Genomic DNA, 55,792 nt, shown 5'->3' with positions numbered 1-55,792 from the left:
TGGGTGAAGGCGAGCACGGTGGCATCACCCAGCACATCGGTGCCTACCAGATTGACTTCCAGCACGATGACCGTGAGCGCAAGATCACCTTCATCGACACCCCGGGCCACGAGGCGTTCACCGCCATGCGTGCCCGTGGCGCGAAGGTCACCGACATCGCCATCCTGGTGGTGGCCGCGGACGACGGCGTCATGCCGCAGACCGTGGAAGCCCTGAACCACGCGCAGGCGGCCGGCGTGCCGATCGTCGTCGCGGTGAACAAGATCGACAAGGACGGCGCCAACCCGGAGAAGATCCGTGGCCAGCTGACCGAGTACGGCCTGGTTCCGGAGGAATACGGTGGCGACACCATGTTCGTTGACGTGTCGGCCCGCGAGAGCCTGCACATCGACGACCTGCTCTCGGCCGTGCTGCTGACCGCGGATGCCGCCCTGGACCTGCGGGCCAACCCGAACAAGGACGCCCGCGGTATCGCGATCGAAGCGAACCTGGACAAGGGCCGCGGCGCGGTGGCAACCGTGCTGGTCCAGTCCGGAACACTGCGGGTGGGCGACGCGATCGTCGCCGGCAGCGCCCACGGCCGCGTGCGCGCCATGTTCGACGAGGACGGCGCATCGGTCATCGAGGCCGAACCGTCGCGTCCGGTCCAGGTACTGGGCCTGTCCACGGTGCCGCGCGCCGGCGACACCTTCTTGGTGACCGACGACGAGCGCACCGCCCGCCAGATCGCCGAGAAGCGTGAAGCCGCGGACCGCAACGCTGCGCTGGCCAAGCGCCGCAAGCGCATCAGCCTGGAAGACTTCGACAAGGCTGTGGCGGAGGGCAAGGTCGACACCCTCAACCTCATCCTCAAGGGCGACGTGTCCGGTGCCGTGGAGGCCCTGGAAGACTCGCTGCTCAAGATCGATGTGGGCGAGGACGTCCAGCTGCGGGTTATCCACCGCGGTGTCGGCGCGATCACGCAGAACGACGTCAACCTGGCCACGGTGGACAACGCCATCATCATCGGCTTCAACGTCAAGCCTGCCGAGCGGGTGGCGGAACTGGCCGAGCGTGAAGGCGTGGACATGCGCTTCTACTCGGTCATCTACGCGGCCATCGATGACATTGAGCTGGCGCTCAAGGGCATGCTCAAGCCGGAGTACGAAGAGGCGCAGCTCGGCACCGCCGAGATCCGCGAGATCTTCCGTTCCTCCAAGTACGGCAACATCGCCGGCTCCATTGTCCGCTCGGGCACGATCCGCCGTAACTCCAAGGCACGAGTCACCCGCGACGGCAAGCTCATCGGTGACAACCTCACCGTCGATTCGCTCAAGCGGTTCAAGGACGACGCGACCGAGGTCCGCGAAGGATTCGAATGTGGTATCGGACTTGGGTCGTTCAACGACCTCAAGGAAGGCGACATCATCGAGACCTTCGAAATGCGCGAAAAGCCGCGCGTCTAGCAGTCGGCTTGCAGCGGGCGTCTGGTGGCATCGCCGCCGGGCGCCCGTTGTTCCGCCATCATCACGAGAATTGAGGAGGGGTCATGGCAGACCCAGCACGCGCCGCCAAAATGGCCGACCGGATCAAGGTTGTGGTGGCCCAGGCGCTCGAGCGCCGGGTCAAAGATCCGCGCCTTGGGTTTGTGACCATCACAGACGCCCGGGTGACCAACGACCTGCAGCACGCCACCGTCTACTACACGGTCTTCGGTACCGACGAAGAGCAGGACGGCACCCGCAAGGCCCTTGAATCCGCCAAGGGCGTCCTGCGGGCTGAAGTGGGCCGGAACATCACCGCCCGGCTGACGCCCACGCTGGAATTCGTCCCGGACGAAATCCCGGTGAACGCCAGCCACCTGGAGGAGTTGTTGCGGACCGCGAAGGCCAGGGATGCCGAGGTGGCGGCAATAGCCGAAGGAGCCGCCTTCGCCGGCGGAGAGGATCCGTACCGTAAGCCCGGTGACGAAGACGAGGACGAATCCGGCAGCGAGTCGCGCCCGGAGTAACCATCCACAGTACGACGACGGTGGGCCACCTGCCCTGCGCGGGTGGCCCACCGTCGTTTGTTGTGCCGGCTTCCTCTGGCGTCAGCGCAGCCTGATCTTGATCAGCTTGCCTGAGGGCGGTGTTTGCCCGCTGAAGTCCGGCAGGGCATGCGTCGTGGCATAGAGCCGGTTGTCATGAATCTCCAGGGCGCCAGGGGTGGTCGTCTTGAGGAACGTCCTCGCCTTGTGGTACCCCTTCTTCACCACGGAGATCTTGTTGCCGAACATCTCGGCCACATAGATGTCACCGCGTGAACTGACAGCCAGGTTCGTGGCGCCGGAGAAGCCGCTGGCCAGCTGCACCACCTTGCCGGTTTCCGAATGGACCTTGAATACACGGCCCAGCGCGCCGAGGCTCCCGTCTTCCGGACCGCCCGGCAGTGACGTGACGTACAGCCAGCCGTCCTTGCCGAACTCCACATCAGTGGGCACCGGCTCCAAGTAGTACCTCTCGCCCACCACGCAGTCCGGCAGGCCCATGCCCGCGGCCAGCACGGCGGTGACCCGGAAGGAAGCCGCCGGCAGCACGGCCACGGTGCTGACCCGCTTGCTGTGCTTGTCGACCTTCAGGATCGCATTGGCGCCGGCGTCGGCCACATAGATGCTGCGCTTGTTGGCGGCGGTTGCGTAGGCATGGGAGTCGACCTGCCCCTTGTACTTGGCCGGGATCCCCGCGGGAACCCGGTCCAGGCACTGCTGGTCCCGCACGGCGCGGAAACCGTAGGTGACCCGGCCGTCCGGATTCCGTTTGGCCTCGTAGGCGGCCACGTCCGCGATCTTCCTCGGCGTGGCCTTGCGGTGGTTGTCCAAGGACTTGATCCACTGCACGTTCAGCAGCCCGTCCATCCCGCCGGCGCCGGTGCCTTCGGAAAAGTAGACGGTGTCCTGATACAGAGAGACGGCCCCCACTTCCGGTCCACCGGAACTGTTCAACACCTTGGGGTCGCCCTGCGACCGAACCTTGGTCAACAGTCCGGCGAAATTCTGGGTCACGAAGAGCCCCTGCCGCCCGGCAGCAAGGCCCAGAGGGGAAAGCAGGCCGTCGGCAAGCGTGGTGGTCGTCGGCGGCTTAGTACTGTTGCGGTCGGCGGATGATGCCGGTGCCAAGCCGGTGCCCAGCGACAAGCCAAGCACCAAGGGCAGGGCAAGATAGAGTTTGTGTCTTTTCACGGATGAGCTCCCGGAAGAAGCCGCGAAGCACCTCAGAGGTCTCGCAGATCGATGGAATGACTGGAGGTAAGCGCAAGTGATGCCGAAAAGGCGACTGTGCCCAGCCCGCTGACATTCTCCCTGCTGAACATTCCCCTCAGGCCGAGTGCGGCACGCAGTGAGCTCAAGCTAATAGGGCCCGCGAGGGCTGTCAACGCTTCATGCTTTAAGCCGGGGAACGGACCCACACCCGGGACGCCATATACTGAAAGGCGTGACTTCTGGCCTGCTCCGCTCCGGACTGATACTTGTCGACAAGCCGCAGGGGTGGACCAGCCATGATGTGGTTGGCCGCATGCGCAGGCTGGCCGGAACCCGAAAAGTCGGCCATGCCGGCACCCTGGACCCGATGGCCACCGGCGTCCTGGTGATCGGTGTCAACAAGGCAACCCGGCTGCTGACCTACATTGTGGGTGCCTCTAAAACCTATGACGCGACCATCCGCTTGGGCCAGTCGACGGTGACTGACGACGCCGAGGGCGATGTCACGGCGGAAACCATCGCCGCGGCCGTCACGGAACAACAAATCCGTGAAGGCGTCGCCGCGCTGACCGGCGACATCCAGCAGGTGCCGAGCAGCGTCTCGGCCATCAAGGTCAACGGCCAGCGGTCCTATGCGCGCGTACGTTCGGGCCAGGAGGTGTCGCTGCCGGCCCGGCCGGTCACCATTCATCGGTTCGAGGTCCACGGCATCCGCCGGGAGCGCGGCGGCAAGGTGCAGGACGTGGACGTGACCGTTGAATGTTCGTCCGGGACCTACATCCGTGCCCTGGCCCGTGATCTGGGGCAGGGGCTGGGCGTGGGCGGGCATTTGACCGGCTTGCGCCGGACCCGGGTGGGACCGTTCCGGATCGAAGACGCGGCTACGCTGGAACAACTGGCCGAAAACCTGCAACTGACCGCGCTGGATGAGGCCGCCAGAGTGTTGTTCCCGGCCCGGGAACTCAGTGCCGCGGAAGCCGACGATGTCTCTCACGGTCGGCGGATTCCGGCCGGGGGAGAAGCGGGCGCCACCGCGGCGTTCGCCCCGGACGGGTCACTGGTGGCGCTGCTGGAAGACACCGATTCACAGGCCAAACCGCTGCTGGTGTTCGCCCCGGGAAACGAGGCGGCAGACAAATGATCGTCGACGGATTCTTTATCGCCGGCGCGGTGGTCACGCTGTTGGCTGCCATCATTTGCGTGGTTGCGGCCATCCTGAAACACGGGCCGAATGACATTACGATTCTCTCGCTGGCCGCCGTGGAGCTGTTCCTGCTGGTCTACGCCGTGGCCGGTATCATCCGGCAGGTGTCCGGTGAGGCCGTTGCTGGGGAAACCTGGGAATTCTGGGGTTATCTGCTCACCGCGCTGCTAGTGCCGGTGGCGGCCTTCTGGTGGTCAATTACTGACCGCAGCCGGTGGAGCAACCTGGTACTGGGCGCCGCCGCCGTGACCGTCTTTGTGATGCTGGTAAGAATGGAACAGATTTGGGACGGAGCAATCGCCGCATGAAAACCGGCCGGGAACAACAGCCAGTGCAGCGGGCCCAGGACACGAACGAGGTAGCACGCCGGGCCACCGGTTTCGGCCGCCTGCTCGTGGCGGTCTACGGTGTCTTCGCGCTGTCCGCCACCGCACGGGCGGGCTACCAGATCGCCACCAAATTCGCCGAGGCGCCGGTGGCCTACGTGCTCTCCGCCTTCGCCGCCGTCGTCTACATCCTGGCGACCATTACGCTGGCCAAGTCCGGAATCCGCTCCTACTGGCTCTCCGTGGCCGCCGTGGGCATCGAACTCCTGGGCGTCGTCGCCGTCGGACTCATCAGCCTGCTGGACCCGGAACTGCTTCCGCAGGACACCGTGTGGTCCGGCTTCGGCCAAGGCTACGGTTACGTTCCGCTAGTGCTTCCGGTGGTCGGCCTCTGGTGGCTCTGGCGGCACCGGCCGGCCGCCGGGCAGAAGCCGTCGGAAGATCGTCCATAATGGAAGGGGCCCGGCGCGGGGCCGCAACCGCTCAAGGCCCAATCAATGAGGAGTTCACTGTGCACTACTGGAAAGACCTGGCCGACGTACCCCGTGGCTTTGGTCCATCAGTGGTGACACTGGGCAACTTCGACGGCGTGCACCGCGGCCACCAGCAGGTGCTGCGACGCCTGGTGGAGACGGCTGCCGCCCGCGAGGCGCAGGCCGTGGCCATCTCCTTCGATCCGCATCCCTCGCAAGTGCACCGGCCGGACGCAGCCCCGCAGCTGATCATGGGTCTGGAAGACAGGGTTGAGGCCCTGGCTGCAAGCGGCCTGGATGGCCTCCTGATGATGACCTACACGCTGGAGCTGGCCGGCGAAACACCCGAGCAGTTCGTCCGCAACGTCTTCGTGGAGGCCCTGGGCGCAACGGCCGTCGTGATCGGACACGACACGCGCTTCGGGAAAAACAACGCAGGCGATGTGACCACGATGCAGGAACTCGGGCGCCAGTTCGGCTTCGCCGTCGAGGTCGTGGACGAATACGAAGCCGAAGCCGAAGCAGACGGCGGCGCCGACGGCAGCCGGCGCTGCTCGTCGTCCTGGGTGCGTGAGGCGCTGGCGGCCGGTGATGTGGCGATGGCGGCGGAAGTGCTCGGGCGGACCCACCGGATGCGCGGCGAAGTGGTGCACGGCGACGCCCGCGGCCGCGAACTCGGCTTTCCCACCGCGAACCTGTCCAAGCACTCATCCGGGCTGATCCCGGCCGACGGCGTGTACGCCGGCTGGCTGGTGGACCAGCGCGGTACCAGGTGGCCGGCCGCCATCTCGGTGGGCTCGAACCCCACCTTCGAAGGGGCCAGCCGCCGGGTCGAGGCGCACGTCATCGACCGGCCGCAGGAGAGCACCGATGATTTCAATCTTTACGGCCAGCAGGTAGTGGTCGAATTCGTGCAGCGGCTGCGCGGCATGGTGGCCTACACCGGCCCCGAGGCGTTGATCGCCCAAATGCACGACGACGTAGCGCGCACCCGAAGCCTGCTTTCGACAGACTGAGCCCGCAACAGGTAAACTTGCCGGTGGATTCGGCTGCGGTCTGTGGCGGCTGTATCCCTCTGTGCTCGGCGTCCGGCAGCCTCTGGCTGCCGGCGGAAGGTACGGAGCTCCCGGCAGCGAAGTGCTGACTCGGGCCTCACGGCACAACTTCTAGGAGTTATTGTGGCATTAGACGCCGCGATCAAGCAGGAAATCATCAAGGAATACGCCACGCACGAGGGCGACACGGGTTCCCCCGAGGTACAGATCGCTGTTCTGTCCCGTCGCATCTCCGACCTGACCGAACACCTGAAGATGCACAAGCACGACCACCACACCCGCCGCGGCCTGATGGCCCTGGTCGGCCGTCGCCGTCGTATGCTCACCTACCTGCGTGAAACCGACATCACGCGCTACCGTACGCTCATCGAGCGCCTCGGCCTGCGCCGCTAGTCGGCGAAGGAGGCGGCTCTTCCGTTCATCGCAACAGGGAACAGAAGGGCCGCCTTTTTTCCTACCTCGCCCTTTCGGGCGCGGCAGGAGACGGCCGGCGGGAAACCGCTGGGCGATAACTACATCAACTGGAGACTTCCGGTATCGCGGCATTCGCGGTCCTCGGTAGTGGCTTCCGGGACGTCCCTTGGGCAGCCCGTAGGTCTCGATCGAAGACCGGGTGGCGTACAGGCAGGCTGGCCGAGAAGCGGCCTGCAGGTCTGGGCAGATACCGGCAGCCTCCGCACACTCGAAGAAACGGAGGTGACTCTCTTGGAGGGTCCCGAAATTCAGTTCTCAGAAGCGGTCATTGATAACGGCCGCTTCGGCCAGCGCGTGATCCGGTTTGAAACCGGCCGCGTTGCCCAGCAGGCAGCCGGCTCGGCGATGGTCTACATCGACGAAGACACCGCCCTGCTGTCAGCCACGACGGCGGGCAAATCGCCGCGCGAAGGCTTCGACTTCTTCCCGCTCACCGTCGATGTGGAAGAGCGCATGTACGCCGCCGGCCGCATCCCGGGCTCGTTCTTCCGCCGCGAAGGCCGTCCGTCCACGGAAGCAATCCTGGCCTGCCGCCTGATGGACCGTCCGCTGCGACCGGCCTTCGTCAAGGGCTTGCGCAACGAGGTCCAGATCGTGGTCACCGTGCTGGCGATCAACCCGGATGTGCTGTACGACGTGGTGGCTATCAACGCCTCGTCCATGTCCACCCAGCTGTCCGGCCTGCCCTTCTCCGGTCCGATCGGCGGTGTCCGCGTGGCGTTGGTCGCAGACCAGGGCGGAGCCCAATGGGTGGCCTTCCCGAAGCACTCCGAGCTGGAACGCGCCGTGTTCAGCATGGTTGTGGCCGGCCGCATTGCCGGGGACGACGTCGCGATCATGATGGTCGAGGCCGAGGCAACCGACAACGCCTGGAACCTGATCAAGGAAGAGGGCGCCACCGCCCCCACCGAAGAGGTTGTGGCCGAGGGCCTGGAAGCGGCCAAGCCGTTCATCCGCGCGCTCTGCGACGCACAGGCTGATCTGGCCGCACGGGCTGCCAAGCCCACCGTCGAGTTCCCGATCTTCCGGGACTACGAAGACGATGCCTTCGCCGCCGTCGAGTCCGCCGCCGCTGCCAAGCTGACCGAGATCTTCTCGATCGCCGACAAGCAGGAGCGCAACGACGCCGCCGACGCGTTCAAGGCCGAGGTTGTGGCCCAGCTCGCCGGCACCGAAACCGCCGAGTTCGCCGGCCGGGAGAAGGAAATCTCCGCAGCCTTCAACTCGGTGACCAAGAAGGTAGTGCGCCAGCGCATCCTCACGGACCAGGTCCGCATCGACGGCCGCGGCCTCAGCGACATCCGCAAGCTCACCGCTGAAGTGGAAGTTCTGCCCCGCGTCCATGGTTCGGCCATCTTCGAGCGCGGCGAAACCCAGATCCTGGGCGTCACCACGCTGAACATGCTGAAGATGGAACAGCAGATCGATTCGCTCTCGCCGGTCACCCGCAAGCGCTACATGCACAACTACAACTTCCCGCCGTACTCGACCGGTGAAACCGGCCGGGTGGGTTCGCCCAAGCGCCGCGAAATCGGCCACGGCGCGCTGGCCGAGCGGGCACTGGTACCGGTGCTGCCGTCGCGTGAAGAGTTCCCGTACGCCATCCGCCAGGTCTCGGAGGCGCTCAGCTCCAACGGCTCCACCTCGATGGGCTCGGTCTGCGCCTCGACGCTGTCCATGCTCAACGCCGGTGTGCCGCTGAAGGCCCCGGTGGCCGGTATCGCCATGGGCCTGGTCTCCGACCAGGTAGACGGCGAGACCCGCTACGCGGCGCTGACTGACATCCTGGGCGCAGAGGACGCATTCGGCGACATGGACTTCAAGGTCGCAGGTACCTCGGAGTTCGTCACGGCCATCCAGTTGGACACCAAGCTCGACGGAATCCCGGCCTCGGTGCTGGCCGCCGCGCTGAAGCAGGCCCGCGAGGCCCGGCTGCACATCCTCGGCGTGATCAATGCCGCGATCGACCAGCCGGATGAGATGAGCGAGTTCGCCCCGCGGATCATCTCGGTCAAGATCCCGGTTGACAAGATCGGCGAGGTCATCGGCCCCAAGGGCAAGATGATCAACCAGATCCAGGAGGACACCGGCGCGGACATCTCCATCGAAGATGACGGCACGGTGCTGATCGGCGCCACCGACGGTACGGCCGCCGAGGCCGCCCGCGCCGCCGTGAACGCGATCGCCAACCCGCAGATCCCCGAGGTGGGCGAGCGGTACCTGGGCACGGTCGTGAAGACCACCACCTTCGGTGCCTTCGTGTCGCTGACCCCGGGCAAGGACGGGCTGCTGCACATCTCCGAGCTGCGCAAGCTGGCCGGTGGCAAGCGCGTGGACAACGTCGACGATGTGGTGTCGGTGGGCCAAAAGGTCCAGGTCGAGATCACCAAGATCGACGACCGCGGCAAGCTGTCGCTGGCTCCGGTGGTCGCTGACGAGGCTGCAGCTGAAGAAGCTGTGGCCGAAGAGGCCTCGGCCGAGTAAACATGACTGTCGTCGCCCTGCCGCTGGTTGGCAGCTTGCAGCATACCGATGCCACCGAGCTCGGCGGGTCGGACCCCACGCTGATCCATGGCGAACCGGGCGGTGCCATCGTGCGCCGCTCGGTGCTGCCCGGGGGAGTGCGGGTCCTGACCGAAGCAATGCCCGGCCAGCGGTCGGCGACGATCGGTTTCTGGGTCGGTGTTGGCTCGCGGGATGAAGCCGCGGGCCAACACGGCTCGACCCACTTCCTGGAGCACCTGCTCTTTAAGGGCACCAAACGCCGGACAGCACTGGATATCGCTTCCGCCTTCGACGAAGTCGGGGGTGAGTCGAACGCGGCCACGGCCAAGGAAAGTACCTGCTACTACGCCCGGGTCCTCGATTCCGACCTGCCCATGGCCATTGACGTCATCGCCGACATGATCACGTCAGCGGTCCTGGATCCGCAGGAACTCGAGCAGGAACGCGGAGTCATCCTCGAAGAGATCGCCATGGACAATGACGATCCCGCGGATGTCAGCCACGAAAAATTCGTTGAGGCGGTGCTCGGCGGGCATCCGCTGGGCCGGCCCATCGGCGGCACCCCCGAGGCGATCAAGGCCGTGGCCCGCGACTCGGTCTGGTCCCATTACCAGCGCTACTACCGGCCCGACGAGCTGGTGGTGACCGCTGCCGGCGGGCTGGACCACGACACGGTGTGCACCCTGGTGCTCGCCGCGTTGGAATCTGCTGGCTGGCATCTCCAGGACGGCGCAGCGCCGGTGCCTCGCCGCCAGACGGCCGCAGCGGACGTGACCCCGGTCGCCGGTACCTATGTGCACCGCCGTCCGGTGGAACAGGCAAACATCGTGATGGGCTGCCCGTCCATCAACGCCACCGATGAACGCCGCTTTGTCATGAGCGTGCTGAACGCCGTGCTGGGCGGCGGCATGTCCTCCCGGCTGTTCCAGGAAATCCGGGAGAAGCGCGGGCTTGCCTACGCCACCTATTCCTTCTCCGGCGCGTATGCCGACGCCGGCTACTTCGGCATGTATGCCGGGTGTTCACCGGCCAAGACCGGCCAGGTCATCGACCTGCTCGGTTCCGAACTGGACCGGCTTGCGGCAGACGGCATTAGCGCGGACGAGCTGCGCCGTGCCGTCGGCCAGCTATCCGGTGGCATCGTGATGGCGCTCGAAGACAGCGGCTCCAGGATGTCCAGGCTGGGTCGCGCCGAGCTGGTGTCCGGGGAGTTCCTCGATATTGACGAGTCGCTGGCCCGGATCAAGGCGGTCACCGTCGAGCAGGTCCGGGAACTGGCCGCCGAATTAGCGGCGGCACCCCGCGTCGTCACCGTGGTTGGCCCGTTCGACTCGCCGGCAGACTTCGGCCGCTAGCGGTTAGCGGCCGGGAGGGGCCGGCCGCGGCCCCTGACGCTGCTGGTTAGCCGCCGGCAAACGGCGGCAGGATGTCAATCACGTCCGTTGCCTTCAGCGGCGCCTGCCGGTCCTTCCACGCCACCTCGTTGCGCAGGAAGCTGCTCCGGGCGATCACCGACTCCATGGACGGGGCCGACGAGCGGCCAGGCGCCACCGACGCCGCTCTGGGCGGCGCACCCTGCGCAACCGCTCCGCCTCCGGACGCGGCAGCTGCGAGCACCCTGTCCTGGCTCTCCACCGGACTGTGGCGTGCCACGACTTCGCGCAGGAGCGCTTCCAAGGTGGTGCCGTCGGGCAACTCCAGCGTTTCCTCATCGAGGCCGGCCGCGGCCTGGGCCGCGCCGAAATACCGGATGATCATCTATCCGCCTATCGCACTCATGGTCCGGTCCGGCTGGACGAAGTCCGCGCCGCCCAGACCAGCATGGTCCATACCGTGGGCCTTGGGCTTGGCCCACATTGCGCTCCGCCAGTGTTCCGCCACGGCCTCGTCGCCCGCCTGGCTGCGCAGCAGGGCCAGCAGGTCCGTTTCCTCGTGCGAGAACAAGCAGGAGCGCACCTTGCCCTCGGCGGTGACCCTGGTACGCCGGCAATCGCCGCAGAACGGCTCCGTCACCGAGGCAATGATCCCCACGGTGCCGGCGACGACGTCGGGGGAGCGCCGCCGTCGTACTTCCCACCGCTGGGCCGGCGCCCCGTCGCGTTCGCGCGGATCTGGGGCGAGCAGGAAGTCCGGTTCCAGCAGGGCGCGGATCTCGGCCGCCGCCAGCATGTTTTGCCTGGTCCAGCCGTGATCGGCGTCGAGCGGCATCTGCTCGATGAACCGCAGTTCGTAGCCGCGGTCCACGGCCCAGTCCAGCAGTGCGGGTGCCTCGGCATCGTTGATCCCGCGCATCAGCACCGCGTTGATCTTCACCAGGCCCAAGCCGGCGGCGTCCGCGGCCTCGATTCCGGCGAGCACCCGGTCCAGGAACGGGCGCCGGGTGAGCTGGGCGAACGTCTCCGGGTGCAGCGAGTCCAGCGAAACATTGATCCGGGTCAGGCCGGCCGCCTTCAGTGCGGCGGCCTTCTTCTCCAGCCCCAGGGCATTGGTGGTCAGCGATATTGGCAAATCCGGGTGGTTGTTCCTGATCGCGGCGATGATGTCCACCAGCCCGGCACGGACCAACGGTTCGCCGCCGGTCAGGCGCAGTTCGCGCACGCCCAGCCGCTCGGCGGCGATCCGCACCAGACGGACCACCTCTTCGTCGCGGAGGACCTGGTCCTTGGACAGCCAGTCGAGGCCTTCGGCCGGCATGCAGTAGGTGCAGCGGAGGTTGCACTTGTCCGTCAGCGAGATCCGCAGGTCCGTGGCCACCCGGCCGAAGCGGTCTACGAGTGACGGACCCGCGCCCGCGGGCCGCGCGGGTGCCGCAGCCGCCGCGGCGCCGGGAACCTGCGGCATACCCAAGTCAACGCTCATACCACGAGGGTACGCGAGGAAGCCCATTGGTGCAGGGCCGGTCCGCCTGTCGGGAAGGCCGGCCGTTCGGCAACCTATCGCATTCCGCATTTGAGGAACTAGACTCGCTTTTATGACGCAAATACGCATCGCCGACGCTGCGCGTTTCATGGGTGTCAGCGACGATACCGTCCGGCGCTGGCTCGACGCCGGCACCTTGACCAAGCACAAGGACGCCTCCGGCCGGGCTACCGTGGACGGCGCGCAGCTGGCCGCCCTGGCCCGGGAGCAATCGGCCCTGCCGCAGGACCCCACCGGAATCGGAAGTTCGGCCCGTAACCGCTTCGTGGGCATCGTGACGGAGGTTCTGCAAGACACGGTCATGGCGCAGGTGGAGATGCAGTGCGGCCCGCACCGGGTGGTCTCCCTCATGAGCGCCGAGGCCGTCCGCGAGCTGGGCATCGAGCCCGGCTCCGTTGCCGTCGCCGTCGTGAAGGCCACGATGGTGACCGTCGAGACCCCGTTGGCAAAGGACTGACATGGGTCACGCTCCAGGCCGGAACAGCGCAGTGAAACGGACTGCGCGAAGTAGCCTGTTGGCCGTGTTGCTGGGCGGGGCACTGCTGGCAACCACGGCGTGCACAGCGGCGGGACAGGGGCCGCAGGAGGCACCCGCGTCGGGATCGGCAAGCTCCGGCGAGTTGAATGTCTTCGCCGCTGCCTCGCTCAACGGCGTGCTGACGGATCTGACCGCCGACTTTGAGGACGACCACCCGGACGTGACCGTCCGGCTCAACTTCGCCGGCTCCTCCGATCTGGCCACCCAGATTCTGTCCGGAGCACCCGCGGACGTGTTCGCCTCGGCCAACCCGGAGAACATGGACAAGGTCACGGCACCCGGCATGGCGGCCGGAGAGCCGGTCACGTTCGCCACGAATGTGCTGCAGATCGTCGTACCGGAGGGGAATCCGTACGGGATCGCATCGCTGGCAGACCTCGCAGACCAGCAGGTCAAGACCGTGATCTGCGCCCCGCAGGTGCCGTGCGGCGCGGCCACACAAAAGGTATCCCAGGAAGCCGGCATCAAGATCCCCGCGGTGAGCGAGGAATCATCCGTCACCGATGTGCTGGGCAAGGTGATGTCCGGGGAGGCCGACGCCGGCCTGGTCTACGTGACCGATGTGAAGAACGTTCAGGGCGACGTCGAGGGTATCGACTTCGCCGAAGCCGGTGCCGCGGTCAATGACTATCCGATTGCGCGGCTGGCCGAGAGCGCCAATCCGGACGCCGCCGAGGCTTTCGTGGCGCTCGTGACCGGACCGGAGGGGCGGAAGGCCCTGGCGGACTATGGTTTCGGAACGCCGTAACCGCCCGCACGAAAAATACCGCGCCCGCACTAAGGCGACTTGACGCCGGTGCCGGGGAACCACAGCGGATTAGCAAAGGACGGATCAGAGACCATGGCTACAACGACGGCGGTGCCGGACAGGGTGAACACGGTGCCGGACACGGCGACAGCGGTGCGTGCTCCGGTGCCGTACTGGGTATATCCGCTGGCCGCAGCCGGCGCCATCTTCGTCCTGCTGCCGCTGGCCGGGATGGCTGCCCGCGTGAATTGGCAGGAGTTTCCACAGCTTGTCACCTCCGAGGCGTCGCTGGCCGCGCTCGGCCTCAGCCTGCGGACAGCCACCGCCAGCACGGCCTTGTGCATCGTGCTGGGCATCCCCATGGCACTGGTACTGGCCCGCAGCAGCTTTCCGGGCCAGCAGGTGCTCCGTTCGCTGGTGCTGTTGCCGCTGGTCCTGCCACCAGTGGTCGGCGGCCTGGCCCTGCTGTACACCTTCGGGCGGCGCGGGCTGCTGGGCAGTACCTTCGAGGCGTTCGGACTCCAGATTGCCTTTTCCACCACCGCCGTGGTGCTGGCGCAAACCTTCGTGGCGCTTCCGTTCCTGGTGTTGAGCCTGGAGGGAGCGCTGCGCACGGCGGGAACCCGGTATGAAGCCGCCGCGGCAACTCTGGGCGCGCGGCCGTCCCGCGTCCTTCGCACCGTCACGCTGCCGCTGGTGCTGCCGGGGCTGCTCTCCGGAGCGGTCTTGTCCTTCGCCCGCTGCCTCGGCGAATTCGGGGCCACGCTGACTTTTGCCGGCAGCCTGCAGGGGGTCACCCGCACGCTGCCGCTGGAGATCTACCTGCAGCGCGAAACCGATGCCGATGCCGCGGTCGCTTTGTCGCTGGTGCTGGTGGTGGTCGCCGTCGTGGTGGTCACGCTGGTGCACCGCAGGGCCGGATGGGTTCCGGCCCTGGGTGTCCGGTGAGCCTGGAACTGACCGTGCGGCTTCCGTCCCGCGGCTTTGAGGCGGACTTCAGCGTTGCCGACGGGGAAACGGTTGCCGTGCTCGGCCCGAACGGTGCCGGCAAGTCGACGCTGCTCGGCTTGATCTCCGGCCTGCTGCGCCCCGCCTGGGGCCGGGCGCAGCTGGACGGCAACGTGCTCTTCAGCGCCGGGCAGCGGCAGCCCGACCGCTGGGTGCCTGCCCACGCGCGCGGCGTCGGTCTGCTGGCGCAGGAACCGCTGCTGTTTCCGCACCTGAGCGTCAAGGCGAATGTTGCCTACGGCCCGCGCAGCCGGGGCGCATCCCGTGCCGCGGCCGATCAGACCGCCCGCCATTGGCTGGCCGAACTCGATGCCACCGAGCTGGCGGGCCGCCGCCCGGCTGAGCTTTCCGGCGGCCAGGGGCAGCGCGTTGCAGTGGCCCGGGCCTTGGCCGCCGAACCTGCGCTGCTGCTGTTGGATGAGCCGATGTCCGCGCTGGATATCACCGCGGCGCCGGCGTTGCGCAGGCTGCTGCGCAGAGTGTTGGCAGGACGCAAGGCCGTGATCGTCACCCATGAGCCGCTGGACGCCCTGTTGCTGGCCCACCGGGTGGTGGTGATGGACGGCGGCCGGATCGTCGAGCAGGGGCCGGTGCGCGAGGTGTTTGCCCGGCCACGCAGCTCCTTCGCCGCGGGGATGACGGGTCTCAACCTGGTCACCGGGACCGCCACCGAATCCGGGTTGACGGACGCCGACGGGGTGCACTGGAGCGGCGATGCCGAGGCCGGACTGCGTCCCGGGGACCTGGCCGCGGCCGCGTTCCGCCCTGCCTCGGTGGCGCTGTTCACCGATCTTCCGGCCGGCAGCCCGCGCAACGCCGTGGCGGCCACCGTGACCGAACTCGTGCCGCACGGCGGCCTGGTCACGGTCCGGGCCGGCTGGCTGGCAGCCGAGGTGACACCGGCTGCGGTGTCCGATCTGTCGCTGGCGCCGGGGGACCGGGTGCACTTTGTGGTCAAGGCCGCCGAGGTATCGATCTATCCCAGGTGACGCCGCCGGCCGCGCCGTACCGTCCGGAGCGTCGCCTAGGATGGCAGCAGAACCTGCACCTGCGGCAGACCGGATCTGGCGGCACCATGGCCACAGCCGGTCTGATCTGCGCGACAAGGAGGGCCCGTGGCCAAGAGCGTTGCCGAGCACCGCGCCGACGTTGAGGAACTGATCCGGTATGCGGCACGGGCCAGCCTCGCCGGCACCGAGTCAGTGGCGCTTGAAGCGGCCTACGGGCGTGTCCTGGCCGCCGACGTCGCGGCGCCGATGAGCCTGCCGCCGTTCGCGAACTCACAGATGGACGGCTACGCGGTCCGCAGCGCGGAAACCTCCGGCGGGGCGGACCTCGCCGTGGCGGCGACGATTCCCGCCGGCTATGCCGCGCCGGCGCTGCCGCCGGGCTCGGCCGCCCCGATCATGACCGGAGCCATGCTGCCCGAGGGGGCGGACGCCGTCGTCCCGATCGAGGAAGCGGTGCCGGACACGTTCCTGACCGAACGCGACGGGCACACGGTCAGGCTCCCGGAATCGCCGGCCGGGCGGTTCATCCGCGCCGTCGGCAGCGACATTGCCGCCGGCAGCCTCGCGTTGACCGCCGGAACAGTGCTGAAGGCCCCGCAGCTGGGACTCCTGGCGGCCTTGGGCCTGGCCACGGCCGACGTGCGGCCGCGGCTGCGGGTGCTGCTGCTGAGCACCGGAGACGAGGTGGTGGCCGCCGGCGGACGGCTGGACGCCGGACAGATCTACGACGCCAACAACACCATGTTGGCGGCCTCGCTCCGCGAAGCCGGCTGCGAGGTGGTGGAGAGCCGGATCCTGGCTGATGCGGCGCCGGAGTTCCGCGGCCTGCTCGATGCCGAGCTGCGCCGCCAGCGGGCGGATCTGGTGCTGACCTCCGGCGGCATCTCCAAGGGCGCCTTCGAAGTGGTCCGGCTGGCGCTCGAACCCGAGGGCGTGGCTTTTGCCCCGGTGGCGATGCAACCGGGCGGCCCGCAGGGCGCCGGCCGGATCGGCGGAGCCGTGTTCCTGGGCTTCCCTGGCAACCCGGTCAGCTGCCTGGTCTCCTTCGAGATGTTCCTGCGGCCGGCGCTGACCAGCGTGCTGGGCACCCCGGCGCCGCGCACGGTGCTGCGGGTCCCGCTGGCCGAAGCCGCCGACTCGCCTGCGGCCAAGCATCAGGTGCGGCGCGGCCATTACGACGGCGGCCGGGTGCGGCTGGTGGGCGGAGCGGAGTCCCATCTGGTGCACGCAATGGCGCAATCCAACGCGCTGGTTCACCTGCCCGCGGGGGTCGAGCACACGGAAGCGGGCCAGGACGTGGAAATATGGCTGCTATGAGCGATGCAGAACGACTGACCCACGTCCGCGAGGACGGCACGGCGCATATGATCGATGTCAGCGGCAAAGACGAAACCACCCGGCAGGCCACCGCGCAGGCGGTGCTCTCCACCCGCTCCGACGTGGTGGAACTGCTGGCCGCCGGCTCGCTGCCGAAAGGCGATGCGCTGGCGGTCAGCCGGGTGGCCGGCATTATGGCGGCCAAGCAGACACCGCAACTGATTCCGCTGTGCCACCCGCTGCCGATCAGCAAGGTCACCGTGGACTTCTTCCCGGCGGCGGACTCCGTGCGGATTGAAGCGACGGTCAAAACCCGTTCCGTCACCGGCGTCGAGATGGAGGCGCTGACGGCCGCCTCGGTGGCGGCGCTCAGCCTGTATGACATGGTCAAGGCGGTGGACAAGCACGCGGTGATCTCCGACATCAAGGTGCTGGCCAAATCCGGAGGCAAGAGCGGGGACTGGGCGCTGTGAGCGCGAGGACCGCCGGCATCATCATCGCCTCCACCCGCGCCGCGGCCGGAGCCTACGAGGACGAATGCGCGCCGCTGATTTCCGAATGGCTGGCCGGCCACGGCCTGGCCGCCGGGGTGCCGCAAATCGTCGCCGACGGCGAGCCCGTCCGCCGCGTGCTGCAAAAGATGCTGGCCGCGGGGCCCCGCGTCATCGTCACCAGCGGAGGAACCGGACTGGCTGCCGACGACCGCACCCCGGAGATCACCGCCGTCGTGCTGGAACGCGATTTGCCGGGCGTGATGGAAGCCATCCGCGCCTACGGACGCGCCAAGACGCCGCTGGCGGCGCTGAGCAGGGGCGTGGCCGGCACCGCCGGATCCACTTTCGTGGTCAACCTGCCCGGGTCGCCCGGCGGAGTGCGCGACGGCCTGGCCGCGCTGGACCCGCTGATCGGCCACATCTGCGCCCAGTTGGAGGGGAACACCGACGCCGGCCATGCGGGGCCGGGGGATACTGGAAGCACGCGGCGGACGGAAGGACAACCATGACCAGCACGGTGTTGTATGCGGCGGTGACCGGTGACGCAATCGACGTCGCCGAAGCGACGGCCGCGGTGGATTCGGCCGAATGCGGTGCCGTGGTCAGCTTCAGCGGAGTGGTCCGCAATCACGACGGCGGACAGGCCGTGGCTGCGCTGTCCTACTCGGCCCACCCCAGCGCCCAACGCGTGATCGCGGAGGTCGCCGGCCGGATCGCCGCGGAGCACGACGGCGTCCGGATCTGGGTGGCGCACCGCACCGGCCCGCTGGCGATCGGCGATCCTGCCCTGGTGGCCGCCGTCGCGTCGGCACACCGCGCCGCGGCCTTTGCCGCCTGCTCGGAACTGGTGGACCGGATCAAGGAAGAGGTTCCCGTGTGGAAGGAACAGCACTTCGCCGACGGCAGCACCGAATGGGTCGGCATCGGGCAGTAGCGATACGCTGGAGGGCATGACTGAGCAACTTGCGGTGGCCGTGCTGGGCGCCGGCGGACGGATGGGGAGCGAGGCCGTCACGGCCATCGAGTCCGCCCCTGACCTGGAACTGGTGGCCGCGCTGAAGCGCGGCGACTCCCTCGACGAACTGGTCTCCGCCGGAGCCCAGGTGGTGGTGGACCTGACCACACCGGAGAACACCGAAGCCAACGTCCGGTTCGCCGTCGAACACGGCATGCATGCAGTGGTCGGCACCACCGGCTGGGACGAAGCCAAGCGCGCCTCGCTGGCGCAGCTGCTGGAGCAGCACCCCGGGACGGGCGTACTGATCGCGCCCAACTTCGCGCTCGGCTCGGTGCTGGCATCCTCGTTCGCCGCCACGGCGGCCAAGTACTTCGAATCGGTGGAAATCATCGAACTGCACCACCCGGACAAGGTGGATGCACCCTCCGGCACCGCCATCCGCACCGCGCAGCTGGTGGCGGCCGCCCGCGACGCGGCCGACGTTCCCGCCGGCCCGGACGCCACCACCAAGGCGCTGGACGGTGCCCGCGGGGCGGATGTGGACGGCGTGCGCGTGCACAGCGTGCGGCTGCGCGGCCTGGTGGCGCACCAGGAGGTGCTGCTCGGCGGCCCGGGCGAACAGCTCACCATCCGGCACGATTCGTTCGACCGCGCCTCTTTCATGCCCGGCGTATTGCTGGGCGTCCGGGCCGTCACAGGGCGGCCCGGACTGACCTACGGACTGGACGGGTACCTGGAACTTTCATGAGCAACACTGAAGAAACGGCAGGCGTGCCCGACGGCGGCAACGGCGGCGTCGGCTGGTACACCCGGCACGGAGCAAAAATCTGGGTCGGTGTGATCATCGTCCTGCTGGTGGGCTATCTGATAGCCACCCTGCAGCGGGCTTGGCTGATGCTCAGCGAACCGGACCTCGTGGCCAAAGGACTGGGCGTCGCCCTGGTGATCCTGCCGGTCATCGGCGCCTGGGCGCTGAGCCGGGAATTGCTGTTCGGCTCGCGGATGTCCAAGCTGGCCCGGACGCTGGAAGCCGAAGGCGGCCTGCCCGTGGACAACCTGCCGCGCACGCCCGGCGGGCGGATTGTCCGGGAGGCAGCGGACCAGGAGTTCCTCAAGTACAAAGCCGAGGCCGAGGCAGCGCCGGAGGACTGGCGCAGCTGGTTCCGCCTCTCCTGCGCCTACGACGCGGCCGGCGACCGCAAGCGCGCCCGCGAGTCGATGCGCCACGCGATCGGACTCAGCCGCTCCTGAGCTGAGTGCTCAGCGGGACCGGCTGCCGGTCGGCTTGAGCGCATCGCGGGTGAGCCGGGACGCGGTGGAGATCACCAGCTCGAACGGTCCGCGCCAGCCCAGGGCGTGGAAGACCATCCCGATGACCATCGCCGCAACCGCCTGCCACAGGTACACCGGCAGATCCGGGGCGGTAGGGGGCAGCGTGCTGAGGACCCAGACATGGGCGGAGTAGAGCGTCAGGGTCATGGCGCCGGCGCCCGAGAGCGGCAGCAGCAGCCACGGCAGCCGCGAGGTCAGCAGCAGGCAGGCCGCCAGCACCACAGCCGAGGTGCCTACCGTGTGCAGCAAATCGAAGCTCGTTCCGGAGTGCGGTGATGAGCCGCCCAGCCACCACCACGAACCGCGCTGCTCGATCCAGCTCATGTTCACTTGGTACACCAGATCGAAGTCTGCCCGTTGTGCCGACTCGGTGGCTGCTACTTCGGCATAACCGCCCAGCCGGTCCATCACCAACCAGGAGCCGGCTTTGGCCGCCACCGCCAGCACCGCGCCCCCGGCCAGCAGTCCCAGCTGCACGCCGGTGCGCTGCAGTTCCAGCCGGCCGATCAGCAACCCGGCGAGCAGATAGCCAAGCCACTGCACCACCGGGTAATAGCCGGTCAGGAAAAGGTCGCTGAGCAGCGTGGCCGGCGTCAGCAGGTCATAGACCATGGGGTTGTGGCCCAGCTCGGCCGGGTCCACGGCAGCTTCCGCCACGGGGCGCAGCAGGTGCGCCAGCACCGGGGAGAGGATGATCCACCCGGCGGCCCAGAGCGCCAGCACCCGGCGGCGCAGCTGCAGGAACGGCAGCGCACACAGGAACAGCACGGCATAGTGGACCAGGATCACCGCAACGTTCACTTCCAGCGTGCCCAGCATCATGCCGACGGTCGCGATCAGCAGGGCGCGCACGGCGATGCCGCCGCGGTCCGCGGCCAGGCTGCCGCCCTGGTGGCCGCGGCTGCCGCCGGTCAGCAGTGCCAGCCCCACTCCGGCCAGGACCGCGAACAGCGCCGAGGACCGACCTGACAACACCAGGCCAACGAAATTCGGCTCCGGATTCGTCCCGGCAGTCCACGGCGCAAAGATGTGGGTAGCCATCATGCCCAGCAGGGCGATGCCGCGGGCGGCGTCGATTCCGGCGATCCGGCGGCCGGTGGAAGCAGAGGGCATGCACAGATATTCTCACAGCCGGCCGGAGGACCGGTGGGAAAGTTCAGCGGCCGGCACGCGATACCGTGAGGGAATGGACACCTTCACACACTGTTCTCCGGCGGCCGGGGAGCGGCCATGATGGGATTCGCTGTCAACGAGTACGACGGCGTGAGGCTGGCTTTCGAGGACACCGGCAGCGGCGAACCGCTGCTGTTGGTCCACGGAACGGCGTTGTCCAAGGCTGCCTGGCGGGGACTGGGCTACCAGCGCGCCCTCAAACCGCGTTACCGGGTGGTCTCGCTGGACATGCGCGGACATGGTCGCAGTGACAAACCGCACAACGATGAGGCCTACACCATGGAGCGCTTTATGGGCGACGTCGAAGCGGTGCTGGACGCCAGCGGGCTGCAGAGCGTGCATTACTTCGGCTACTCCTTTGGCGCACGGGTCGGGCTGGCGATGGCCGCCTCCCGGCAGCATCGCCTGCGTTCGCTCACCATGCTCGGCGGGACCCACCGGAGCATGGCCGGCCAGGTCGGCAAACTCTTCTTTCCCGACTACCTGGACGCGCTCGAGACGGGCGGCATGGAGGAGTTCCTCCGCCGCTGGAACGATCGCCGCACCGGGGCGGTGGACCCGGCCACCCGGCAGGCCTTCCTGGCGAACGACCCGGCGGCGCTGGCAGCCTACTTCCGCGCCGGCGAAGAGTTGCCGGGACTCGATCCGCGCGTGGTCCAGCAGATCCAGTTGCCGGTCCTGCTGATCGCCGGCAGCAAGGACCACCCCCGGGCCGAGGAATCGCGCCAGGCCGCCGCCCTGCTGCCGGACGGACACTTTGCCGAATTGCACGGTTTGGACCACGCCAGCTGCCTGTCCGCCCAGGAAGACGTGACTGCGCTGTTGACGGGTTTCCTGGAACGGGCCCACGCGCACCGTTGACACCGTTGCCTGATACCGCCTCCGGACACGGTAACGTTTTCCCTATGGCTGAGTCTGACGTTCGTGAGTATCCCTTCGGCACCCTGGTCACCGCAATGGTCACCCCCTTCACCGAGGAGGGCGAGGTGGACTACCTGAAAACCGCCGAATTGGCGGACAAACTGGTCCAGGACGGCTGCGACGGACTCGTCGTCACCGGCACCACCGGCGAAACATCAACGCTGACCGACGCCGAGAACGAAGCGATGTTCCGCACGGTCGTCGAGGCGGTCGGTGGACGGGCCAAGGTCATTGCCGGGTCGACCACCAACGACACGCGCCATTCCATCAGCCTGTCCCGGCGTGCCGCCGCCGTCGGAGTGGACGGACTGCTCATCACCGCCCCGTACTACAACAAGCCGAGCCAGGCGGGCGTCCAGGCCCATATCGAAACCATCGCCTCCGCGATCGGCCTGCCGGTCATGGTCTACGACATCCCCGGCCGCGCAGGCATCTCGATCGAGACGGACACCCTGATCCGGTTGGCCGAGCACCCGCTCGTCGTGGCGCTCAAGGACGCCAAGGCGGACTACGGCGAGACCACCCGCGTCCTGGCCAACACGGACCTGGACGTCTACTCGGGCGACGACGGACTGACCCTGCCGCTGATGGCAGCCGGAGCCGTCGGCGTGGTGAGCGTGACCGCCCACGTCGCAACCCGGCAGTTCCGCGAGCTGGTTGATGCCGCACTGGCGGGGGACTTCGCCACCGCGCGCCGGCTCCATTTCGAGTTGGACCCGGTCATCCGGGCCGTGATGACCCACGTGCAGGGCGCCGTCGCCGCCAAGCAGGTCCTGAAGTGGCAGGGCGTCCTGCCCAACTCGGTGGTCCGGCTGCCGCTGGTGGAACCGTCCGAGGCCGAGCTCGCGCCCATCCGCGCGGACCTGACGGAGGCCGGCTGGACACTGGAGGCCCTGAACGCCCGATGAGCCAGTCCACGCTGACCCAACTCCGAACCCCGCCCAGCCTCGAACCGGGCACGCTCCGGATTGTTCCGCTCGGCGGACTCGGGGAGATCGGCCGCAATATGGCGGTCTTCGAGATCGACTCGAAATTGCTGGTGGTCGACTGCGGTGTGCTGTTCCCGGAAGAGCACCAGCCCGGGGTGGACTTGATCCTGCCGGACTTCTCCTACATTGAGGACCGGCTCGATGACGTCGTCGGCGTGGTCCTCACCCACGGGCACGAGGACCACATCGGTGCCGTCCCGTACCTGTTGCGGATGCGGCAGGACATTCCGCTGATCGGCTCCCAGCTGACCCTGGCCCTGGTCGAGGCCAAGCTGGCCGAACACCGGATCACGCCCTACACCCTCACCGTCGCCGAAGGCCAAATCGAGCAGTTCGGGCCCTTCGAATGCGAATTCGTGGCGGTCAACCACTCCATCCCGGACGCGCTGGCGGTCTTCCTCCGGACCGCTGCCGGCACGGTCCTGCACACCGGCGACTTCAAGATGGACCAGCTGCCGCTGGACGGGCGGATCACCGACCTGCGCGCTTTCGCCCGCCTCGGCGAGGAGGGCGTGGACCTGTTCATGGCCGACTCCACCAACGCAGACATCCCCGGCTTCACCACCGCGGAGAAGGAAATCGGCCCGGTGCTGGAGCGCCTCTTCGGCCAGGTGCAGAAACGCATCATCGTCGCCTCGTTTTCCTCCCACATCCACCGCGTCCAGCAGGTGCTCGACGCCGCTGCCGCCCACGGCAGGCACGTGGCCTTCGTGGGCCGCTCCATGGTGCGGAACATGAACATCGCCGCCAAACTGGGCTTCCTGAATGTTCCCGAGGGCATCCTGGTGGACCTGAAGAACGTGGAGGACTTCCCGGACGACCGGATCGTGCTGATGTCCACCGGATCGCAGGGCGAGCCCATGGCCGCCCTGTCACGGATGGCCAATGGGGACCACCGCATCCAGGTCGGCAAGGGGGACACAGTGATCCTGGCGTCCTCGCTGATCCCGGGCAACGAAAACGCCGTCTTCCGGGTCATCAACGGCCTGTTGAAGCTCGGCGCGGAGGTCATCCACAAGGGCAACGCCAAGGTCCACGTGTCCGGCCACGCCGCGGCCGGCGAGCTGCTGTACTGCTACAACATCCTGCGGCCCAAGAACGCCCTGCCGGTGCACGGCGAGACCCGCCACCTGATTGCCAACGGGCGGCTGGCCGAACAGACCGGTGTGCCGGCGGAAAACGTCTTGCTGGCGGACGACGGATCGGTCATCGACCTGAAGGACGGCACCGCACGGATTGTCGGCCAGATCGAATGCGGATACGTGTACGTGGACGGATCGAGCATTGGCGAGATCACCGACGCGGACCTCAAGGACCGCCGGATCCTGGGCGAAGAGGGTTTCATCTCCGTGATCACGGTGGTCAACCGCAGCACCGGCCAAATTGTCTCCGGACCGGAAATTCATGCCCGCGGGTTCGCCGAGGACGATTCGGTCTTCGACGACATCAAGCCGAAGATCATCAGCGCGCTCGAAGAGGCAGTGGTCAACAACACGGACCACACCACGTACCAGCTGCAGCAGGTGGTACGCCGGGTGATTGGCACGTGGGTGAACAAGCGGCACCGCCGCCGGCCGATGATCGTCCCGGTGGTCCTGGAGGCCTGACCCCTTCTCCGGCGCAGTGGATCCATGCGGGCCAAATCCCGCGGATGAGCGGGTTCAGCCGGTAACCTTGCGACTATGGCGACTCGTACTTCCCCTGCCCGAAAAGGCACCCAGCAGTCGCGCGGTAAGGGTACAGGCACTGCTGCGCGCTCCTCGTCGGGGCGTTCCAGCAAGACCAAGGTGCTCGATGTGCAGCCCCAGGAGGAGCAGCTGCCGCTGCTGCCGCGGATGATCCACGGGCTGTGGATGAGCCTGGCCCGTCCGGTGGCCGCGGGCGTCCGGAAGCTGGGTCCCGATGTGCGGCCCGACCACGAGTTGCGCCGCGACGGCACCGGTTTCTTCCTGCTGCTCCTGGCCGCCTGCGTCGCCACCGTGGAGTGGTGGGCCCTGGACGGCTGGTTCGGGGACGTGGTGCACGCCGTGGCCGGCGGAACCTTCGGCTGGATGGCTCTGGTGCTGCCGGTGCTGCTGCTGATCATGGCGGTGCGCCTGATGCGCCACCCGGAAGACTCCCCGGCCAACAGCCGCATCTCCATTGGCCTGATCCTGTTCCTTGCCTCGGGCTCCGGGCTCGCGCATGTGATCGGCGGCCAGCCCGCCCTGGCGGACGGCTTCGATGCGTTGTGGGCGGCCGGCGGGATGGCTGGCTTCCTGCTCGCGGCCCCGCTGGCGGCCGTCAACCTGTGGCTGCCGGTGGCCGTCTTCGGGCTGCTGGCCTTCACCAGCATCCTGATCATGACCGCCACGCCGTTCCGCCACATTCCCATGCGCCTGCGGATGCTCTACGAGCGACTCATGGGCCAGGACCCGTCCGCCGAAGCGGCGCCATACCAGCCGGGCGACGGGCATGACCAGAGCTACCTCTACGCCGATGAGGCTCCCGCCAAGGAACGCAAACCGCGCCGCAAGCTCTTCGGCAAGCGCAAGGCCGAAGAAGCCGGCGCCGACGAGGAGGGCTTCTACTTCGACGAGGCGTTCGAGACCCCCGTCATCGAGGACAAAGAGCCCGAAGAATCAGCCGCACCGGAGGAAGCGGCTCCGGCGGTGCCGCCGGGAGTGCGCCGGCCCACGCAGGCCGAACTGGCCGTCGAAAAGATCAAGCGGGACCAGGGAATGGTCCCCGAAGGGGCCACCGAAGCGCTGCCGGTGCTGCCCGCCGCCCCGCCGGCACCCGCCGCGCCCACCGTGCCGTCCAATCCGGTGCAGCCGCAGCCGCCGGCCACCCCGATCCCGCAGCGCACCGAGCAGCTGCAGTTGGCCGGTGACGTCGCGTACACGCTGCCGCCGTCCGATTTCCTGCCGCCCGGACCGCCGTCGAAGGAGCGCTCGGAGGCGAACGACGCCGTCGTCAATGCCCTGACCGAGACGCTGGACCAGTTCAAGGTCGAGGCGAAGGTCACCGGGTTCTCCCGCGGGCCGACGGTGACGCGCTACGAAATCGAGCTGTCGCCGGGGACCAAGGTGGAGCGCGTCACGGCGCTGTCCAAGAACATTTCCTACGCCGTGGCCAGCTCCGATGTCCGCATCCTCTCGCCGATCCCCGGCAAGTCTGCCATCGGCATCGAGATCCCGAACACTGACCGCGAGACGGTATCCCTGGGCGACGTGCTGCGGTCGAACAACGCCCGCAAGACCGAACACCCCATGGTCATGGGCGTGGGCAAGGACGTGGAGGGCGGCTTCGTGCTGGCCAACTTGGCCAAGATGCCGCACCTGCTCGTCGCCGGTGCCACCGGTGCGGGCAAGTCCTCGTTCGTGAACTCGATGATCACCTCCATCCTGATGCGGTCCACGCCAGACGAGGTGCGGATGGTCATGGTGGACCCCAAGCGGGTGGAGCTGACCGCGTACGAGGGCGTTCCGCACCTGATCACACCGATCATCACTAACCCGAAGAAGGCCGCCGAGGCGCTGCAGTGGGTGGTCCGCGAGATGGACACGCGCTACGACGACCTGGCCAACTTCGGCTTCAAGCACATCGATGATTTCAACAAGGCCGTGCGCAACGGCAAGGTGGTCCCGCCGGCCGGCTCCAAACGGGTAGTCAAGCCGTATCCGTATCTGCTGGTGATCGTGGACGAGCTCGCGGACCTGATGATGGTGGCCCCGCGGGACGTCGAAGACTCGATTGTCCGCATCACCCAGCTGGCCCGTGCCGCCGGCATCCACTTGGTGCTGGCCACCCAGCGGCCCTCGGTGGATGTGGTGACCGGCCTGATCAAGGCCAACGTCCCGTCGCGGATGGCCTTCGCCACCTCGTCGGTGACCGACTCCCGCGTGGTGCTGGACCAGCCCGGCGCGGAGAAGCTGATTGGCCAGGGTGACGCGTTGTTCCTGCCGATGGGCGCCAGCAAGCCAATGCGCGTGCAGGGCGCCTGGGTTTCCGAGTCGGAAATCCACCGGGTGGTAGAACACGTCAAGGGGCAATTGCAGGCGGTCTACCGCGACGACGTCGCAGTGGAGGCGCCGAAGAAGCAGATCGACGACGACATCGGCGACGATCTCGACGTGCTGCTGCAGGCGACCGAACTGGTGGTCACCACGCAGTTCGGTTCAACCTCGATGCTTCAGCGGAAACTGCGCGTCGGGTTTGCCAAGGCCGGCCGCCTGATGGACCTGCTCGAATCCAGGGGAGTGGTCGGTCCGTCCGAGGGTTCCAAGGCACGCGACGTGCTAGTCAAGCCGGACGATCTCGCGGCGACGCTGGCGGCCATCCGGGGCGATGAACCGGCGGCCGCCGGCCCCGGCGAGTCCGGGAGCGCCGACGCGCTGACCGAGGCGCTGGCGGACAATGCCAATGCCAACCATGGGTTCGAGGGTCCGCGCGATTTGGTTGCCGAGGACCTCGAGTCCCGGCCGCAGGCGGTGGACTATTACGACGGCGACGAGGACGATGCCGGGTCCGAGGACGCCTGGAACCTGACCGGGAGGTGACGTCCGCGGGGCTGCCCGCGGCGGCCGGCGGCTGCAGCCATCCGGCAGGCGGGTAGCCTTGAACGTGTGACTGATTCAGTGTCCCGGCCCGTGCCCCTGCTCAACATCGCCAACGTCCTCACGACGGTGCGGATCCTGCTGGTTCCGTTTTTCATCTGGTTCCTTCTGGCTGACGGCGGCGAAGGGGGAGTGTTCCGTTGGCTGGCGGTGTTGGTTTTCGCCGTCGCGATCTACACGGACAAGCTCGATGGCGATCTGGCCCGCAGCCGGGGCCTGATCACCAACTTCGGCAAGATCGCCGATCCGATCGCCGATAAGCTCCTGATCGGTTCGGCCTTGATCTTGCTCTCGGTGTTGGGTGACCTGCCGTGGTGGATCACCATCGTCATCCTGGTCCGGGAGTTGGGCATCACCTTGCTGCGTTTCGTGGTGATTCGTTACGGGGTCATGCCGGCCTCGCGCGGCGGCAAACTGAAGACCGTCCTCCAGACGCTGGCCATCTTCCTCTACCTGCTTCCGCTGGAATCCTGGCTGGGACCCTGGGCCGTGTGGGTGGCCTTTGCCGTCATGATGTTGGCCGTCGTCGTCACCGTGGTGACCGGCGTCGACTATGTTGTGAAGGCTGTGAAGTTGCGCCGCGCTTCCCTCGCGGGGACCGAGGGCCAGCGATGAAGACCACACAGGCCGCGGCCGTTGTGGCCGCAGCCATCGCCCGGAAACTGACGGTGGCCACGGCCGAATCGTTGACTGCCGGCATGGTGGCGGCCGAATTGGCCACCATCCCCGGGGCGTCGGGCACGCTTCAGGGCGGCGTCGTGTCCTACCAGAGCCAGATCAAGGCGGCCGTGCTCGGCGTCGACGCGGAGCTGTTGGCGCGCGAGGGCGCGGTCACCGAAGCCGTGGCCTGCCAGATGGCCGAGGGTGCCAGGCGCGTCCTGCAGGCGGACATTGCGGTGTCCACCACCGGGGTGGCCGGACCGGAACCGCACGGCGGCAGGGACGTGGGGACGGTGTGGATCGGCATCGCCGCCCCGCACGGAACGTGGGCCATAGAATTCCACTTCGACGGCGACCGCGCCCGGATCCGGCAGCAGGCCTGCGAAGCCGCCATCAGGGAACTGGGCCGGGCGGTCGACGACGAGGCGGCGGTTTTGTCCGGATCGTGGATTCCGGGGAACAAAAATATTGATTCAGTAGTTATCAAAGGTGTCAGCAGCTGTTAGGTTGTTGGCCTAGGCTTGGAAACAGCGGCAGAGGCCGCCCACCTTAAGAGGGAGCAAGGCGATACAGATGGTAAAGCAGCCCGTGTCCGTAAACGGTGTTGTCCGTTGGCGTGATGTGGGATTGGCCGAAGAACCCCGCAGGGAGCAGAAGGAGCGCAAAATGGTAGTGTTGCGACACGAAATTGGCGATGTCCTCCGTGATGTCCGGCAGCGGCAGGGACGAACCCTGCGTGAAGTGTCGCACAGCGCCCGCGTTTCCCTTGGCTACCTGAGCGAAGTCGAACGCGGCCAGAAGGAAGCGTCGTCTGAACTGCTGTCCTCGATTTGCTCGGCCCTGGACGTTCCCCTGTCGCACATGCTGCGGGAAGTGAGCGACCGGGTCGCAGAGGCCGAGGGTGTGGTCATTCCCGACACCGTCCCGCAGGAACTCTCGCGTGAGTTTGTCGGCGACATTCCGGACGAGCTGCCGGAGGAACTCCGCGGTTTGGCTTCCGCCCGGTACTGATCAAAGACCCTAACGGGCCGGTTCCGCCGCTGTGGCGGAGCCGGCCCGTTTCTTTGTGTCCGCGGTGCCCGTTCGGATCGCTGCCCTTTAGTGGACCGGCGGCTCGTTGGCGTAGGAGGCATTCAGCCGGTCCAGCAGCTGTCCCAGCGTGGACAGGTCTTCGACGGACCAGTCGCCAAGGCGCTCGTGAAAGGCGATCTTGCGGGCAGCCTGTGCCTCGGCCAGTTTCTCCAACCCTGCGGGCGTCAGGGTGATCGACTGGGCCCGCCCGTCCAAGGGATCCGCCTGCTTGCCCACCAAACCCAACTGCTCGAGCATGGCAATCTGGCGGCTGACCGACGGTTTGCCGACGCCGATGGCCGCGGCGAGTTCCGTGAGCCGCAACGAATGCTCCCGCTGGAGGATCAGCAGAAGTCCGTAGGCTGCCGGTTCCATGTCCGGGTGCACGGTCCGCGCCACCCGGTGGGAGTTCGCCCTGGCCCGGCGCCAGAGCAAGCTCAACTGCCGTTCAAGTGCTTCGATGGCCGTATCGAACCCTGCATCTTCGCTGCCTGTGGCATGGTCTGTCATGGCCTTATTCTAATGAGCGCCGGCGTCGGCGCAGCGATCCCGCGCGGACGCGTCGCAGGCCGATTGCAGGGTCGAAGGAATCTCGATGCCGGCCGGTCGCGTCAGCCGGACACATGAGAAGATGTACGCGTGCGAATCAGTGACTTCTGGCGATTGATGGACGATGAATTCGGTTCTGCCTATTCGCATGTCCTCGCCGCGGATTTGGTGCTGGGACAGCTCGGCGGCCGGACCGCCGCCGAAGCGTTGGCTGCAGGAATTCCGCCGAAATCGGTGTGGCTCGCCGTCTGCGATATTCAAGACGTTCCGCAGGAGCGGCGCTGGGGCAAGGACCGCGAGCCGCGAAGCTGAGCGGACACGCCCGGCAGAAAACCCCGATATGTTCGAAAGTGTATTCGGATCCGGCTAAGCTTCTACACAGACCGCCGAGAGGCCGGATTATCCACACGCTCCGCTGCCGATCCCGATTTTGTCCGAGCCGGACGTTACGGTCGGAAGAGTCAAGACAGACAAGGCCCGAGGGCCGCAACAGACTGAGGTGAACAATGGCCGCACCAGCTGACCGCGAGAAGGCACTGGAAGCTGCGCTGGCGCAGATCGACAAGCAGTTCGGCAAGGGGTCGGTGATGCGTCTCGGCGACGACACCCGCGCCCCCATCGAAACGATCTCCACTAGTTCGATCGCCTTGGATGCCGCATTGGGCATCGGCGGCCTGCCGCGGGGCCGCGTGGTCGAGATTTACGGTCCGGAATCTTCGGGTAAGACCACGGTGGCGCTTCACGCGGTCGCCAGCGCCCAGCGCAACGGCGGAATCGCTGCCTTCATCGACGCCGAGCACGCGCTGGACCCGGAATATGCCAAGAAGCTTGGGGTGGACACCGACGCCCTGCTGGTGTCGCAGCCGGATACCGGCGAGCAGGCACTGGAAATCATGGACATGTTGATCGGCTCCGGCTCCCTGGACATCATCGTGATCGACTCCGTCGCAGCCCTGGTGCCGCGCGCGGAAATCGAAGGCGAAATGGGCGACAGCCATGTTGGTCTCCAGGCCCGTTTGATGAGCCAGGCCCTGCGAAAGATCACCGGGCGGCTTAGCCAGTCGAAGACCACTGCCATATTCATCAACCAGCTGCGCGAAAAGATCGGCGTGTTCTTCGGCAGCCCGGAGACCACCACCGGCGGTAAGGCGCTGAAGTTCTACGCCTCGGTGCGCATCGACGTACGCCGCATTGAAACCCTGAAAGACGGAGCCAACCCGGTGGGCAACCGGACGCGCGCCAAGATCGTCAAGAACAAGATGGCCCCGCCGTTCAAGCAGGCAGAATTCGACATCCTCTATGGCCACGGCATCTCCCGCGAGGGCGGTCTGATCGACATGGGCGTGGAACATTCACTCGTCAAAAAGTCGGGCGCCTGGTTTACCTATGACGGAGACCAGCTCGGCCAAGGCAAGGAGAACGCCCGCAAGTTCCTGATCGACAATCCGGACCTGGCCGATGAGCTGGAACGCAAGATCCGGCAGAAGCTCGGGATCGATGCGGTCCCGGACAGCGGAGATGAGGGCGAGCCGAAGCTTAAGGCCGTCGACGGATTCTAAATGTCGTTCAGGGACGGACAGGGCGCCGGCCCAACGCCGGGCGGCCCGGCGGATCTGGGGCCGGACGCGGATCCTTACGGCGTCGCACGTTCCGTTGTCCTGCGCTCACTGACACAGTCCCCGAAGAGCCGCGCCCAGCTGGCCGCGAAGCTGGCTGAGCGCGGCGTTCCGGGCGACGTCGCCGAGGCAGTGCTCGAGCGGTTCGAGGAGGTCAACCTCATTGACGACGCCGAGTTCGCCAGAATGTGGGTGCGCAGCCGGTCCCAGTCCCGTTCGTTGGCTCGGGCCGCGCTCAAGCGGGAGCTCGCAGACAAAGGGATCGCCGGTGAACTGGCCGAGCAAGCGCTGGACCAGCTTTCGGCGGACGACGAGCTTGAAGCGGCCCGCAGCCTGGTACGCCGCAAGATCCGGCCCGACTGGCAACTGCAGGACCGGTCGGAACGGGACAAGCATCTGCGCCGGCTGGTCTCCATGCTGGCCCGCAAGGGCTATTCTGCCTCGCTGGCCTACCGGGTCGCGGCTGAGGAACTCGGTGCAGCCAGCAACCCGGAATTCTGACGCGGCCTAGCGTCACCTGGCGCCCTGGGCCCGCGTCGACTCTGTTATCGTTTTGAGACTTTTCCCAGATTCGCTCGTTACCGTAGTGCGACTGTGAGTGCATCGCAGAATGAACGTCGTCAGAAAACCCAGCAACGCCGGCGCAGCCGCAGTCAACGCCGCCTCAGGATCGCCGCAGGCCTGACACTTTGCTCCGTTGCCGCCGTCGGCGCAACAGGGGCCGCCAGCGCCGTCCGGAAGGGACACAGCGCCTCGGAGGCTGTGGGATCAATCACAGCTCCCGTCATGGAACTGGTGGGATTGGCAGAGCCTGCCGAAGGGACAAGCCCGGTGGCGGCCGACGCCCTCGAGGCACAAGCCGCGGAGGCATCCGTCGATGACGCAGCCGCGAGGAAGGCGGCGCAGGAAGAGCAGGCACGCCAACCGGCAGCAGATCAGAAGGCTGCCGCCGCGAAGGCTGCAGCGAAGGAAGCCGCCGACCGGAAGGCTGCGGAAAAACGTGCCGCTGCCGAGGCGGTAAAGAAGCGTGCTGCCCAAGCAGCTGCTCAGGCAAAGGCTGCCAAGGAGAAAGCTGCCGCCAAGGCCCAAGCGTCGCGGAACGATCCGGCCGCTGCGAAGGCCTACGCTGAAGGGGCGCTGGCTTCCTTTGGCTGGGGCGCCGGCGAATTGGGCTGCCTGGAAACGCTCTGGCACAAGGAATCGGAATGGAGCCTCGGCGCCACGAACCCATCCAGCGGCGCGTACGGCATTCCGCAGGCCTTGCCCGGTGACAAGATGGCCGCCGCCGGCGCCGACTGGCAGACAAACTTCCAGACTCAGGTCGATTGGGGGCTGGGCTACATCGAGTCCCGCTACGGCTCCCCGTGCTCGGCCTTGGACTTCCACCTGGCCAACAATTGGTACTAACCCCGGACCGGCTGCAGATTGTGGCTCGTCCGGCCGCAGGCCGTACCCTTGTAACGTGAGTTTGACTGTCCCCGCCCCCGCCATCGAGAAGCAGCCGGAAGCCCGCACCTATCAGGTGCGCACGTTCGGCTGCCAGATGAACGTGCACGATTCCGAGCGGCTTGCCGGGCTTCTCGAAGCCGCCGGGATGGTCGAAGCCCAAGCCGGCCAAGCCGACGTCGTGGTCTTCAATACGTGTGCGGTACGGGAGAATGCCGACAATAAGTTGTACGGCAACCTGGGCCAACTGGCCCCGGTCAAGGAACGCCATCCCGGGATGCAGATCGCCGTCGGCGGCTGCTTGGCCCAGAAGGACCGCGAGACGATCCTCAAAAAGGCGCCGTGGGTGGACGTGGTGTTCGGCACCCACAACGTGGGTTCGCTTCCGGCGTTGCTGGAGCGTGCCCGGCACAACAACGAAGCGCAGCTGGAAATCCTGGAGTCGCTCGATGTGTTCCCCTCGACGCTGCCCACCAAGCGCGATGCGGTGTACTCCGGTTGGGTCTCCATCTCCGTCGGCTGCAACAACACGTGCACGTTCTGCATTGTCCCTTCGCTGCGCGGTAAGGAACGCGACCGTCGGCCGGGCGAGATTCTGGCGGAGGTCCAAGCACTGGTCGACGACGGTGCCATCGAAGTCACGTTGCTGGGACAGAATGTGAACTCCTACGGTGTGGAGTTCGGTGACCGGGGAGCCTTCGCCAAGCTGCTGCGCGCCTGCGGCAGCATCGAGGGCCTGGAACGGGTGCGTTTCACCAGTCCGCACCCGGCCGCCTTCACCGACGACGTTATCGACGCCATGGCCGAAACCCCCAATGCCATGCCGCAGCTGCACATGCCGCTGCAGTCCGGATCTGACAAGGTCCTGAAAGACATGCGCCGGTCCTACCGGTCCAAGAAGTTCCTGGGCATCCTGGACAAGGTCCGGGAACGGATTCCCCATGCGGCCATCTCCACCGACATCATCGTCGGGTTCCCCGGGGAGACCGAGGAAGACTTCCAGGCAACGCTGGCGGTGGTGGAACAGGCCCGCTTCGCGAGCGCCTTCACGTTCCAGTATTCCAAGCGGCCGGGGACCCCGGCCGCAGAGCTGCCGGACCAGTTGTCCAAGTCCGTAGTGCAGGAACGCTACGAGCGCCTCACTGCCTTGCAGGACCGGATTGCCGCGGAAGAAAACGCCAAACAGCTGGGCAGCATGGTCGAGGTCATGGTGACCGCGCAGCAGGGACGCAAGGCAGGGGAGACCCACCGGCTCTCCGGCCGGGCCCGCGACCAGCGGCTAGTGCACTTCTCCGTGCCCGACGGCGCGCCGGCACCCCGTCCGGGCGACCTGGTGACGGTGACGGTTACGGAAGCCGCTGCCTTCCACCTGATCGCCGACCCGGCTTCCGCGTCGGACTACCAACTGCGCCGCTCGCGCGCCGGGGACGCGTGGGACCGCTCCCAGGCTGACTCCTGCGGGGTACCCGCGACCCCGGGCAGCAAACCGGCCCAGGTGTCACTGGGCATGCCGGCGCTGCCGGTCCGGCCCGCCTGAGCGCGATGCCGGCCGACCAACAGAGCCAGCAGGACAGCCCGGCGGTCATCGCCGTCGTCGGTCCCACCGGGTCCGGAAAGTCTGATCTCGCCGTCGAGCTGGCGCAGCGGCTGGACGGAGAAGTGATCAATGCCGACTCCATGCAGTTCTACCGCGGAATGGACATTGGCACGGCCAAGATGACGGTCGCGGAACGGCAAGGGGTCGCCCACCACTTGCTGGACATCCTCGATATCACGGACGACGCGAGCGTCTCGTCGTACCAGCAGCAGGCCCGCGACGCGATCGATGCCATTCACAGCCGGGGCCGCCGCGCCATCCTTGTCGGCGGATCCGGACTGTATGTCCGGGCGGCCCTCGACGCGATCGAGTTTCCCGGCACTGACCCGGCCCTGCGCCGAGCCCTCGAGGAAGAGCTGGCGAGCCGCGGCCTGGAAGCGATGCGGGAACGGCTCCGCGACGTTGATCCAGTCTCCGCCGGCCGGCTGGCCGATGCCCGACGCATTGTGAGGGCGCTGGAGGTATGGCAGCTGACCGGGCGTCCCTTCAGCTCCTTCATGCCGGAGCGGCACTACGTCCGTCCCACGGCGCAGATCGGCCTCCAGGTGGACCGCGAACAGCTCAAGCACCGCCTTGCCGGTCGCGTTCGTGTGATGGTGGAGCGCGGCTTGCTGGACGAAGTCGCCGCGCTGGACCGGCGGGGCCTGCGCCAAGGGCGGACCGCCTCGCGCGCGCTCGGTTACGCCCAGTTCCTGAGGGTGCTCGACGGCGAATGGAGCCAGGACACGGCCGTCGAGGACACCGTCGCCGCCACCCGCAAATTTGCGCGGCGCCAGCTGACCTGGTTCCGGGCTGATCCCCGGATCCATTGGCTCGACTGGCAGGATCCACTGCTGGCGGACAAGGCCGCCGGGCACCTCGCTAAGCTTGAAGCGTGAACAATCCCCTTCCTGACAATTTGTCAGCCCTGTCCGGGCTGTCCTACGCCAAAGGGCACGGAACCGGCAACGACTTCGTGCTGATTGCCGATCCGGACGGACTCAAGGACATAGAACCCCAGACCGTCGCTGCGCTGTGCCACCGCCATCTGGGCGTCGGCGCCGATGGGCTGATCCGTGCCGTCCATTCGGAGCACCTGCCGGAGGGCCGGGAGCTGCTGGCGGCAGCGCCGGAGGCCGAGTGGTTCATGGACTACCGCAATGCCGATGGGTCGGTATCCGAGATGTGCGGCAACGGCGTCCGCGTCTTCGTGCACTTCCTGCTGGCCGAGGGACTGGCCGAGCTGGCGGCAGGGGAGTCCCTGACGATAGGGACCAGGGCGGGGGTCAAGATCATCCGCCGGTCAGCCAATGGCTACGCCGTGGACATGGGGCCGTGGGAATTCATCTTCCCCGCCGAGGCTGCGGCCGGGGCCATGGACTCCACCGTCAGCGCCGGCGGCCTGGAGGTGCCGCGGCCTGCCTTGTCCGTGAGCATGGGTAATCCGCATACCGTCGTGGCTCTCGCCGGACTTGAAGAACTTGCTGCCACCGAATTGTTCGCAGCACCCGCGGTGGATCCGGTGCCCGCGAACGGAACCAACGTGGAATTTGTGGTGCCGGCAGAACCCCTCGTCGCCGACGGAGCAGGGCATATCAGCATGCGCGTGCACGAGCGCGGCGTGGGGGAGACCCAGTCCTGCGGAACAGGTGCCTGCGCCGCCGCAGCTGCCATCCGCTACTGGGCCGGTGACGGGGCTCCCGACGACTGGCAGGTCGGAGTCCCCGGTGGGACAGTCCGCGTACGGTTTCTCCCGGCGGCGGACGGGCGCGAACATGTGGAGCTGAGCGGCCCCGCCGTGCTGGTGTTCCGCGGCATCGTGGCCTGACGGAAGCGGCTCAGCCGGCGCGCTGGACGCAGAGCACGCGGAAGGCCTTGGCCGTGCTTTCACGGCTGATGGAGTAGTCCGGCGGCAGTTCGCCCGAAAGCCAGCGCTGCAGCGAGTCCGAGCCCAGATTCTTCTGGACCACCAGCCAGGCAGTGCCTCCCGGCGCGAGCCTGGGCAGCCAGAGCAACAACAGTTCGTGGAGTTCGCTCTTGCCGATCCGGATCGGCGGGTTGGACCAGATGGTTTCGAACTGCAGCGACGGATCGACTTCTTCCGGCAGGCAGGCACGGACATTGTCCAGACCCAACGACGCGGCGTTGTCGTTGGTCAGGGCGATGCTGCGCTCGTTGACGTCGACGGCCCACACCGTGGCTCCGGGGGATTTCAGGCCCATGGTCAGGGCAATCGGGCCCCACCCGCAGCCGATGTCCAGCAGGTTGCCGGCCGGAGCCGGCGGCGGAACCTCGGCCAGTAGCACCGCTGTGCCCTTGTCGACGCCGTCCGGACTGAAGATTCCGCCGGCCGTCTGCAGCTGCCGCGGGCGGCCGTCCAGTTCGACCTCCAGGGTGCGGCGAACCTCGGGTTTGCCTGGTTGCGGGCTGAAGTAGTGCTCTGTTCCCATAATCGGCCAGATTAGTGCGCGTTCAGCGGAATCGGTATCAAGGCGCACCTAAGCTGCGTCGGCTCTGATAGCGTTTACCGCATGAAGAAGTAATGATTGCGCCGCCACCATGCTGTCCCGTTCCATGCGGCACAGCGCGTGCCGTTGGTCGAGAATCCATTCTCCCCGGCCGCCGGGCAATCACCGTTCCCGAAACTCTTGTGGAACGCTCCACCTCCGCAGCCGCTTGTACCGGTTGTTTCAGGTCCCCGGTGCCGGGTGATGCCGGCCGCACCAGCAGGCGCCAGCTGCCACGCATTTTCTGCCCCGCACCGACGGGGCCCTTCCCAGGAGGACTTTTGGCCGATCATCCACAAACCGCATCTTCGGGCTCTGCTGCACGCATCCCGGAGGACTACGATAAGACCACGGACATTTCGAAGGAGAGCATGACCACCAACAGCCCCCAGCCGTCGCCGGAACCGGAAATGACGCCGGATGAGATCCAGGCAGTCATTGACCGTATCTTGGCCCGCGACACTGCGGCCCGAAGCAAGCCGGGAGTCGGCGGCCGAGCGCAGGCCCTGTCCGAACTTGACTCCGAGCATTCCGAATTCGACGGTGACCAGCAGGACTTGGCCGAACGCCGTGCCCTCCGCCGCGTAGCAGGCCTCTCCACCGAGCTGGAGGACGTCACCGAGGTCGAGTACCGGCAACTGCGCTTGGAACGCGTGGTCCTGGCCGGTCTCTGGACCGAAGGAACGGCCGACGACGCGGACAATTCCTTGCGGGAACTGGCGGCGCTGGCGGAGACCGCCGGCTCCGAGGTGCTGGACGGCATCGTGCAGCGCCGGATGAAGCCGGACCCGGGCACCTTCCTCGGTTCCGGAAAGGCGCAGGAACTGCGGGACATCGTGATGTCCACCGGCGCTGACACGGTCATTGTCGACGGCGAACTCTCGCCTTCGCAGCGCCGCGGACTGGAAGACATCGTGAAGGTCAAGGTCATTGACCGCACGGCGCTGATCCTGGACATCTTCGCTCAGCACGCCAAGAGCCGCGAAGGCAAGGCCCAGGTTGAGCTGGCCCAGTTGGAGTATCTGCTGCCGCGCCTGCGCGGTTGGGGCGAGTCGATGTCCCGCCAGGCCGGCGGCCGCGTCGGAGCTGCCGGCGGCGGCATCGGTTCGCGCGGACCCGGTGAGACGAAGATCGAACTGGACCGCCGACGTATTCGGACCCGGATGGCGAAGCTGCGCCGCGAAATCGCCGCCATGAAGCCGGCACGCGATACCAAACGTGCCAACCGCCGCCGCAATGCCGTTCCGTCGGTGGCCATCGCCGGTTACACCAACGCCGGAAAATCGTCGCTGCTCAACCGCCTGACCGATGCCGGCGTTCTGGTCGAGAATGCGCTTTTTGCCACCTTGGACCCCACCGTGCGCCGCGCGGAAACACCCGACGGCATTGGCTACACGCTCGCCGACACTGTCGGTTTCGTCCGCTCGCTGCCTACGCAACTGGTGGAAGCCTTTCGCTCAACGTTGGAGGAAGTTGCCGACGCCGATGTGATCCTGCACGTGGTGGACGTCTCACACCCCGACCCGGAGGGCCAGATCGCCGCTGTGCGCGAAGTACTCACCGAGGTGGATGCCCGGCACATTCCTGAAATCGTGGTGCTGAACAAGGCAGATGCTGCCGATCCCTTTGTGGTCGAACGCCTGCGCCAGCGCGAACCGAACCACGTTGTGGTGTCGGCACGCACCGGCCAGGGAATGGACACGCTGCTTCGACTGATCAGCGAAACCATCCCGCGGCCCAGCGTGAAGCTGCGGCTGCTGGTGCCCTACGACCACGGCGAAGTCATCAGCCGCTTGCACAGCGAGGACGCCGAAATCCTCGCCATGGAGCACGGGGAAGACGGCACACGGCTCGATGTGCTGGTTCGTGAGGGCTTGGCAGCGGAGCTGGAACGATTCCTGCGGCATGACTGACACCCGGGTACCGGCCGGCGAGGCGTTGCGACTGCTCGATGTCGCGGTCCAGGGCATGGGCGGCCAACACCGCGCCGGCCAGCACGAGATGGCTGCCAAAGTAGCCGAGGCTTTCGATCGCCGCCAGCACCTGCTGGTCCAGGCGGGCACCGGCACCGGCAAGTCGTTGGCCTATCTGATCCCGCTGATGGTGCAGGCCTTGGAGGGTGAGAAGCCGGCCATCGTCTCGACCGCGACGCTGGCCCTGCAATCGCAAATCGTCAAGCGGGACTTGCCGCGGCTGATGGAAGCCGTCGCCGATGAGCTTCCCCGGCCGCTGGATGTGGCGCTGCTCAAAGGGCGGAACAACTACGTCTGCCTGCATAAGCTGGCCGGCGGCTTTCCGGACGAAGACGCCCCTGCCGCGCTCTTCAGCCTCGGCGAGGACGCCGTCCCGCATCCGGCTCCTGCTGGCGGAGGGACGTCCACCGGGGCCGCGGGGGCGCTGGGCAAGGAGGTGGTGCGCCTGCGCGAATGGGCGCAGGAGACCGAGACCGGCGATCGCGATGAACTGGTGCCCGGCGTCAGCGACCGCGCGTGGCGCCAGGTCTCCGTGGGATCGATGGAATGCCTCGGCGCGCAAAAGTGTCCCCTCGCCGCCGAATGCTTCAGTGAACTGGCGCGCGGGCATGCGGCAGAGGCGGACATCGTGATCACCAACCACGCCATGCTCGCCATCAACGCCTTCGAGGGCGTGGCAGTGCTTCCGGACTACGACGTGGTGGTGATTGACGAAGCCCACGAATTGCAGGACCGCGTGACCAGCGCTGTGGCGGGGCAGCTGTCGGCTGCCATGGTCCGCACCGCGGCTTCGACCGCGCGCAAGCACACCGGGATCAGCGTGGAGCCTCTCAACTCGGCTGCCGGCGCCCTGGAGGATGTGCTGGAGCCGCTGCCGAGCGGATTGTTGGCCTCCGGCCTGCGCGAGGAGCAGGAGTTGGTACTCGTGCAGCTGCGGGAGGCGGCCCGTGCGGCGCTATCAGATTCCAAGCCCGAGGGATCCGGGGCAGCTGACGGCGGGAGGCAGATGGCCCGCTCCCGCCTTTCTGCGGTGCTGGAGATGGCCGAACGGCTGCTGTCGGCGGCGGATTCCCGCGAGGTCATTTGGGCGACCCGCCCGAGCACGTACGGCGAGACCGGCGACTACATCGCCAGTGACGACCAACCGGCAACGCTCAACATCGCGCCGTTGTCTGTTGCCTCCAGGCTGCGCGAGGGGCTGTTCGACGAACATACGGTGGTGCTAACCTCCGCCACGTTGTCGGTGGGGGGAACTTTTGACGCTGTTGCCGGTTCGCTTGGATTGTTGGGGGCCGGCGCTCCGGCGTACTCAAGCGCCGATGTGGGCAGCCCCTTCGATTACCCTCGCCAAGGCGTGCTGTACGTGGCATCGCACCTGCCCAAGCCGGGCCGCGGCACCAGCAGCGAGCAGCTCGACGAACTCGAGGAGCTGCTGAGGGCCTCACGCGGCGGTGCCCTCGGATTGTTCTCCTCGCGTCGCGCGGCAGAGGAAGCTGCCGCCGAAATGCGCAAGCGCACCGACCTGACCATCCTGTGCCAGGGCGAATCATCAATCGGGGCGCTGGTTCGCCAATTCGCCGATGAACCGGACACCTGCCTGTTCGGCACGATGACGCTGTGGCAGGGGGTCGATGTCCCGGGCGAGGCCTGCCGGTTGGTGGTCATCGACCGCATTCCGTTCCCGCGGCCGGACGACCCGTTGACCACCGCCCGTACCCGGTCGGTAGCCCAGACCGGAGGCAATGGTTTCATGACGGTCTCGGCCACCCACGCAGCGGTGCGGTTGGCCCAGGGCGCCGGCCGCTTGATTCGTGCTTCCAATGACAAGGGGGTGGTGGCCGTGTTGGATTCCCGTCTGGCCACCGCCCGCTATGGAAATTTCCTCCGCAGTGCCCTGCCGCCGTTTTGGAGTACGAAAGACGGCGCCATCGCCCGTCAGATTCTGGAGCGGCTGGCGGCTGCTGCAGCCTGAACCGGCTGGGGCAGGGACCGGGTCCCGCCGGTTCAGGCCACAGCAGGCCGAAGGTTCGGTGACGGAGGGGTCAGAGCGCGCGCATCACGGAGACAACTTTGCCCATGATGGTTGCGTGGTCGCCCAGAATCGGTTCATAGCGCGTGTTCTGCGGCAGCAGCCAGGTGTGCCCATCGCGCTGCCGGAAGGTTTTCACCGTTGCCTCGTCGTCGAGCAGTGCCGCAACAATGTCGCCGTTCTCGGCGGTGTGCTGCTGCCGAACCACCACCCAGTCGCCGTCGCAGATGGCAGCATCGATCATCGAATCGCCGGACACCTTCAGCATGAACAATTCGCCGTGCCCCACCAGCTGCCGGGGAAGCGGCATGACGTCCTCGACCGCCTGGTCTGCCAGGATCGGTCCGCCGGCGGCGATGCGCCCCACCAACGGCACCATTGCCGTATCGGATGAAGTGGTGAGTTCGGACACCGCGACGCCGCTAGAGCTGCGCAGCTGCTGCGGCTCGTCCACGCCCACTATTTCCACGCCGCCATGCTCAAGCGTCAGTGGGGTGAGGATCTCCATTGCCCGGGGACGCTTCGGGTCCCGCCGGATGTAGCCCATCTTCTCCAGTTGAGACAGCTGATGCGTGACGCTGGACAAGCTGGCCAAGCCGACAATGTCACCGATCTCGCGCATCGACGGCGGATACCCGTGGGCAATGACGGAGCGCTGGATCGTTTCCAAGATCTTCTTCTGCCGCGGCGTCAGGCTGCGTCCGACCTTGACAGGGCGGCCTCGTCGCCGCGCTCCGGCGGTGGTGGTGGTCTCTTCGGACATATCCGGCCCCGGTCTTCCCATGATGGTCCAGGTGCCGGGTCTGGCTGATGCGGAACCGGCACTCGGATTGCTGTCTCGACTGTTTTGTCAGTGGCGGCTGATGCACTGCAATTCACAGCCGCTCATGCCATCAACGCTAGGCCAGGCGGTGAGGAATTTCAAACATTTGTTCGACTGAGTCTCGACAATAGTCGATCACCAGTGCTAAAACTGTAGAAGATGCATTCGAAGATACGTTCGAATGCAGTGGTTCGATGATCGAAACCAGTCGAAATAGATCGAAAATCGGAAAGGTGGCACCATGTCCGCCCAGCTCGCACCGCAGTCCGCAGACCTCCGCGCCAACTCCGCCCTCCGGCTCACCCGCCGGGGCCGTTTGCTGCTGATTGGCCTGCCGCTCATGCTTGCCGCGGCCGTCGCGCTCACCTTGGTCGGCTTCTTCACCGCACCGGCGATGGCCGCTGCCGGGGGGCTGGGGCCGGGGCCAGCTGTTACTGTCACGGTCGGCAGCGGCCAGACGCTGTGGGATGTGGCAGTGCTGTCGGCCCCTGACCGCAACCCGCATGATGTCATCTTCGAGATCGCGCAATTGAACGGCCTGGATGGGGACATCGTCCATTCCGGCCAGCAGCTGCTCGTGCCGTCATCGCATTGAGGGAACCGTAATATGAGCCGCTTCGGCCCGCCCGATTCCTGCCCCGGGCGGGCCGAAGCTTAAGCTGGATCGGTGAGTGAGCAGTTAGAACGCCTGAACCGTCTGCCGTTGCGGGGGAATCTCCGGGGCCTGGAACCATATGGCGCCCCCCAGTTGGACGTGCCCATCCTCCTGAATGTCAACGAAAACACCCACGGATTGCCGGAGACGGTGCATCAAGCCATCGTCTCGGCCGTCAGTGCGGCGGCGGCCGGTTTGAACCGGTATCCGGACCGCGAGTTTACCGAGCTTCGGACGGCACTGTCCCGCTATCTGGAACACGGGCTCACGGCAGAGAACATCTGGGCCGCCAACGGTTCAAATGAAGTGCTGCAGCAAATCCTTCAGGCCTTCGGCGGGCCGGGCCGGACCCTGCTGAGCTTCCCCCCGACGTATTCCATGTACCCGCTGTTGGCCAGCGGGACGGACACCGAGTATGTTGCGGTTCCGCGGGGAGCGGACTTTACGATCTCTCCGGAAGCGGTTGCCGCTGCTGTCGCAGAAGCCGCTGCCAACGTCGTCGTCCTGTGTTCCCCGAACAACCCGACGGGCACCGCACTGGGGCTCGACGTTGTCGAGGCCGCCTACGAAGCGGGGGAGGCGTCCAACGCCATCGTGATAGTGGATGAGGCCTACGCCGAATTCGCCCACGCCGGCACGCCGAGCGCGCTGACGCTGCTGCCCGGCCGGGAGCGGCTGATCGTCTCGCGCACCATGAGCAAGGCTTTCGCCCTTGCCGGTGCCCGAGTGGGGTACCTTGCCGCCGCACCGCAGATTGCCGATGCCCTGCGCCTGGTCCGCCTGCCCTACCACCTGTCCGCGATCACCCAGGCGACGGCGCTGGCCGCACTGGAACATGCTGGCGCCCTGCTCGCCAATGTTGAGGACATCAAGACCCAACGGGACCGCATTGTCGACGGACTTGCCGAGCTGGGGTTGAAGCCTGCACCGTCGGACTCCAACTTTGTGTTCTTCGGCGGTCTGGACGACCCGCACGCGGTGTGGCAGGGCCTTCTGGAAACCGGCGTGCTGATCCGCGACGTCGGGATTCCTGGACATCTGCGGGTGACGGCGGGCACTGAGGCCGAGACCACAGCCTTCCTCGACGGCATCAAGGCTCTGATGTCGAGCCGAGTCTCCTAAACTGTACTAAGAGCGCACCGGCCTGGCCGGTCAACCATTTTCGTCAAAGGACTCCCATGACCGTGGATACCACCACCGGACGTACCGCACGCCTCGAACGCATCACCAGCGAGTCGTCCGTGCTGGTTGAACTGGATCTCGACGGCACCGGCCGATCCGAGATCAGCACCACCGTGCCGTTCTACGACCATATGCTCACCGCACTGTCGAAGCATTCGCTGGTCGATCTGACCGTGAAGGCCACTGGCGACACCCATATCGACGCCCACCACACCGTGGAAGATGTCGCCATCACGATCGGCGAGTGCTTGAAGCAGGCCCTGGGTAACAAGGCCGGGATCCGCCGGTTCGGCGAAGCAACGGTACCGCTGGATGAGGCGCTGGCCCACGCCGTCGTCGACGTCTCCGGCCGTCCCTACCTGGTGCACTCAGGAGAACCGGCCGGCCAGGAATACCACCTGATCGGCGGGCACTTCACCGGATCCTTGACGCGCCACGTTTTCGAAGCCATCACGCTGCACGCCCAGATCTGCCTGCACATGCGCGTGCTGGGCGGCCGCGACCCGCACCATATCGTCGAGGCCCAGTTTAAGGCGTTCGCCCGGGCATTGCGCGCCGCGGTTGAGTCCGATCCCCGGGTCGAGGGCATTCCCTCAACGAAGGGTGCCCTGTGACGGCTGGGCCCAAAGTCACCGTACTGGACTACGGATCCGGGAATGTGCGCTCGGCGGTCCGGGCGCTGGAACACGTCGGTGCCGACGTCACGCTCAGTCATGCTTCCGAGGATGTGCTTAACGCCGACGGGTTGTTGGTCCCCGGCGTCGGTGCCTTCGCCACGGTCATGGAAGGACTGAAGTCTGTTGATGCCCTTCGCTGGATCGGACGCCGGGTGGCCGGCGGCCGGCCGGTGCTGGGCATTTGCGTGGGCCTGCAGGTCATGTTCGAAGAGGGAGTGGAACACGGGGTCCGCACGCAGGGGATCGGGGAATGGCCCGGAGTCGTGGAAGCGCTGCCGGCGGAGGTAGTGCCGCACATGGGGTGGAACACCGTTGACGCCGCGGAGGGCAGCCGATTGTTCGCCGGCATCGAAGACGAGCGGTTCTACTTTGTGCACTCCTACGGTGTGCAGCACTGGAACTTTGATATCACCCAGCCGGCGATGGCGCCGCCGCGGGTGACCTGGTCCACGCATGGGGCCCCGTTTATCGCGGCCGTTGAAAACGGTCCACTGAGTGCTACGCAATTCCATCCGGAGAAGTCCGGCGACGCCGGCGCGGAGTTGCTCCGCAACTGGCTGAAGACGCTGCGATAGCCGTGGGTAGCCTCCTCCTCATGGCCCTGGCCGGGCTGCTGGCCGGCGGTGCCATCTCGTTCCGGCAACAGCGGCTGCCCAAGTGGTCGGCCATCGTCTTCTGGATTTTGGCGGGGATGGCCCTGCTGGCTGCCTACCTGCTCACCCTCGGTCCGACCGAGTAACCACCCACAGCCCGCGCAGCTGACGGCGCAGAAAGCGGAATCACTATGACGAACCAAACGCCCATCCTCGAACTCCTGCCGGCAGTCGACGTAGCAGACGGCCAGGCAGTCCGGCTCGTCCAGGGCGAAGCCGGCAGCGAGACAGGCTACGGCGACCCGCTGGAAGCTGCCATGGCGTGGCAGAACGACGGGGCGGAATGGGTGCACCTCGTGGATCTCGACGCGGCTTTCGGCCGAGGCAACAACACAGAAGTGCTGCGCCGCGTCGCCGACGAGCTGAAGATCAAGGTGGAGCTGTCCGGCGGCATCCGCGATGACGAGTCCTTGGAACGGGCGCTGGAATTTGGTGCCACCCGCGTCAACCTGGGCACCGCCGCTCTGGAAAACCCGGAATGGACAGCGCGCGCCATTGAACGGCACGGCGACGCCATCGCCGTCGGTCTCGACGTCCGCGGCACCACGCTTGCGGCCCGCGGCTGGACGAAGGATGGCGGTGACATCTGGGACGTCCTGTCGCGGCTCGAAGATGCCGGTTGCGCCCGCTATGTGGTGACCGACGTGACCAAAGACGGCACACTGCGCGGACCGAATATCGACCTGCTGCGGCAGATGTGTGAGCGGACCGACAAGCCGGTGGTGGCCTCCGGCGGTATTTCCAGCCTGGCTGACCTACGGGCGCTGCGTGAGCTGGTCCCGACCGGAGTCGAAGGAGCCATTGTCGGCAAGGCCCTCTACGCGGGCAAGTTCACCCTGCCCGAAGCCCTCGACGTCGCCGGACGGCGCTGAGGTACCAGCGTGGCTAAGAAGGAGCTGCCAGCCCACATCGCCGCAGCACTCGCGGGAGCGGGCGGTGCGGGGGATTCGGCGGGCCAAACCTGGGCCGGGCGGGACCTGAGCGGCGAAGGAAATCCGCTGCACCAGTTCGATCACGACGACGGCAGCACCGACCCGGCCTATGAAGCGGCGCTTCAGTGGCTGGCCGCCGGCACCGGCGGGGAAGCGGAAGTGGTGGCCGCCCTGGCCAACGCCCGCGTTTTCGTCCCCATCGTGGCCACGCTCGGAGAAGAGGCGGAGGGCAGCGGCGGCCTGACGTCGGATAAACAGGCGGACATGGCTCTGGTGACCCTGCAAGCCCCGGACGGGCGCCGTGCGCTGCCCGCGTTCAGCAATACCGCCGCTCTCGAAGCCTGGCATCCCGAAGCCCGGCCGGTGGCCGTCTACGCTCCGCGGGCGGCGTTGGCGGCAGTGTCGGAAGACGCAGAACTGATGGTCATGGACCCGGGCGCCGCGTTGACCTTCGTGGTCCGGCGGCCGGCCGTGTGGGCGTTGGCCAAGCAGCACGAATGGGTGCCCTCCTACCGCGATCCGGGGCTGCTGGACTGGGTGGCCGAAGCGACCAGCGCCGAAGAAGCCGTCATGGCCGCATCCGTCGAGCCCGGGACCGGCATCGCGGTGCGTGCGGCCGATGGCTCGGTAGTGGCGGGCGGAGGCCACGGTCCGGAGCTGCGCTTAGTGCTGCAGGTGCGTGACGGCCTGGGGCGCGAGGAGTTGGCCGGCCTGGCAGGGCGGATCCAAGACCGGCTGCAGGCACGGCAGGAATTTGCCGAGCGTGTGGATTCGCTGGAGCTCAAGTTCACCCGCTGAGCTTCGCACGGGTCCGCCTGCACCAGGAGCATTAAAGATAAGAACGACGCCGGTGCGGGGCACCGGCGTCGTTCTGTGCAGTTCTGGAGTTCTTGCCAGGCTAGTTGACCGGACCGGTGAACTTCTCGCCCGGGCCCTTGCCCGGCTCGTCCTGGATGACAGAGGCCTCGCGGAAGGCGAGCTGCAGGGAGCGGAGGCCATCGCGCAACGGGCCTGCGTGCTGGCTGCCGATTTCCGGCGCAGCAGCGGTCACGAAGCCGGCCAGCGCGGTGATCAGCTTGCGGGCTTCATCTAGGTCTTTGAGCTCTTCCGCATCCTCGCCGGCGGCCAAACCGCATTTCACGGCGGCGGCGCTCATCAGGTGGACTGCCGCGGTGGTGATGACTTCGACGGCGGGCACTTCGGCGATATCGCGCATCTGTCCCAAGACTTCCTGTTCCTGGGGGGAGGCAGAACCGGCGTCCGGCGCGAAGCTGTGGCGATGGTCGTCGGTCTGCGGATTGTTATCTGAGCTGCTCATACTGGTAAGCTTTTCACAGACCAATTGGATCCGGTTACTTATGTGCCTGAAAGCACGTAGGCAAAAGGGTCCGATCTGCAAGCGGAGACCTCTCCCACCCGTCGGTATGGCTAGCCAGAGCTGCCGGGTTTCGGTCGGCAGGCTACGGCCGGCAACGTTGAACAACGTTGCCCACGCCCAGTCCGGAACTCCACAGTTCCGCCTGCCGCCACTTCGAGGCCTTCGATTGCGCTTGCAATGGGAGGCCTTCTTTCATTGCCGGCGGCAGACGAATATCAGTGACAGGAGCCACCCATTAGCGAGCCAAGAATCAACGATCGTATCCGCGTTCCCGAGGTGCGTTTAGTCGGGCCGAACGGTGAACAGGTGGGCATTGTTCGTATTGAGGATGCTCTGCGCCTGGCCACGGAATCGGATCTTGACCTGGTTGAGGTCGCGCCGCAGGCAAAGCCTCCGGTGTGCAAGCTGATGGATTTTGGCAAGTACAAGTATGAGGCTGCGGTCAAGGCACGCGAGGCGCGCAAGAATCAGACGAACACCGTGCTCAAGGAAATCCGGTTCCGGCTGAAGATCGACAAGCACGACTACGAGACCAAACGCGGTCACGCGCTGCGGTTCCTCGGAGCCGGTGACAAGGTCAAGGCCATGATCCAGTTCCGCGGCCGCGAACAGCAGCGTCCGGAAATGGGCATCCGCCTGCTGCAGAAGTTTGCCGAGGACGTCGCAGAGGTCGGCATGATCGAATCGACTCCGCGGATTGACGGCCGCAACATGGTCATGGTGATCGGCCCGACCAAGAACAAGGCCGAAGCCAAGGCAGAGGCCCGGCGGGCCGCGCAGAAGGCGGACGCCAAGGCAGCCAACGAGGCCGGCAAGCAGCGGGTGGACACCAGCGACGATCAGGCGCCGTTGACCCAGAGCCTGGGCGACCTGCTACCGGAAGGCCTTGCCGCCATGGCAAGCCAGCCGGAGGAGACCGCTGAAGCACCCGCAGAACTGGCCGCGCCGGCAGTTGCAGAGCCGGAAGCGCCAGCAGTGGTTGAGTCCGAGAAGCCTGCCGAGGTTGAAGCAGAGGCCAAGACGGAGGAACAGCCCGCGGCTGCACCGAAGGCGAAGCCTGCTGCCGAGACCAAGCCGGCGGCCGCACCGAAGGCGAAGCCTGCAGCGGAGGCCAAGCCTGCCGTTCCGGCGAAGCCTGCAGCGGAGGCCAAGCCTGCCGTTCCGGCGAAGCCTGCAGCGGAGGCCAAGCCTGCCGTTCCGGCGAAGCCTGCAGCGGAGGCCAAGCCTGCCGTTCCGGCGAAGCCTGCAGCGGAGGCCAAGCCTGCCGTTCCGGCGACGCCTGCAGCCCCTGCCGAGGCCAAGCCCGCGGCACCCAAGCCCGCAGCCCGGCCCAAGCCGGCGGCGCGGCCTGCAGCACCCAAACCTGCTGGCCGGTCCGGCTCCAAGAGCTAAGACCGTCCAGAGAGCATCCGGCATTTTGCCGGGCACACCCTTGTGTCCGGTGTCGGTAGACAAGTAAACCGCCGGTGCCCATAGCGGCACCGCACGAGCCGAAGGTCCGCAACGACCTGAGGAAGACGTAAGGAGAACGGCAGCCATGCCGAAGCAGAAGACCCACAGCGGCGCCAAGAAGCGCTTCAAGCTCACCGGCAGCGGCAAGCTCAAGCGCCAGCAGGCCAACCGTCGCCACTACCTGGAGCACAAGCCTTCCACGCTGACCCGCCGCCTCGCAGGTGACAAGATCGTTGCTCCGGCAGACGTGCGCAACATCAAGAAGATGCTCGGCATCTAACTTTCTCCCTCGGGTCCGTACGGCGTCAGCCGTCGGTACCATCCCAGCAAGTTTTGCCCCGACCGCTGATCGTTGCGGTCGAACCACCGGGCACCAATCATCAAAAGGAGTACGCACGTGGCACGTGTGAAGCGGGCGGTCAACGCCCACAAGAAGCGCCGGGTTATCCTGGACCGGGCTGCCGGATACCGCGGACAGCGGTCCCGCCTGTACCGCAAGGCCAAGGAACAGCTGCTGCACTCGTTCGTGTACAGCTACGGCGACCGCCGCAAGCGTAAGGGCGACTTCCGCCGCCTGTGGATCCAGCGCATCAACGCTGCGTCCCGCGCCAACGGCCTGACCTACAACCGCCTCATCCAGGGCCTGAAGGCCGCCGAGGTGCAGGTCGACCGCCGCATGCTGGCCGAGCTGGCCGTCTCCGACGCCAACGCCTTCGCAGCACTGGTGAAGGTTGCCAAGGACGCACTGCCTGCCGACACGTCCGCTCCCGCCGAGCGTCCGGCCGCTGCTGCCAAGCCGGCTGCCAAGGCCAAGGCCACTCCGGCTGCCAAGGCTGCTCCTGCCGCCAAGGCCGCTCCCGCCGCTGAAGCCGGCGAAGTTGCCGGCGCCGTGAAGGCTGTTGACGGCGAGGACGCGCCCGCCGGTTACAGCATCAAGGGCAACCAGTCCAAGAAGTACCACGTTCCGGGTTCCACCTGGTACGAGAACACCACCCCGGTGTACTGGTTCGAGTCCGTCGAGGCCGCCAAGGCTGCCGGTTTCGAGCCCGCCGGCGGCGAAGCCCGCCAGAAGGTTGCCGAGTAAGTACCGGATGCATGAACCGCCAGATGGCGACGTTATAGTCGCTGTATGAGCATTACCGGGCGCCCGCAAGCTACGATCATGTCCAACCCCCGAGCAGATCGGGTCAAGGATGTGGCCAAGCTTGGCGGGCGCTCGGTGCGTTTAAAGCGCCGGCAATTCCTCGCCGAAGGCCCGCAGGCGGTCCGCGAGGCCTTGTCCGCCCACCGCGCGGACATTGCATCCGGAGGCGACGGGATCGTGGTCGAGGTCTTTGCTACCGAAGCCTGTCTGGACCGGTTGCCCGAACTGTTGGATCTGGCCGACGGCGTGCCGCTTCGGATGGCCACGGACGCAGTCCTCGCGGCCATGGCCGACACCGTCAACCCGCAAGGGATCGTGGCGGTCTGCCATTATCTGGACCGGCCGCTGAATGAAGTGTTGCAGGCCAAGCCGCTGCTGCTGGCCGTCATGGTCCGGGTACAGGATCCCGGCAATGCCGGAACCATCCTGCGGGCCGCAGACTCTGCGGGCGCCGACGCCGTCGTGCTGACCAACTCCAGCGTGGATATCTACAACCCCAAGGCTGTGCGTTCCACGGCTGGATCGCTCTTCCACCTGCCCGTGGTGACCGGGCACGACTTCGACGAGTTGGCCGCCGCCCTGCGGGCAGCCGGCCTGACCATGCTCGCAGCTGACGGGTACGGAACGATCGATTTGGACGATTTGCAGGACCGCAGCGCGCTGTCCCGTTTGGGGGAGGGGCCCGCAGCGGCGGACGACGGCGCTGCCCGCCTTCCGGATCTGGCGTCGCCAACTGCCTGGCTCTTTGGGAACGAAGCCCAGGGGCTGGCGTCGGAGGAGCTCGCTGCGGCGGACCACCGGGTGGCGGTGCCGGTCTACGGCCAGGCAGAGAGCCTCAACGTCGGCACCGCGGCCACGGTCTGCTTGTATGCGTCGGCAAGGTCGCAGCGACGGGGCAACCGGCCGGTCTAGCCACTCCCAAACGACCGGGGGCGGACGGTACCGTAAGAACCGCTGTGTGTGGACTATGACCGGCGCGGGCGACCTGGGAGGTTAGGGATGGCAGCCAACGGCGGAACCAAGGCGATCGTGGCGGCTCTGGCCGCCAATCTGACCATTGCCGCACTAAAATTCGTCGCGTATTTCCTGACCCTATCGTCTTCCATGTTGGCCGAGGCCATCCACTCGGTGGCTGACTCCGGCAACCAGATCCTGCTGCTGGTCGGCGGAAAACAAGCCGCACGTCAGGCCAGTCCCAGCCACCCGTTCGGTTACGGCCGAGACCGTTACATTTACGCGTTCATCGTTTCGATCGTGTTGTTCAGCGCCGGCGGATTATTCGCGCTGTACGAGGCCTACCATAAGTGGCAGGATCCGCATCCCATCGAAGGCTTCTGGTGGTGGGTCCCCTTGGCGGTCTTGGTTGGCGCGATCATCGCGGAATCCTTTTCGCTGCGCACTGCCATCAGGGAGTCGAACCCCTTACGCGGCAGCACCGGCTGGGTCGATTTCATCCGCCGGTCGAAGTCGCCTGAACTGCCGGTGATCCTGCTGGAAGACTTTGGCGCCCTCCTGGGGTTGGTGTTCGCCTTGTTCGGCGTCAGCCTGACCCTGCTGACCGGTAACGGTCTGTGGGACGCGGCAGGCACGGCCATGATCGGTTTGCTGCTGGTGGCCATCGCCGCCGTGCTCGCCATTGAGACCAAGTCCCTGCTGCTGGGCGAATCCGCCACGCGCCAGCATATCCGGCTCATCGAAGAAGCCATCGGCGCCGACAACGCGACCCAGGTCATTCACCTCAAGACCATGCATCTGGGGCCCGAGGAACTCCTTGTGGCGGCCAAGATCAGCGTGGGGCGAAGCGACTCAGGCCAAGAGATCGCCAGGTTGATCGATGAAGCCGAACAGCGCATCCGTGAAGCGGTGCCGATCGCCACCGTTATCTATCTGGAACCGGATATCTACCGGTCGGAGTCCGAGCGTCGCACAGCCCGCCAAACCTGATCGAGGCCGGATGCCCGATGGCACGGGTGTCGGTCAGGCCGGCTGCGGCCCGGCTCAGCGGATGACGCTGTGCCGCTTCTCGATCGCTCCGCTGACGGCGGCAATGGCGAGCCCCAAGGCCGCCAGTCCGGCGCCGACCAGGGCCGGGGCCGCGAAGCCCCAGCCCCAGGAGATCACCAGTCCGCCCAGGAAGGCACCCAGCGCGTTGGCCAGATTGAGGGCCGAATGGTTCAGCGAGGCAGCCAGAGTCTGCGCGTCAGGCGACGCATCCATCAGCCGGGTCTGCAGCGCGGGAATCAAGCTGGATCCCGCCACGCCCAGCAGGAAGACCAGCGGAACCGCGAGCATCGCAACGGAGGAGGCTGCCCAGAAGAGCACCAGAACGACGACGATGGCCGTCATGACCTGGTAGATGGTGCCCATCACGGACCGATCCGCCAACCGGCCGCCAATGAATGTGCCGACCACCATGCCCAAGCCATAGAGGCCGACGATCAGCGGCAGGGCAGCAGGGGCCAGGCCGGTGACTTCCGTCATGGTGGGACTGATGTAGGAGTAGACGGCGAAGAACCCGCCGAACCCGACCACGCCGATCAACAGCGCCAGCCACACATGGATCCGTTTCAACGCGCGGAGTTCGCGGCGGATGCCGGCTTCTTCATGTGCCGGGCTGAAGGGGACAAGGCGTTGGATCATCAGCACCGTCACGGCTCCGACGATGCCCACGGCCACGAACATCAGCCGCCATCCGTACTGCTGGCCCAGCCAAGTCACCAACGGCACGCCGACGACGTTGGCCACCGACAGGCCCAGCATCACCATGGCAACCGCTTGGGCGCGTCGGCCCGGGGACACCAGCGAGGCTGCAAGGACCGCGGCCACGCCAAAGTAGGCGCCGTGCGGCAGGCCGGAGATAAACCGGGTGACAAGCATGGTGGCGTAGTCAGGCGCGAGGACAGATGAAAGGTTCCCCAGCGTGAACAGGACCATCAGCCCCAGCACCAAATGCTTGTGCGGCAGCCGGGCTCCGAGACCGGCCAGCAGGGGCGCTCCGACCACCACGCCCAAGGCGTAGGCGGAGATCAGATGCCCGCTCTCCGGGATACTGATGTCCAGGCCTTGGGCCACGTTCTGGAGCAGGCCCATGATGGCAAATTCCGTGGTGCCGATGGCAAACCCGCCCATGGCCAGCGCAACGATGGCCCAGACCGTCCGGCGGTTGTCGGTCTGCGTCCGTGGGGCTGCCAGGGCGGCTGAATTCATCTGTCGGCTTTCTTTTGAGCTGCATCGGGTGCACGGGAAGGGGAATAGTCGCGCCGTTGCGGCGGGAGCGGCGGTATGCCGATGACCGCCGAACGCACCGGCAGTTACTGTACGGCAACACATCTGCGCGGTGTCCCATTCCGGCTGGGACAAAAATGTGGGCCGAGGCACAGCCATCTCCGGGCCGCGGGCAGGGACCAACCGGACCGTAGACTGGTCGGCGTGCACATGAGCCTGAAACAAATTGTCGGCGCGGCCATCCTCGATCACCGCGCAGCACCCGTCGGATTCCTCGCCGCCCGGCGCACGGCGCCGGAGTCGCTGGCCGGCCTGTGGGAGTTTCCCGGCGGCAAGGTGGAGCCGGGGGAGAGCTGCGAGGACGCCCTTCGGCGCGAAATCCGCGAGGAGCTCGGGGTGGAGATTGAGCTTGGCGCGGAGGTGGCCGGTCCGCTCGAGCAGGGCTGGCCGCTCAACGAAACGGCGGCCATGCGGGTGTGGTGTGCGTACATTACCGACGGCCGGCCGGAGCCGCTTGAAGACCACGACGAACTGCGCTGGGTCCGGCTGGAGGAGAGCGAAGCCACGTCATTGCCTTGGATTCCGGCCGACTTTCCGATTGTCGCGGCTGTCCTCAGGGCGGCCAAGGCGGTTAGCCGCCCCGCCTGACGAACTCCACAGCGCCTCCACGCGGCCCGGACCCGGTGCCGAACGGCTAGAACAACGTTGCCTGCCCACCCTCTGGCACTACCGCCGCGATCGTTCCTCCGTTCGGCCGAATGGAAGAAGCGTCTGCCTGCGGTGTGTTGACGTCGCGCAGCCGGGCTGCACTCTGCAAACCGTGCCGCCGCTTGGCTGCGCCCACCCGGGCGGCCAGCCAGCGCCGGTAATCCTTGGAGGCATACGTTCCGCCGTCGTAGAGGCGGCGGTAGCTGCCAACCAGTTGCGGATATTCCTTGGCCAGCCACTGCATGTACCATTCCCGGGCGCCGGGACGAAGATGCAGCGCGCCCGCCGTCATGCTGGTGGCACCGGCGGCGGCTACCGAGGCACACAGGTCGTCGAGCGCCTCTTCGGAATCCGTCAGCCAGGGCAGGATCGGCATCGCCATCACCGAACACGGCAGTCCGGCGTCGCTGAGCTTGGCGATCAGGTCCAGCCGCGCCCGCGGGGTTGGTGTTCCCGGCTCCACCCGGTGCGCCAAGCCGGCGTCGGTCATGGCCAGCGAGATACCCATGCCGACGTCGACGTCCTTTGCCGCCTCATGCAACAAGGGCAAATCGCGGGCCAGCAAGGTCCCTTTGGTCAGGATTGAAAACGGGGTGCCGGAATCGGCCAGGGCCCGGATGATCTCCGGCATCAGCTTGTACCGGCCTTCTGCCCGCTGATACGGGTCCGTGTTGGTACCCATGGCCACGTGGTCGTGCTTCCACGACGGCTTGGCGAGTTCCCGGCGCAGCACCTCACCGGCGTTGATCTTCACCACCAGCTGGCTGTCGAAGTCCAACCCGGTATCAAGACCAAGATAGCTGTGGGTGTTGCGGGCGAAGCAGTTGTGGCTGACGACACCATTAGCAATGAAGTCGCCCGTTCCCGTTGTGATGTCGAACATTTCTTGTTCTTGGCCGAGATCCTCGATCAAGACGATTCGGAGGTCTGCATCCGATTTCACCGCCAGCCCTTCGATCTTGAGCTTGCGGGAGATTGCCGGAGTTGTGGCGCCGAAAAAGCGTGTACGCATCTGGAGCCCTCCGACTACGCGGATTTGGGCGACGCCGTTCGCCCGGGCAGGCTCCCTAACGTGGGTGATTCCGAGAGCCGACATAGCGGCTTCGATGTGCGTGAGTATCTCCTGATTGGAGTTGCTGATCCGCAGCACTCCTCGAGAGCAACTGCCTTCAGCATCGAAGACTCCAGCCAGAAAGCCGGCGTTCCATGCGTCGCAGGGCTCAACTGGCCATTCAATGAGGCCTCTGATGGCGTCATAGTGGGCCGCACGGGAGGTATGAATCGCCGTCATTTGCTTCCGGGTATCGGTTTTCGTCCCGAAGGGGCGTTGGACGGTCGATATCCCTTCCTTCGCGAGATAGCCCCGCGTCCGTTCCAGTGCCTCTGAATCCGTGCGTGCTAAACGGAACATGCTGACGTTGTTCGGGGTGCCGCTGGCCCGTGTGTAGGTGCGCCGCAACAACATGGCGTCGCCACGAATCATTCCGGTGAGGTATCCGCGGCGGTAGGTTTCGCCTTGCTCTGGCCCGTAAGCCTCAAGCGCCAGCCCGCGGAAACCGAAACCCATGAGCTTGTTATGAGGCGTTAGATAGGGCCGTTGTTCTGCTCCCCACATCGCGCCTTGTACAAATTTCCATCCGCGATCGCTAAGGAAGCGGTGGTCGCCACTCGCCACAATTTGAGTACCATCTCCCAGCGTGAGCCGATAGGCGTGTTTGCGAGTGGGCCATTTAGCCTCCACCTGCGTCCTTGTATAGCGACGATAGCGGCCGCGGACTTCCGTCCCCATGACCTGATCGCCAACCATTATCTTGTGGAGCGCCTTTTGCCTGCCGTCCGCCATCAGGATCAGCGTGTCTGGATGCAGACAGTATGTGCACGCATGCGAGCAGCCCCGATACGGGTTGATGGTCCACGCGAAAGGCATCGCAGACTGGCTGGGAACCCGGCTGAGCGCGGACTTCGCCAGCACCTCGTGAAAGGTGATACCCGCGAACTCCGGCGTCTGCACACTGCGGACGAGGTTGCTCAGTTTGGCGAGCCCCGGCAACGCAGCGGGAGCCTCGGCGGTGACTAACTGTCCATCCCAGCGCATGTATTTATTAGAACACATCTTCGAATCGGTGCCCAGCCCTGGGGCGGGGGAGCCGATCCCTCGCGCGAATGGAGGGACAAGCTCGGTGGAGAACTAATGCCCGCCAAGGGATGGTTAGGGCAGACTGGTGCCGTGAGCGGAATCCGGTGGGTGCTGCACGTCGATCTCGACCAGTTCAT

General features: G+C 66.6%; 59 protein-coding genes (2 of these 59 cut by a window edge). 49 read left to right on the top strand and 10 right to left on the bottom strand.

Features of this window, described 5'->3' with window-relative positions; translation table 11 throughout:
* Together infB and rbfA are read left to right on the top strand one after the other, a co-directional pair.
* A protein-coding gene (gene infB, locus MNQ99_RS12665; RefSeq protein ID WP_241913176.1) for a translation initiation factor IF-2 crosses the window boundary here: on the top strand, positions 1-1,445 show its 3' portion. It extends 1,402 nt beyond the left edge of the window; only the last 1,445 of its 2,847 coding nucleotides appear in the window; the start codon falls outside the window, past its left edge; the stop codon is at positions 1,443-1,445.
* Between the two features lie 83 nt (positions 1,446-1,528).
* Positions 1,529-1,990, top strand: a complete 462-nt coding sequence (rbfA, locus tag MNQ99_RS12660) for a 30S ribosome-binding factor RbfA (protein ID WP_241913175.1) — start codon at positions 1,529-1,531, stop codon at positions 1,988-1,990.
* Between the two features lie 81 nt (positions 1,991-2,071).
* Here rbfA and MNQ99_RS12655 read toward each other — a convergent pair whose 3' ends face one another.
* Entirely contained in the window at positions 2,072-3,199 is a 1,128-nt protein-coding gene (locus MNQ99_RS12655; protein ID WP_241913174.1) for a ScyD/ScyE family protein, read from the bottom strand.
* A 253-nt stretch (positions 3,200-3,452) separates the two neighbouring features.
* On the opposite strand from MNQ99_RS12655, the gene truB reads away from it, so the two are divergent.
* The 7 genes from truB (at position 3,453) to MNQ99_RS12620 (ending at position 10,612) form a co-directional block, all read left to right on the top strand.
* Complete coding sequence (gene truB / locus MNQ99_RS12650; RefSeq protein ID WP_277883549.1) at positions 3,453-4,361, top strand: tRNA pseudouridine(55) synthase TruB; 909 nt, start codon at positions 3,453-3,455, stop codon at positions 4,359-4,361.
* Positions 4,358-4,732: a hypothetical protein gene (locus tag MNQ99_RS12645; RefSeq protein ID WP_127511733.1), complete on the top strand. Its 375-nt coding sequence runs from the start codon at positions 4,358-4,360 to the stop codon at positions 4,730-4,732. The genes truB and MNQ99_RS12645 overlap by 4 nt, the downstream gene beginning before the upstream one ends.
* On the top strand, positions 4,729-5,202 hold the full coding sequence (locus tag MNQ99_RS12640) for a hypothetical protein (protein ID WP_241913173.1): 474 nt from the start codon (positions 4,729-4,731) through the stop codon (positions 5,200-5,202). Before MNQ99_RS12645 ends, MNQ99_RS12640 begins: the two co-directional genes overlap by 4 nt.
* Positions 5,202-6,239, top strand: a complete 1,038-nt coding sequence (locus tag MNQ99_RS12635) for a bifunctional riboflavin kinase/FAD synthetase (RefSeq protein ID WP_241913172.1) — start codon at positions 5,202-5,204, stop codon at positions 6,237-6,239. The genes MNQ99_RS12640 and MNQ99_RS12635 overlap by 1 nt, the downstream gene beginning before the upstream one ends.
* Positions 6,240-6,401: 162 nt before the next feature.
* A complete protein-coding gene (gene rpsO / locus MNQ99_RS12630) occupies positions 6,402-6,671 on the top strand; it encodes a 30S ribosomal protein S15 (protein ID WP_241913171.1) in 270 nt (89 codons plus the stop codon).
* A gap of 312 nt (positions 6,672-6,983) precedes the next feature.
* Entirely contained in the window at positions 6,984-9,236 is a 2,253-nt protein-coding gene (locus MNQ99_RS12625; protein ID WP_241915363.1) for a polyribonucleotide nucleotidyltransferase, read from the top strand.
* Between the two features lie 2 nt (positions 9,237-9,238).
* The gene (locus MNQ99_RS12620; RefSeq protein ID WP_241913170.1) at positions 9,239-10,612 is read left to right on the top strand and encodes a M16 family metallopeptidase; all 1,374 of its coding nucleotides are present in this window, start codon (positions 9,239-9,241) and stop codon (positions 10,610-10,612) included.
* Positions 10,613-10,658: 46 nt separating this feature from the next.
* Here MNQ99_RS12620 and MNQ99_RS12615 read toward each other — a convergent pair whose 3' ends face one another.
* Together MNQ99_RS12615 and moaA are read right to left on the bottom strand one after the other, a co-directional pair.
* On the bottom strand, positions 10,659-11,015 hold the full coding sequence (locus MNQ99_RS12615; protein ID WP_127511729.1) for a MoaD/ThiS family protein: 357 nt from the start codon (positions 11,013-11,015) through the stop codon (positions 10,659-10,661).
* Positions 11,016-12,116, bottom strand: a complete 1,101-nt coding sequence (gene moaA, locus MNQ99_RS12610; protein ID WP_241913169.1) for a GTP 3',8-cyclase MoaA — start codon at positions 12,114-12,116, stop codon at positions 11,016-11,018.
* Positions 12,117-12,228: 112 nt separating this feature from the next.
* Here moaA and MNQ99_RS12605 point away from each other — a divergent pair, with 112 nt between their 5' ends.
* The 10 genes from MNQ99_RS12605 (at position 12,229) to MNQ99_RS12560 (ending at position 19,500) form a co-directional block, all read left to right on the top strand.
* On the top strand, positions 12,229-12,633 hold the full coding sequence (locus tag MNQ99_RS12605; protein ID WP_241913168.1) for a TOBE domain-containing protein: 405 nt from the start codon (positions 12,229-12,231) through the stop codon (positions 12,631-12,633).
* Between the two features lie 64 nt (positions 12,634-12,697).
* Positions 12,698-13,462, top strand: a complete 765-nt coding sequence (modA, locus tag MNQ99_RS12600) for a molybdate ABC transporter substrate-binding protein (RefSeq protein ID WP_338423128.1) — start codon at positions 12,698-12,700, stop codon at positions 13,460-13,462.
* 93 nt (positions 13,463-13,555) lie between these two features.
* Positions 13,556-14,410 carry an ABC transporter permease gene (locus MNQ99_RS12595; RefSeq protein ID WP_241913167.1) on the top strand — a complete coding sequence of 285 codons (855 nt, stop codon included), beginning with the start codon at positions 13,556-13,558 and terminating at the stop codon, positions 14,408-14,410.
* Positions 14,407-15,459: a sulfate/molybdate ABC transporter ATP-binding protein gene (locus tag MNQ99_RS12590; RefSeq protein ID WP_241913166.1), complete on the top strand. Its 1,053-nt coding sequence runs from the start codon at positions 14,407-14,409 to the stop codon at positions 15,457-15,459. Before MNQ99_RS12595 ends, MNQ99_RS12590 begins: the two co-directional genes overlap by 4 nt.
* Before the next feature lie 126 nt (positions 15,460-15,585).
* Positions 15,586-16,797, top strand: coding sequence for a molybdopterin molybdotransferase MoeA (locus tag MNQ99_RS12585; protein WP_241913165.1), 1,212 nt, complete (start codon positions 15,586-15,588; stop codon positions 16,795-16,797).
* Positions 16,794-17,270 carry a cyclic pyranopterin monophosphate synthase MoaC gene (gene moaC, locus MNQ99_RS12580; protein ID WP_422387459.1) on the top strand — a complete coding sequence of 159 codons (477 nt, stop codon included), beginning with the start codon at positions 16,794-16,796 and terminating at the stop codon, positions 17,268-17,270. Before MNQ99_RS12585 ends, moaC begins: the two co-directional genes overlap by 4 nt.
* On the top strand, positions 17,267-17,800 hold the full coding sequence (locus MNQ99_RS12575; protein ID WP_241913163.1) for a MogA/MoaB family molybdenum cofactor biosynthesis protein: 534 nt from the start codon (positions 17,267-17,269) through the stop codon (positions 17,798-17,800). The genes moaC and MNQ99_RS12575 overlap by 4 nt, the downstream gene beginning before the upstream one ends.
* Complete coding sequence (locus tag MNQ99_RS12570; protein ID WP_127511721.1) at positions 17,797-18,225, top strand: molybdenum cofactor biosynthesis protein MoaE; 429 nt, start codon at positions 17,797-17,799, stop codon at positions 18,223-18,225. The genes MNQ99_RS12575 and MNQ99_RS12570 overlap by 4 nt, the downstream gene beginning before the upstream one ends.
* Before the next feature lie 16 nt (positions 18,226-18,241).
* Entirely contained in the window at positions 18,242-18,997 is a 756-nt protein-coding gene (dapB, locus tag MNQ99_RS12565) for a 4-hydroxy-tetrahydrodipicolinate reductase (protein WP_241913162.1), read from the top strand.
* Positions 18,994-19,500: a tetratricopeptide repeat protein gene (locus MNQ99_RS12560; protein WP_241913161.1), complete on the top strand. Its 507-nt coding sequence runs from the start codon at positions 18,994-18,996 to the stop codon at positions 19,498-19,500. The genes dapB and MNQ99_RS12560 overlap by 4 nt, the downstream gene beginning before the upstream one ends.
* Before the next feature lie 9 nt (positions 19,501-19,509).
* Here MNQ99_RS12560 and MNQ99_RS12555 read toward each other — a convergent pair whose 3' ends face one another.
* Positions 19,510-20,694 carry a heparan-alpha-glucosaminide N-acetyltransferase domain-containing protein gene (locus MNQ99_RS12555; protein WP_241913160.1) on the bottom strand — a complete coding sequence of 395 codons (1,185 nt, stop codon included), beginning with the start codon at positions 20,692-20,694 and terminating at the stop codon, positions 19,510-19,512.
* A 117-nt stretch (positions 20,695-20,811) separates the two neighbouring features.
* Here MNQ99_RS12555 and MNQ99_RS12550 point away from each other — a divergent pair, with 117 nt between their 5' ends.
* The 7 genes from MNQ99_RS12550 (at position 20,812) to MNQ99_RS12520 (ending at position 28,933) form a co-directional block, all read left to right on the top strand.
* Complete coding sequence (locus MNQ99_RS12550; RefSeq protein ID WP_241913159.1) at positions 20,812-21,615, top strand: alpha/beta fold hydrolase; 804 nt, start codon at positions 20,812-20,814, stop codon at positions 21,613-21,615.
* A gap of 44 nt (positions 21,616-21,659) precedes the next feature.
* The gene (gene dapA, locus MNQ99_RS12545) at positions 21,660-22,583 is read left to right on the top strand and encodes a 4-hydroxy-tetrahydrodipicolinate synthase (protein WP_241913158.1); all 924 of its coding nucleotides are present in this window, start codon (positions 21,660-21,662) and stop codon (positions 22,581-22,583) included.
* Positions 22,580-24,271: a ribonuclease J gene (locus MNQ99_RS12540; RefSeq protein ID WP_241913157.1), complete on the top strand. Its 1,692-nt coding sequence runs from the start codon at positions 22,580-22,582 to the stop codon at positions 24,269-24,271. The genes dapA and MNQ99_RS12540 overlap by 4 nt, the downstream gene beginning before the upstream one ends.
* 75 nt (positions 24,272-24,346) lie before the next feature.
* Complete coding sequence (locus MNQ99_RS12535; protein WP_241913156.1) at positions 24,347-27,205, top strand: FtsK/SpoIIIE family DNA translocase; 2,859 nt, start codon at positions 24,347-24,349, stop codon at positions 27,203-27,205.
* Positions 27,206-27,271: 66 nt separating this feature from the next.
* A complete protein-coding gene (gene pgsA, locus MNQ99_RS12530; protein ID WP_241913155.1) occupies positions 27,272-27,877 on the top strand; it encodes a CDP-diacylglycerol--glycerol-3-phosphate 3-phosphatidyltransferase in 606 nt (201 codons plus the stop codon).
* Positions 27,874-28,428, top strand: coding sequence for a CinA family protein (locus MNQ99_RS12525; RefSeq protein ID WP_241913154.1), 555 nt, complete (start codon positions 27,874-27,876; stop codon positions 28,426-28,428). The genes pgsA and MNQ99_RS12525 overlap by 4 nt, the downstream gene beginning before the upstream one ends.
* 67 nt (positions 28,429-28,495) lie before the next feature.
* Entirely contained in the window at positions 28,496-28,933 is a 438-nt protein-coding gene (locus MNQ99_RS12520; RefSeq protein WP_127511713.1) for a helix-turn-helix domain-containing protein, read from the top strand.
* A gap of 87 nt (positions 28,934-29,020) precedes the next feature.
* On the opposite strand, the gene MNQ99_RS12515 is transcribed toward MNQ99_RS12520, so the two are convergent.
* On the bottom strand, positions 29,021-29,503 hold the full coding sequence (locus MNQ99_RS12515; RefSeq protein WP_127511712.1) for a MarR family winged helix-turn-helix transcriptional regulator: 483 nt from the start codon (positions 29,501-29,503) through the stop codon (positions 29,021-29,023).
* A gap of 129 nt (positions 29,504-29,632) precedes the next feature.
* Here MNQ99_RS12515 and MNQ99_RS12510 point away from each other — a divergent pair, with 129 nt between their 5' ends.
* From MNQ99_RS12510 to dapF, 7 genes are all read left to right on the top strand, one after another.
* A complete protein-coding gene (locus MNQ99_RS12510) occupies positions 29,633-29,854 on the top strand; it encodes a DUF3046 domain-containing protein (RefSeq protein WP_127511711.1) in 222 nt (73 codons plus the stop codon).
* 194 nt (positions 29,855-30,048) lie between these two features.
* Positions 30,049-31,101 carry a recombinase RecA gene (gene recA / locus MNQ99_RS12505; RefSeq protein ID WP_127511710.1) on the top strand — a complete coding sequence of 351 codons (1,053 nt, stop codon included), beginning with the start codon at positions 30,049-30,051 and terminating at the stop codon, positions 31,099-31,101.
* Positions 31,102-31,659, top strand: coding sequence for a regulatory protein RecX (locus MNQ99_RS12500; RefSeq protein WP_241913152.1), 558 nt, complete (start codon positions 31,102-31,104; stop codon positions 31,657-31,659).
* 285 nt (positions 31,660-31,944) lie between these two features.
* Positions 31,945-32,565 carry an aggregation-promoting factor C-terminal-like domain-containing protein gene (locus tag MNQ99_RS12495; protein ID WP_241913151.1) on the top strand — a complete coding sequence of 207 codons (621 nt, stop codon included), beginning with the start codon at positions 31,945-31,947 and terminating at the stop codon, positions 32,563-32,565.
* A 55-nt stretch (positions 32,566-32,620) separates the two neighbouring features.
* The gene (miaB, locus tag MNQ99_RS12490) at positions 32,621-34,141 is read left to right on the top strand and encodes a tRNA (N6-isopentenyl adenosine(37)-C2)-methylthiotransferase MiaB (protein ID WP_277883548.1); all 1,521 of its coding nucleotides are present in this window, start codon (positions 32,621-32,623) and stop codon (positions 34,139-34,141) included.
* A 5-nt stretch (positions 34,142-34,146) separates the two neighbouring features.
* Entirely contained in the window at positions 34,147-35,079 is a 933-nt protein-coding gene (gene miaA, locus MNQ99_RS12485) for a tRNA (adenosine(37)-N6)-dimethylallyltransferase MiaA (RefSeq protein ID WP_241913150.1), read from the top strand.
* A complete protein-coding gene (gene dapF / locus MNQ99_RS12480; RefSeq protein WP_241913149.1) occupies positions 35,076-36,008 on the top strand; it encodes a diaminopimelate epimerase in 933 nt (310 codons plus the stop codon). The genes miaA and dapF overlap by 4 nt, the downstream gene beginning before the upstream one ends.
* Positions 36,009-36,018: 10 nt before the next feature.
* On the opposite strand, the gene MNQ99_RS12475 is transcribed toward dapF, so the two are convergent.
* Entirely contained in the window at positions 36,019-36,630 is a 612-nt protein-coding gene (locus MNQ99_RS12475) for a class I SAM-dependent methyltransferase (protein ID WP_241913148.1), read from the bottom strand.
* 428 nt (positions 36,631-37,058) lie between these two features.
* On the opposite strand from MNQ99_RS12475, the gene hflX reads away from it, so the two are divergent.
* Complete coding sequence (gene hflX / locus MNQ99_RS12470; protein WP_241913147.1) at positions 37,059-38,600, top strand: GTPase HflX; 1,542 nt, start codon at positions 37,059-37,061, stop codon at positions 38,598-38,600.
* A complete protein-coding gene (locus MNQ99_RS12465) occupies positions 38,593-40,632 on the top strand; it encodes an ATP-dependent DNA helicase (RefSeq protein WP_241913146.1) in 2,040 nt (679 codons plus the stop codon). Before hflX ends, MNQ99_RS12465 begins: the two co-directional genes overlap by 8 nt.
* 70 nt (positions 40,633-40,702) lie before the next feature.
* On the opposite strand, the gene lexA is transcribed toward MNQ99_RS12465, so the two are convergent.
* Positions 40,703-41,452, bottom strand: coding sequence for a transcriptional repressor LexA (gene lexA, locus MNQ99_RS12460; protein ID WP_127511702.1), 750 nt, complete (start codon positions 41,450-41,452; stop codon positions 40,703-40,705).
* A gap of 301 nt (positions 41,453-41,753) precedes the next feature.
* Here lexA and MNQ99_RS12455 point away from each other — a divergent pair, with 301 nt between their 5' ends.
* The 7 genes from MNQ99_RS12455 to MNQ99_RS12425 all read left to right on the top strand — a co-directional run bounded on the left by MNQ99_RS12455 (position 41,754) and on the right by MNQ99_RS12425 (position 46,409).
* Positions 41,754-42,107, top strand: coding sequence for a LysM peptidoglycan-binding domain-containing protein (locus MNQ99_RS12455; RefSeq protein ID WP_127511701.1), 354 nt, complete (start codon positions 41,754-41,756; stop codon positions 42,105-42,107).
* A 72-nt stretch (positions 42,108-42,179) separates the two neighbouring features.
* Positions 42,180-43,289 carry a histidinol-phosphate transaminase gene (locus tag MNQ99_RS12450; RefSeq protein ID WP_241913145.1) on the top strand — a complete coding sequence of 370 codons (1,110 nt, stop codon included), beginning with the start codon at positions 42,180-42,182 and terminating at the stop codon, positions 43,287-43,289.
* Between the two features lie 56 nt (positions 43,290-43,345).
* The gene (hisB, locus tag MNQ99_RS12445; RefSeq protein ID WP_127511699.1) at positions 43,346-43,963 is read left to right on the top strand and encodes an imidazoleglycerol-phosphate dehydratase HisB; all 618 of its coding nucleotides are present in this window, start codon (positions 43,346-43,348) and stop codon (positions 43,961-43,963) included.
* On the top strand, positions 43,960-44,601 hold the full coding sequence (gene hisH / locus MNQ99_RS12440) for an imidazole glycerol phosphate synthase subunit HisH (RefSeq protein ID WP_241913144.1): 642 nt from the start codon (positions 43,960-43,962) through the stop codon (positions 44,599-44,601). Before hisB ends, hisH begins: the two co-directional genes overlap by 4 nt.
* A gap of 20 nt (positions 44,602-44,621) precedes the next feature.
* A complete protein-coding gene (locus tag MNQ99_RS12435) occupies positions 44,622-44,765 on the top strand; it encodes a hypothetical protein (protein ID WP_164745364.1) in 144 nt (47 codons plus the stop codon).
* 45 nt (positions 44,766-44,810) lie between these two features.
* A complete protein-coding gene (priA, locus tag MNQ99_RS12430; protein ID WP_127511697.1) occupies positions 44,811-45,551 on the top strand; it encodes a bifunctional 1-(5-phosphoribosyl)-5-((5-phosphoribosylamino)methylideneamino)imidazole-4-carboxamide isomerase/phosphoribosylanthranilate isomerase PriA in 741 nt (246 codons plus the stop codon).
* Positions 45,552-45,560: 9 nt separating this feature from the next.
* Positions 45,561-46,409 carry an SseB family protein gene (locus MNQ99_RS12425; protein ID WP_241913143.1) on the top strand — a complete coding sequence of 283 codons (849 nt, stop codon included), beginning with the start codon at positions 45,561-45,563 and terminating at the stop codon, positions 46,407-46,409.
* 100 nt (positions 46,410-46,509) lie between these two features.
* On the opposite strand, the gene MNQ99_RS12420 is transcribed toward MNQ99_RS12425, so the two are convergent.
* A complete protein-coding gene (locus MNQ99_RS12420; protein ID WP_127511695.1) occupies positions 46,510-46,929 on the bottom strand; it encodes a DUF1844 domain-containing protein in 420 nt (139 codons plus the stop codon).
* A 336-nt stretch (positions 46,930-47,265) separates the two neighbouring features.
* Between MNQ99_RS12420 and infC the strand changes: the two genes are divergently transcribed.
* The 5 genes from infC (at position 47,266) to MNQ99_RS12395 (ending at position 51,529) form a co-directional block, all read left to right on the top strand.
* A complete protein-coding gene (infC, locus tag MNQ99_RS12415; RefSeq protein ID WP_241913142.1) occupies positions 47,266-48,381 on the top strand; it encodes a translation initiation factor IF-3 in 1,116 nt (371 codons plus the stop codon).
* A gap of 145 nt (positions 48,382-48,526) precedes the next feature.
* Complete coding sequence (gene rpmI / locus MNQ99_RS12410) at positions 48,527-48,721, top strand: 50S ribosomal protein L35 (RefSeq protein WP_127511693.1); 195 nt, start codon at positions 48,527-48,529, stop codon at positions 48,719-48,721.
* 117 nt (positions 48,722-48,838) lie between these two features.
* Positions 48,839-49,525 carry a 50S ribosomal protein L20, sunset domain variant gene (rplT, locus tag MNQ99_RS12405; RefSeq protein ID WP_241913141.1) on the top strand — a complete coding sequence of 229 codons (687 nt, stop codon included), beginning with the start codon at positions 48,839-48,841 and terminating at the stop codon, positions 49,523-49,525.
* Between the two features lie 45 nt (positions 49,526-49,570).
* Positions 49,571-50,497, top strand: a complete 927-nt coding sequence (locus tag MNQ99_RS12400; protein WP_241913140.1) for a TrmH family RNA methyltransferase — start codon at positions 49,571-49,573, stop codon at positions 50,495-50,497.
* A gap of 87 nt (positions 50,498-50,584) precedes the next feature.
* Complete coding sequence (locus MNQ99_RS12395) at positions 50,585-51,529, top strand: cation diffusion facilitator family transporter (protein WP_241913139.1); 945 nt, start codon at positions 50,585-50,587, stop codon at positions 51,527-51,529.
* A gap of 54 nt (positions 51,530-51,583) precedes the next feature.
* On the opposite strand, the gene MNQ99_RS12390 is transcribed toward MNQ99_RS12395, so the two are convergent.
* Entirely contained in the window at positions 51,584-52,792 is a 1,209-nt protein-coding gene (locus tag MNQ99_RS12390) for an MFS transporter (protein ID WP_127511689.1), read from the bottom strand.
* 228 nt (positions 52,793-53,020) lie between these two features.
* On the opposite strand from MNQ99_RS12390, the gene MNQ99_RS12385 reads away from it, so the two are divergent.
* Positions 53,021-53,458 carry a (deoxy)nucleoside triphosphate pyrophosphohydrolase gene (locus MNQ99_RS12385; RefSeq protein ID WP_241913138.1) on the top strand — a complete coding sequence of 146 codons (438 nt, stop codon included), beginning with the start codon at positions 53,021-53,023 and terminating at the stop codon, positions 53,456-53,458.
* A 46-nt stretch (positions 53,459-53,504) separates the two neighbouring features.
* Here the strand turns inward: MNQ99_RS12385 and MNQ99_RS12380 are convergent, their stop codons facing one another.
* On the bottom strand, positions 53,505-55,613 hold the full coding sequence (locus MNQ99_RS12380; RefSeq protein WP_241913137.1) for an intein-containing Rv2578c family radical SAM protein: 2,109 nt from the start codon (positions 55,611-55,613) through the stop codon (positions 53,505-53,507).
* A gap of 96 nt (positions 55,614-55,709) precedes the next feature.
* Between MNQ99_RS12380 and MNQ99_RS12375 the strand changes: the two genes are divergently transcribed.
* A protein-coding gene (locus MNQ99_RS12375; protein ID WP_479683785.1) for a DNA polymerase IV crosses the window boundary here: on the top strand, positions 55,710-55,792 show its 5' end (the start). The gene runs 1,027 nt beyond the window's last position; 83 of the gene's 1,110 nt are visible here — the first part of the coding sequence; it begins with the start codon at positions 55,710-55,712; the stop codon falls past the right edge of the window.

This window comes from Arthrobacter sulfonylureivorans, from assembly GCF_022637435.1.
Lineage (GTDB): Bacteria > Actinomycetota > Actinomycetes > Actinomycetales > Micrococcaceae > Crystallibacter > Crystallibacter sulfonylureivorans.
The sequence above is the reverse complement of the archived record's forward strand: the minus strand, read 5'-3'. Positions and strand labels throughout refer to the sequence as shown.

Coding starts and splice junctions, on each gene's coding strand:
- rbfA (WP_241913175.1), top strand. CDS start 1,529: ATGGCAGACCCAGCACGCGCCGCCAAAATGGCCGACCGGATCAAGGTT.
- MNQ99_RS12645 (WP_127511733.1), top strand. CDS start 4,358: ATGATCGTCGACGGATTCTTTATCGCCGGCGCGGTGGTCACGCTGTTG.
- MNQ99_RS12640 (WP_241913173.1), top strand. CDS start 4,729: ATGAAAACCGGCCGGGAACAACAGCCAGTGCAGCGGGCCCAGGACACG.
- MNQ99_RS12635 (WP_241913172.1), top strand. CDS start 5,202: ATGGAAGGGGCCCGGCGCGGGGCCGCAACCGCTCAAGGCCCAATCAAT.
- MNQ99_RS12620 (WP_241913170.1), top strand. CDS start 9,239: ATGACTGTCGTCGCCCTGCCGCTGGTTGGCAGCTTGCAGCATACCGAT.
- MNQ99_RS12615 (WP_127511729.1), bottom strand. CDS start 11,015: ATGATCATCCGGTATTTCGGCGCGGCCCAGGCCGCGGCCGGCCTCGAT.
- moaA (WP_241913169.1), bottom strand. CDS start 12,116: ATGAGCGTTGACTTGGGTATGCCGCAGGTTCCCGGCGCCGCGGCGGCT.
- MNQ99_RS12605 (WP_241913168.1), top strand. CDS start 12,229: ATGACGCAAATACGCATCGCCGACGCTGCGCGTTTCATGGGTGTCAGC.
- MNQ99_RS12595 (WP_241913167.1), top strand. CDS start 13,556: ATGGCTACAACGACGGCGGTGCCGGACAGGGTGAACACGGTGCCGGAC.
- moaC (WP_422387459.1), top strand. CDS start 16,794: ATGAGCGATGCAGAACGACTGACCCACGTCCGCGAGGACGGCACGGCG.
- MNQ99_RS12570 (WP_127511721.1), top strand. CDS start 17,797: ATGACCAGCACGGTGTTGTATGCGGCGGTGACCGGTGACGCAATCGAC.
- dapB (WP_241913162.1), top strand. CDS start 18,242: ATGACTGAGCAACTTGCGGTGGCCGTGCTGGGCGCCGGCGGACGGATG.
- MNQ99_RS12560 (WP_241913161.1), top strand. CDS start 18,994: ATGAGCAACACTGAAGAAACGGCAGGCGTGCCCGACGGCGGCAACGGC.
- MNQ99_RS12555 (WP_241913160.1), bottom strand. CDS start 20,694: ATGCCCTCTGCTTCCACCGGCCGCCGGATCGCCGGAATCGACGCCGCC.
- MNQ99_RS12550 (WP_241913159.1), top strand. CDS start 20,812: ATGATGGGATTCGCTGTCAACGAGTACGACGGCGTGAGGCTGGCTTTC.
- dapA (WP_241913158.1), top strand. CDS start 21,660: ATGGCTGAGTCTGACGTTCGTGAGTATCCCTTCGGCACCCTGGTCACC.
- MNQ99_RS12540 (WP_241913157.1), top strand. CDS start 22,580: ATGAGCCAGTCCACGCTGACCCAACTCCGAACCCCGCCCAGCCTCGAA.
- MNQ99_RS12535 (WP_241913156.1), top strand. CDS start 24,347: ATGGCGACTCGTACTTCCCCTGCCCGAAAAGGCACCCAGCAGTCGCGC.
- MNQ99_RS12525 (WP_241913154.1), top strand. CDS start 27,874: ATGAAGACCACACAGGCCGCGGCCGTTGTGGCCGCAGCCATCGCCCGG.
- MNQ99_RS12520 (WP_127511713.1), top strand. CDS start 28,496: ATGGTAAAGCAGCCCGTGTCCGTAAACGGTGTTGTCCGTTGGCGTGAT.
- MNQ99_RS12515 (WP_127511712.1), bottom strand. CDS start 29,503: ATGACAGACCATGCCACAGGCAGCGAAGATGCAGGGTTCGATACGGCC.
- recA (WP_127511710.1), top strand. CDS start 30,049: ATGGCCGCACCAGCTGACCGCGAGAAGGCACTGGAAGCTGCGCTGGCG.
- MNQ99_RS12500 (WP_241913152.1), top strand. CDS start 31,102: ATGTCGTTCAGGGACGGACAGGGCGCCGGCCCAACGCCGGGCGGCCCG.
- MNQ99_RS12495 (WP_241913151.1), top strand. CDS start 31,945: ATGGAACTGGTGGGATTGGCAGAGCCTGCCGAAGGGACAAGCCCGGTG.
- miaA (WP_241913150.1), top strand. CDS start 34,147: ATGCCGGCCGACCAACAGAGCCAGCAGGACAGCCCGGCGGTCATCGCC.
- MNQ99_RS12475 (WP_241913148.1), bottom strand. CDS start 36,630: ATGGGAACAGAGCACTACTTCAGCCCGCAACCAGGCAAACCCGAGGTT.
- hflX (WP_241913147.1), top strand. CDS start 37,059: ATGACCACCAACAGCCCCCAGCCGTCGCCGGAACCGGAAATGACGCCG.
- MNQ99_RS12465 (WP_241913146.1), top strand. CDS start 38,593: ATGACTGACACCCGGGTACCGGCCGGCGAGGCGTTGCGACTGCTCGAT.
- lexA (WP_127511702.1), bottom strand. CDS start 41,452: ATGTCCGAAGAGACCACCACCACCGCCGGAGCGCGGCGACGAGGCCGC.
- MNQ99_RS12455 (WP_127511701.1), top strand. CDS start 41,754: ATGTCCGCCCAGCTCGCACCGCAGTCCGCAGACCTCCGCGCCAACTCC.
- hisB (WP_127511699.1), top strand. CDS start 43,346: ATGACCGTGGATACCACCACCGGACGTACCGCACGCCTCGAACGCATC.
- MNQ99_RS12435 (WP_164745364.1), top strand. CDS start 44,622: ATGGCCCTGGCCGGGCTGCTGGCCGGCGGTGCCATCTCGTTCCGGCAA.
- priA (WP_127511697.1), top strand. CDS start 44,811: ATGACGAACCAAACGCCCATCCTCGAACTCCTGCCGGCAGTCGACGTA.
- MNQ99_RS12420 (WP_127511695.1), bottom strand. CDS start 46,929: ATGAGCAGCTCAGATAACAATCCGCAGACCGACGACCATCGCCACAGC.
- rpmI (WP_127511693.1), top strand. CDS start 48,527: ATGCCGAAGCAGAAGACCCACAGCGGCGCCAAGAAGCGCTTCAAGCTC.
- MNQ99_RS12400 (WP_241913140.1), top strand. CDS start 49,571: ATGAGCATTACCGGGCGCCCGCAAGCTACGATCATGTCCAACCCCCGA.
- MNQ99_RS12395 (WP_241913139.1), top strand. CDS start 50,585: ATGGCAGCCAACGGCGGAACCAAGGCGATCGTGGCGGCTCTGGCCGCC.
- MNQ99_RS12390 (WP_127511689.1), bottom strand. CDS start 52,792: ATGAATTCAGCCGCCCTGGCAGCCCCACGGACGCAGACCGACAACCGC.
- MNQ99_RS12385 (WP_241913138.1), top strand. CDS start 53,021: ATGAGCCTGAAACAAATTGTCGGCGCGGCCATCCTCGATCACCGCGCA.
- MNQ99_RS12380 (WP_241913137.1), bottom strand. CDS start 55,613: ATGCGCTGGGATGGACAGTTAGTCACCGCCGAGGCTCCCGCTGCGTTG.